At 70.9% G+C, this 57,671-nt stretch carries 49 protein-coding genes (2 of these 49 cut by a window edge); 23 read left to right on the forward strand and 26 right to left on the reverse strand.

Features of this window, described 5'->3' with window-relative positions; all coding sequences use genetic code 11:
* From CFP65_RS36290 to CFP65_RS36310, 5 genes are all read right to left on the reverse strand, one after another.
* Positions 1-1,298, reverse strand: partial view of a cellulose binding domain-containing protein gene (locus CFP65_RS36290; protein WP_104820163.1) — the 5' portion only. It extends 526 nt beyond the left edge of the window; the window shows 1,298 of its 1,824 coding nt (coding positions 1-1,298); the start codon lies at positions 1,296-1,298; the stop codon falls past the left edge of the window.
* Between the two features lie 166 nt (positions 1,299-1,464).
* Entirely contained in the window at positions 1,465-3,585 is a 2,121-nt protein-coding gene (locus CFP65_RS36295; protein ID WP_104820164.1) for an alpha-galactosidase, read from the reverse strand.
* 75 nt (positions 3,586-3,660) lie between these two features.
* Positions 3,661-5,646, reverse strand: coding sequence for a beta-galactosidase (locus tag CFP65_RS36300; RefSeq protein ID WP_104820165.1), 1,986 nt, complete (start codon positions 5,644-5,646; stop codon positions 3,661-3,663).
* 27 nt (positions 5,647-5,673) lie between these two features.
* Positions 5,674-6,702, reverse strand: a complete 1,029-nt coding sequence (locus CFP65_RS36305) for a LacI family DNA-binding transcriptional regulator (protein WP_104820166.1) — start codon at positions 6,700-6,702, stop codon at positions 5,674-5,676.
* A gap of 34 nt (positions 6,703-6,736) precedes the next feature.
* Positions 6,737-7,708 carry a carbohydrate ABC transporter permease gene (locus CFP65_RS36310; protein WP_104820167.1) on the reverse strand — a complete coding sequence of 324 codons (972 nt, stop codon included), beginning with the start codon at positions 7,706-7,708 and terminating at the stop codon, positions 6,737-6,739.
* 192 nt (positions 7,709-7,900) lie between these two features.
* Between CFP65_RS36310 and CFP65_RS36315 the strand changes: the two genes are divergently transcribed.
* Entirely contained in the window at positions 7,901-9,028 is a 1,128-nt protein-coding gene (locus CFP65_RS36315; RefSeq protein WP_217368225.1) for an RNA-guided endonuclease TnpB family protein, read from the forward strand.
* 34 nt (positions 9,029-9,062) lie between these two features.
* Here the strand turns inward: CFP65_RS36315 and CFP65_RS36320 are convergent, their stop codons facing one another.
* Complete coding sequence (locus CFP65_RS36320) at positions 9,063-10,010, reverse strand: sugar ABC transporter permease (RefSeq protein ID WP_254552749.1); 948 nt, start codon at positions 10,008-10,010, stop codon at positions 9,063-9,065.
* The gene (locus tag CFP65_RS36325) at positions 10,007-11,677 is read right to left on the reverse strand and encodes a Tat pathway signal sequence domain protein (protein ID WP_104820169.1); all 1,671 of its coding nucleotides are present in this window, start codon (positions 11,675-11,677) and stop codon (positions 10,007-10,009) included. Before CFP65_RS36325 ends, CFP65_RS36320 begins: the two co-directional genes overlap by 4 nt.
* A 262-nt stretch (positions 11,678-11,939) precedes the next feature.
* Here CFP65_RS36325 and CFP65_RS36330 point away from each other — a divergent pair, with 262 nt between their 5' ends.
* The 8 genes from CFP65_RS36330 to CFP65_RS36365 all read left to right on the forward strand — a co-directional run bounded on the left by CFP65_RS36330 (position 11,940) and on the right by CFP65_RS36365 (position 27,183).
* Positions 11,940-14,774, forward strand: a complete 2,835-nt coding sequence (locus CFP65_RS36330) for a glycoside hydrolase family 3 protein (protein ID WP_254552750.1) — start codon at positions 11,940-11,942, stop codon at positions 14,772-14,774.
* 138 nt (positions 14,775-14,912) lie between these two features.
* Positions 14,913-15,974 carry an acetylxylan esterase gene (locus CFP65_RS36335; protein ID WP_104820170.1) on the forward strand — a complete coding sequence of 354 codons (1,062 nt, stop codon included), beginning with the start codon at positions 14,913-14,915 and terminating at the stop codon, positions 15,972-15,974.
* Positions 15,971-17,377: a GH1 family beta-glucosidase gene (locus CFP65_RS36340; protein ID WP_174805601.1), complete on the forward strand. Its 1,407-nt coding sequence runs from the start codon at positions 15,971-15,973 to the stop codon at positions 17,375-17,377. Before CFP65_RS36335 ends, CFP65_RS36340 begins: the two co-directional genes overlap by 4 nt.
* Entirely contained in the window at positions 17,374-19,656 is a 2,283-nt protein-coding gene (gene yicI / locus CFP65_RS36345; protein WP_104820171.1) for an alpha-xylosidase, read from the forward strand. The genes CFP65_RS36340 and yicI overlap by 4 nt, the downstream gene beginning before the upstream one ends.
* A gap of 135 nt (positions 19,657-19,791) precedes the next feature.
* Positions 19,792-21,357: an alpha-L-arabinofuranosidase B gene (locus CFP65_RS36350; protein ID WP_168219651.1), complete on the forward strand. Its 1,566-nt coding sequence runs from the start codon at positions 19,792-19,794 to the stop codon at positions 21,355-21,357.
* A 159-nt stretch (positions 21,358-21,516) separates the two neighbouring features.
* Positions 21,517-23,499, forward strand: coding sequence for a TIM-barrel domain-containing protein (locus tag CFP65_RS36355; protein WP_104820172.1), 1,983 nt, complete (start codon positions 21,517-21,519; stop codon positions 23,497-23,499).
* Positions 23,500-23,686: 187 nt separating this feature from the next.
* The gene (locus CFP65_RS36360; protein WP_158702552.1) at positions 23,687-25,078 is read left to right on the forward strand and encodes a jacalin-like lectin; all 1,392 of its coding nucleotides are present in this window, start codon (positions 23,687-23,689) and stop codon (positions 25,076-25,078) included.
* Positions 25,079-25,161: 83 nt separating this feature from the next.
* A complete protein-coding gene (locus CFP65_RS36365; protein ID WP_104820173.1) occupies positions 25,162-27,183 on the forward strand; it encodes a phosphatase PAP2 family protein in 2,022 nt (673 codons plus the stop codon).
* Between the two features lie 53 nt (positions 27,184-27,236).
* Here CFP65_RS36365 and CFP65_RS36370 read toward each other — a convergent pair whose 3' ends face one another.
* The 4 genes from CFP65_RS36370 to CFP65_RS36385 all read right to left on the reverse strand — a co-directional run bounded on the left by CFP65_RS36370 (position 27,237) and on the right by CFP65_RS36385 (position 29,883).
* On the reverse strand, positions 27,237-28,019 hold the full coding sequence (locus CFP65_RS36370) for an AraC family transcriptional regulator (protein ID WP_104820174.1): 783 nt from the start codon (positions 28,017-28,019) through the stop codon (positions 27,237-27,239).
* A 256-nt stretch (positions 28,020-28,275) separates the two neighbouring features.
* Positions 28,276-28,695: an arsenate reductase ArsC gene (locus CFP65_RS36375; RefSeq protein WP_174805602.1), complete on the reverse strand. Its 420-nt coding sequence runs from the start codon at positions 28,693-28,695 to the stop codon at positions 28,276-28,278.
* 43 nt (positions 28,696-28,738) lie between these two features.
* The gene (locus CFP65_RS36380; protein ID WP_104820176.1) at positions 28,739-29,509 is read right to left on the reverse strand and encodes an aquaporin; all 771 of its coding nucleotides are present in this window, start codon (positions 29,507-29,509) and stop codon (positions 28,739-28,741) included.
* Positions 29,506-29,883: a helix-turn-helix transcriptional regulator gene (locus CFP65_RS36385; protein ID WP_104820177.1), complete on the reverse strand. Its 378-nt coding sequence runs from the start codon at positions 29,881-29,883 to the stop codon at positions 29,506-29,508. Before CFP65_RS36385 ends, CFP65_RS36380 begins: the two co-directional genes overlap by 4 nt.
* Before the next feature lie 494 nt (positions 29,884-30,377).
* Here CFP65_RS36385 and CFP65_RS36390 point away from each other — a divergent pair, with 494 nt between their 5' ends.
* Genes CFP65_RS36390 through CFP65_RS36400 form a run of 3 tightly spaced genes read left to right on the forward strand, consistent with a single transcriptional unit; the run spans position 30,378 to position 34,268 of the window.
* The gene (locus tag CFP65_RS36390; RefSeq protein ID WP_254552751.1) at positions 30,378-31,028 is read left to right on the forward strand and encodes a TnsA-like heteromeric transposase endonuclease subunit; all 651 of its coding nucleotides are present in this window, start codon (positions 30,378-30,380) and stop codon (positions 31,026-31,028) included.
* Positions 31,025-33,283, forward strand: a complete 2,259-nt coding sequence (locus CFP65_RS36395; protein WP_104820178.1) for a transposase — start codon at positions 31,025-31,027, stop codon at positions 33,281-33,283. Before CFP65_RS36390 ends, CFP65_RS36395 begins: the two co-directional genes overlap by 4 nt.
* Complete coding sequence (locus tag CFP65_RS36400) at positions 33,264-34,268, forward strand: hypothetical protein (RefSeq protein ID WP_104820179.1); 1,005 nt, start codon at positions 33,264-33,266, stop codon at positions 34,266-34,268. Before CFP65_RS36395 ends, CFP65_RS36400 begins: the two co-directional genes overlap by 20 nt.
* Positions 34,269-34,814: 546 nt before the next feature.
* Here the strand turns inward: CFP65_RS36400 and CFP65_RS36405 are convergent.
* Positions 34,815-35,159 (reverse strand): hypothetical protein, encoded by a 345-nt coding sequence (locus CFP65_RS36405; protein WP_104820180.1) that lies wholly within the window; start codon positions 35,157-35,159, stop codon positions 34,815-34,817.
* Positions 35,160-35,313: 154 nt separating this feature from the next.
* On the opposite strand from CFP65_RS36405, the gene CFP65_RS36410 reads away from it, so the two are divergent.
* From CFP65_RS36410 to CFP65_RS36420, 3 genes are read left to right on the forward strand one after another with little or no spacing between them, the layout of a single operon-like run.
* Positions 35,314-35,523 (forward strand): hypothetical protein, encoded by a 210-nt coding sequence (locus tag CFP65_RS36410; RefSeq protein WP_104820181.1) that lies wholly within the window; start codon positions 35,314-35,316, stop codon positions 35,521-35,523.
* 8 nt (positions 35,524-35,531) lie between these two features.
* On the forward strand, positions 35,532-36,077 hold the full coding sequence (locus CFP65_RS36415; RefSeq protein WP_104820182.1) for a GNAT family N-acetyltransferase: 546 nt from the start codon (positions 35,532-35,534) through the stop codon (positions 36,075-36,077).
* 58 nt (positions 36,078-36,135) lie between these two features.
* Positions 36,136-36,813 carry a DUF402 domain-containing protein gene (locus CFP65_RS36420; RefSeq protein WP_104820183.1) on the forward strand — a complete coding sequence of 226 codons (678 nt, stop codon included), beginning with the start codon at positions 36,136-36,138 and terminating at the stop codon, positions 36,811-36,813.
* Between the two features lie 627 nt (positions 36,814-37,440).
* On the opposite strand, the gene CFP65_RS36430 is transcribed toward CFP65_RS36420, so the two are convergent.
* Both CFP65_RS36430 and CFP65_RS36435 read right to left on the reverse strand, forming a co-directional pair.
* Positions 37,441-38,133 (reverse strand): HD family hydrolase, encoded by a 693-nt coding sequence (locus CFP65_RS36430; RefSeq protein ID WP_104820184.1) that lies wholly within the window; start codon positions 38,131-38,133, stop codon positions 37,441-37,443.
* A gap of 20 nt (positions 38,134-38,153) precedes the next feature.
* Entirely contained in the window at positions 38,154-38,450 is a 297-nt protein-coding gene (locus CFP65_RS36435; protein ID WP_174805603.1) for a hypothetical protein, read from the reverse strand.
* 233 nt (positions 38,451-38,683) lie between these two features.
* On the opposite strand from CFP65_RS36435, the gene CFP65_RS36440 reads away from it, so the two are divergent.
* Positions 38,684-39,232 (forward strand): DUF4262 domain-containing protein, encoded by a 549-nt coding sequence (locus tag CFP65_RS36440; RefSeq protein ID WP_104821378.1) that lies wholly within the window; start codon positions 38,684-38,686, stop codon positions 39,230-39,232.
* Positions 39,233-39,445: 213 nt separating this feature from the next.
* On the opposite strand, the gene CFP65_RS36445 is transcribed toward CFP65_RS36440, so the two are convergent.
* The 9 genes from CFP65_RS36445 to CFP65_RS36485 form a co-directional block, all read right to left on the reverse strand.
* The gene (locus CFP65_RS36445) at positions 39,446-39,997 is read right to left on the reverse strand and encodes an SMI1/KNR4 family protein (protein WP_104820185.1); all 552 of its coding nucleotides are present in this window, start codon (positions 39,995-39,997) and stop codon (positions 39,446-39,448) included.
* 164 nt (positions 39,998-40,161) lie between these two features.
* On the reverse strand, positions 40,162-40,563 hold the full coding sequence (locus CFP65_RS36450; protein WP_104820186.1) for a hypothetical protein: 402 nt from the start codon (positions 40,561-40,563) through the stop codon (positions 40,162-40,164).
* Positions 40,560-41,090, reverse strand: coding sequence for a hypothetical protein (locus CFP65_RS40070; RefSeq protein WP_217368226.1), 531 nt, complete (start codon positions 41,088-41,090; stop codon positions 40,560-40,562). Before CFP65_RS40070 ends, CFP65_RS36450 begins: the two co-directional genes overlap by 4 nt.
* 309 nt (positions 41,091-41,399) lie before the next feature.
* Positions 41,400-41,912 carry an SMI1/KNR4 family protein gene (locus CFP65_RS36460; RefSeq protein ID WP_104820187.1) on the reverse strand — a complete coding sequence of 171 codons (513 nt, stop codon included), beginning with the start codon at positions 41,910-41,912 and terminating at the stop codon, positions 41,400-41,402.
* A 335-nt stretch (positions 41,913-42,247) separates the two neighbouring features.
* Positions 42,248-42,859 (reverse strand): hypothetical protein, encoded by a 612-nt coding sequence (locus CFP65_RS36465; protein WP_254552752.1) that lies wholly within the window; start codon positions 42,857-42,859, stop codon positions 42,248-42,250.
* A gap of 38 nt (positions 42,860-42,897) precedes the next feature.
* Positions 42,898-44,859: a site-specific integrase gene (locus CFP65_RS36470; protein WP_254552753.1), complete on the reverse strand. Its 1,962-nt coding sequence runs from the start codon at positions 44,857-44,859 to the stop codon at positions 42,898-42,900.
* Between the two features lie 449 nt (positions 44,860-45,308).
* Positions 45,309-45,650: a helix-turn-helix transcriptional regulator gene (locus CFP65_RS36475; RefSeq protein WP_174805681.1), complete on the reverse strand. Its 342-nt coding sequence runs from the start codon at positions 45,648-45,650 to the stop codon at positions 45,309-45,311.
* A 53-nt stretch (positions 45,651-45,703) separates the two neighbouring features.
* Entirely contained in the window at positions 45,704-46,942 is a 1,239-nt protein-coding gene (locus CFP65_RS36480) for an IS256 family transposase (protein WP_104815543.1), read from the reverse strand.
* 78 nt (positions 46,943-47,020) lie between these two features.
* Positions 47,021-47,458: a hypothetical protein gene (locus CFP65_RS36485; protein WP_254552754.1), complete on the reverse strand. Its 438-nt coding sequence runs from the start codon at positions 47,456-47,458 to the stop codon at positions 47,021-47,023.
* A gap of 211 nt (positions 47,459-47,669) precedes the next feature.
* On the opposite strand from CFP65_RS36485, the gene CFP65_RS36490 reads away from it, so the two are divergent.
* Both CFP65_RS36490 and CFP65_RS36495 read left to right on the forward strand, forming a co-directional pair.
* Positions 47,670-48,218 (forward strand): GNAT family N-acetyltransferase, encoded by a 549-nt coding sequence (locus tag CFP65_RS36490; RefSeq protein WP_104820191.1) that lies wholly within the window; start codon positions 47,670-47,672, stop codon positions 48,216-48,218.
* 132 nt (positions 48,219-48,350) lie between these two features.
* On the forward strand, positions 48,351-49,298 hold the full coding sequence (locus CFP65_RS36495; RefSeq protein WP_254552755.1) for an IS5 family transposase: 948 nt from the start codon (positions 48,351-48,353) through the stop codon (positions 49,296-49,298).
* On the opposite strand, the gene CFP65_RS36500 is transcribed toward CFP65_RS36495, so the two are convergent.
* Positions 49,255-49,788 carry a hypothetical protein gene (locus CFP65_RS36500; protein ID WP_104820192.1) on the reverse strand — a complete coding sequence of 178 codons (534 nt, stop codon included), beginning with the start codon at positions 49,786-49,788 and terminating at the stop codon, positions 49,255-49,257. The two genes, CFP65_RS36495 and CFP65_RS36500, sit on opposite strands and share 44 nt — an antisense overlap.
* A 301-nt stretch (positions 49,789-50,089) precedes the next feature.
* Here CFP65_RS36500 and CFP65_RS36505 point away from each other — a divergent pair, with 301 nt between their 5' ends.
* Positions 50,090-50,569: a hypothetical protein gene (locus CFP65_RS36505; RefSeq protein WP_104820193.1), complete on the forward strand. Its 480-nt coding sequence runs from the start codon at positions 50,090-50,092 to the stop codon at positions 50,567-50,569.
* Here CFP65_RS36505 and CFP65_RS36510 read toward each other — a convergent pair.
* Positions 50,566-51,351: a S1 RNA-binding domain-containing protein gene (locus CFP65_RS36510; RefSeq protein WP_254552756.1), complete on the reverse strand. Its 786-nt coding sequence runs from the start codon at positions 51,349-51,351 to the stop codon at positions 50,566-50,568. The two genes, CFP65_RS36505 and CFP65_RS36510, sit on opposite strands and share 4 nt — an antisense overlap.
* A 294-nt stretch (positions 51,352-51,645) precedes the next feature.
* Here CFP65_RS36510 and CFP65_RS36515 point away from each other — a divergent pair, with 294 nt between their 5' ends.
* The 4 genes from CFP65_RS36515 (at position 51,646) to CFP65_RS36530 (ending at position 57,064) form a co-directional block, all read left to right on the forward strand.
* Complete coding sequence (locus tag CFP65_RS36515) at positions 51,646-52,461, forward strand: phytanoyl-CoA dioxygenase family protein (protein WP_174805605.1); 816 nt, start codon at positions 51,646-51,648, stop codon at positions 52,459-52,461.
* Entirely contained in the window at positions 52,458-52,808 is a 351-nt protein-coding gene (locus CFP65_RS36520) for a hypothetical protein (RefSeq protein WP_104820194.1), read from the forward strand. The genes CFP65_RS36515 and CFP65_RS36520 overlap by 4 nt, the downstream gene beginning before the upstream one ends.
* Before the next feature lie 240 nt (positions 52,809-53,048).
* Positions 53,049-54,572 carry an arabinofuranosidase catalytic domain-containing protein gene (locus CFP65_RS36525; protein ID WP_104820195.1) on the forward strand — a complete coding sequence of 508 codons (1,524 nt, stop codon included), beginning with the start codon at positions 53,049-53,051 and terminating at the stop codon, positions 54,570-54,572.
* Between the two features lie 89 nt (positions 54,573-54,661).
* Positions 54,662-57,064, forward strand: coding sequence for a ricin-type beta-trefoil lectin domain protein (locus tag CFP65_RS36530; protein ID WP_158702553.1), 2,403 nt, complete (start codon positions 54,662-54,664; stop codon positions 57,062-57,064).
* Positions 57,065-57,136: 72 nt separating this feature from the next.
* Here the strand turns inward: CFP65_RS36530 and CFP65_RS36535 are convergent, their stop codons facing one another.
* Positions 57,137-57,671 carry the 3' end of a ricin-type beta-trefoil lectin domain protein gene (locus tag CFP65_RS36535; RefSeq protein ID WP_104820196.1) on the reverse strand. 806 nt of this gene lie beyond the right edge of the window, so 535 of the gene's 1,341 nt are visible here — the last part of the coding sequence; its start codon lies beyond the right edge, outside the window; it ends in the stop codon at positions 57,137-57,139.

The following is a 57,671-nucleotide window of genomic DNA, read 5'->3' on the forward strand; positions in this document are numbered from 1 at the left end:
TCGCCGTCGGCGCGGCGGACGGCGTGCGCGGAGAGCAGCGAGGAGGAGCTGGCGGCCTTGACCAGGGTGTCCCCGGGAGCACCCAGTTTGGAGATCATCTGGATGCCGTAGTAGGCGGGGAAGGGGGTGTTGGCGGCGGGTTCGCAGGGCGAGCCGCTGGAGACCATGCCGCCGTCGTTGTAGTCGGTGGCGCCCTCGACGGTGGTCACCTTGCTGCAGTCGGTGCCGTTGCGCAGGTCCCACCAGTCGACGTTGAACGCGCCGTTCTCCAGCCAGGTGAGGTAGTTGTCGGGGGCGAACAGCCCGTTCGGGGAGGTGTCCAGGTACGCCTGGGCGTTCGCCTCCGTCACCGCGATGCCGACGTTCGGGGCGTTGGTGCCGGCGTACTGGTTGATCAGCGAGCGGACGGTGCTCGCGATGGCCGGGTTCTGGGCCTGCGGTTTGGTGAGCAGGTCGGCCGGGCTGGTGCTGGTGGGGTAGGCGTGCACGATCGCGAAGTCGATCTTCGTGCCGGCGATCGACAGCACGGTGTGGTTCCAGTCCATGGTGTCGCCCGGGCCGATCATGCCGTCCGGCCAGTAGCCGGGGGTGGTCAGCACGGCGCCGATCTTGACGCTCGGGTCGGCGGCCTTCATCGCCGAGACGTACTGCACCAGGTTGTTCGCGTAGGTGGTGGCGCTCTTGCTGCTGTGGGTGTCGTACTCCCAGTCGGCGCCGTACTCGCCGTTGCCGTAGACCTCGTTGCCGATCTCCCAGTACTTGACGTCATCGCTCTTGGTGACGTTGGCGTACCGGACCCAGGCGGCGGCCTCCTGGGCGGTGCCCGAGCCGTAGTTGACGGTGATGATCGGCTGCGCTCCGGCGGCGCGCACGGTGCCCATGAAGGCGTCGAAGCCGGTGTTCGGGGCGACGTACGCACCGCCCTCGGCGGTGCCGGTCTGCCAGTGGTAGACGTCGGAGTGGCTGCCGCCCGGGTAGCGGACGGCGTTGAAGCCGGCCGTGCTGAGCAGGCCGGGGGTGGCGGCGGAGTTCATGGCGGCGTCGTAGACCGGGATGTTCACGCCGACGCCGGTGGCGGGGACGGTGGCGAGCTGTAGGGCGGCGTCCACGGACACCGACACGGGGTTCGCGGCGACGGCTTTGGCGGCGGCGTTGGCTTGGGCGGGCGGTGCGAGGGCGGCGATCGCGCCGGTGGCGGCGAGCGCGAAGGCCGCCGTGACGGCGATGGCTCGTTCATGGGTGGACCGAAGTGCACGGCTGGACTGGACTGCACGGCTGGACTGGAGTTGCCTTCTCATTGCGTCCCTCCAGGGGGTGGGGGTGCGGGGGCTCGCGTGGGGGCGGGCTCCCGCGTTCTGGACGGTCGGGCCCGGTCCGGCTGGTGCGGGCGGTCCGGGCGAGAAGCGTGGTCGGGCGCGGCGGTGGTCCGGCGGGGTGGGGAACGCGCGGTGGCGGAACGCATCGTCAACTCCCCTCGGGGTAGGCCCTGGTGAGGCGGAGCAGGATGGCGGAGGGGGCCGCCGGGAGGGTCAGGGCGAGTTCGGCGGAGTCCGGGTGCCAGGCGGTGGCGGCCCGGTCGGCGGCGGGGTAGAGCTGCTCGACGCGGACCTGCGCACCGGCCAGGTGGGGCAGGCTGAGTTCGGCGACGGCCGGACCGCCGCGGCGCCAGGCCGTGACGTAGGTGGTCTCCGGAGTGTGCAGTGCGAGGGCGATCCACGGGTCCTCCCAGCCCGGCAGGCCGAGCGGCCAGGCGGGCAGGGCGTGCGGCAGGTCGGCGCGGAGGGACTTGTGCACGGCGACCGCTTCATGGACCAATTCGCGCTGTGCCGCGGAGAGTTCGGTGAGCCGGCCGGAGAGGTGGATCCGGCCGAGCAGCGCGTTGGCCATGGTGAAGGCGGTCTCGTCGAGGGAGTGCCTGGGCAGCGGGTACGCCCAGACGGCGCCCTGCTCGGGGGTGACGGCGGTGGGGGCCGCCGCCGCGATGGGCGGGTAGCGCAGCAGGTCCTGCTGGTCACTGGTGGACTGCAGCTGCAGGCGGGAGAGCAGGGCGTGGTCCATCCGCATGCCGCCGGAGGCGCAGTTCTCCAGCACCAGGCCCGGGTGGCGGTCCAGGATGTCGTCCAGCCAGTCGAGTTGGGCGCGGTTGTGGCCGAGCAGGCCGGCCGCCGGGGCTTCGCCGGGGTGGCTGCTGGTGCCGGACCCGGGGTCGGTGTTGTGGTCCAGCTTGAGGTAGCCGACGCCCCACTCGCCGACCAGGCGGTCCACCACGGCGTCCAGGTGGGCCCGGGCGGCGGGGTGGCGCAGATCCAGGTGGTAGCGGCCGCCACCCTCCTCCACGCGGCTGCCGTCGCGCCGGAAGAACGCCTCCGGCGGCAGAGAGTCGGCCACCGCGCTGGAGACCCCGACCGCCTCTGGCTCTAGCCAGAGACCGGGGGTCATGCCCCGCTCCCGGATGCGGTCCAGGACCTCGTGGATCCCGCCGGGGCCGGGGAACCGGGAGGCGGAGGGCTCCCAGGCCCCGACGGAGCTCCACCAGTTGTCGCCGTCGTCGTACCAGCCGGCGTCGATGACGAAGCACTCCGCCCCGGCCTCGGCGGCGGCGTCGACCAGGGGCAGCAGCTTGGCGGTGGTGGGGTCGCCCATCAGGCAGTTCATGTAGTCGTTGAAGACGACCGGCAGCCGGTGGTGGTCGGGGTGCGGGCGGCGGGTGGCGCGGCGGTAGCGGGTGAGGGCGGCGAAGGCGCCGGCGGGGCCGCCGTCCGCGCTGACGGCGAGGGCCACCGGCACGGTGCGGAACTCGGCGCCGGGGGCCAGCGGGTGGCGCCAGCCGTGGTCGGCGTCGGTCGGGCCGTGCAGCGCCACGTACGCGGTGTCGTCGCGCACGCCGGACTCCCAGCGCCAGCCGCCGCCGTTGTGCTCGATCTGCCAGAGCAAGGTCCGGCCCGACCGGCGGTCCGTCAGGCCGCCCATCGGCAGGTGGCCGCAGCTGGACCAGACACCCCGACCGGCCACCACGTGGGTGCTGCGGCCGGCGGTGGTGGGGAAGCGGCCGCCACGGTCGGGGGAGGACATCCGCAGCGGCCCGCGCTGCCAGCGGAGTTCGGCGCACCAGTCGTTCTCGGCCCACAGCAGCTCGGCGCGGTCCAGCTCGGCCGGGCCGTCCCCGGTGAGGCAGCCCGCGACGAGCGAGCCGACCGACTCCAGGTGCAGCGTCCGGGCGCCCTCGTTGCGGAGCAGGACCTCGCTGCGGAGCACCGGCAGGCCGTCCGGGGAGCGGTAGACCACCTCGGCGGTCAGACCGGTGCCGGGGTCGTGGAGTTCGACGGTGAGCACGTGCCAGGCGCCGTCCCGGGTCACGCGGTGGGCGCGGTGGCGCAGGCGGGTGCCGAGGGTGGTGTTGACGAGGTGCCGGCCGGACCAGTGGCGGCCGAGGTCGGCGGTGGTCACCTCCACGAGCGGCAGCGGCGCGGCGGGGCGCGGCGGGGTGGTCTTCTCGTCGGGGGCGCCGATCCGGACCAGGCGGGGCGGGCCGTGCTCGTCCAGGGCGATCTCCAGCTCGAGGGCCTGGTGGCCCCAGCGGATCATGTGAGCGCTCACAAATCTCCTCGGGCGGATGCGGGACGGCGACGGGCACGGATGTGGGAGAGCGTCGGGCAGAGGTCAGTGCGCGCGCAGGACGGCGCAGCCGCCGGGCGGGAGTTCGCTGAGGAACCGGTCCGTGAGCAGGTCCCGGCCGGGCTCCGGGAGCGGGACGGCCTCGTCGCGGTGGCTGATCAGCAGGTGCCACCTCCGGCCGTCCGGGGCGTGGCGGGTGACGGCCTCGACGCCGGGTGGCAGGCCGGGCAGTCCGGCGGTGACGCCGGCCTCGGTGAGCAGCCGGCCGACCAGACCGGCGTAGCCGGAGTCGTCCAGCCGGCTGGAGAGGTACCAGCCGTGGCCGGTGCCGAAGGGGTGCCGGGTGAGCGCGGGCCGGCCGGCGAGCATGCCGTGGGTGTAGGCCGCCACCGCCTCGGCGCCCTCGGTGCGCAGCGACTCGCTCCAGACGGTGGCCGTCGAGCCGTCCGACAGGGTGATCCGCTCGCCCTCGGCCAGCGGGCGGTACTCCTCGACCCGGATGCCCAGCGCCTCGCGCAGCGGTGCGGCCGGGTACCCGCCGAGCCGGGAGTGGAGGTGCTCGTCGACCACGCCGCTGAAGTGCTGGACGAGCAGGGTGCCACCGCCTGCCACGTAGTGGCGGAGATTCTCGGCGCTCGCGTCGGTGAGCAGGAACAGGGCCGGGGCGAGGACCAGCCGGTAGCCGGCCAGGCTCTGCCCGGGGTGGGCGAAGTCGACGGTGGCGCCCGCGTCCCAGAGCGCCCGGTGGGCGCGGCGCAGCGCGGTGAAGTAGTCGAGCTCGGCGGAGGGGAGCCCGTCCACGTTCATCGCCCACCAGGCGTCCGGGTCGTGCAGCACGGCGACCTCGGCGCGGACCGTGGAGCCGGCCAGCTCACCGAGCCGGGCCAGGGACTCGCCCAGGGCGGTGACCTCGCGGAAGGTGCGGCTGTCCGGCCCGGCGTGCGGGACCATCGCGGAGTGCCACTGCTCGGCGCCGGCCTTGGACTGGCGCCACTGGAAGAACAGCGCGCCCTCCGAACCGCGGGCGATGTGGCCCAGCGAGTGGCGCAGGACGTCGCCCGGCTCCTTGGCGAGGGTGCGGCCGCCGGCGTAGACGGTGTTCGTGCCCGACTCCATCAGCAGCCAGGGCGCGCCGCCGGCGAAGGAGCGGGCCCGGTCGGCGTCGAAGGCGGCCTGGGCGGCGGCGTCGACGCCCGGGGCGCCGGGGTAGTGGTTCACCGAGACCAGGTCGACTTCGCGCCCGAAGGCCCACAGGTCGAGGTTCTGGTAGCCGGGCAGCATCAGGTTGGTGGTCACCGGGCGGTCGCTGCGCGCGCGGATCGCGTCGCGCTGCTCGCGGTAGGCGGCGAGGGTCTGGTCGGACCAGAAGCGGCTGAAGTCCAGGGCCTGCCCGGGGTTGTGGTGCCACTGGGTGGCGCGCGGCGGCAGGATCTGCTCCCAGGCGGTGTAGTGCTGGCTCCAGAAGGCCGTGCCCCAGGCGTGGTTGAGGGCGTCGAGGTCGCCGTGCCGGTCGCGCAGCCAGACCCGGAAGGCGGCGGCCGTGTGGTCGCACCAGCACAGGGTCGCGTACTCGTTGTGGACGTGCCACAGGGCGAGCGCGGGGTGGTCGCCGTAGCGTTCGGCCAGGGCGCCGGCGATCCGGGCGGCGGCCTGCCGGTAGGCGGGGGCGGCGAGGCAGTAGGTGTCCCGGCTGCCGTGGGTCAGGCGGAGGCCGTCGGGCCGGACGGCGAGGGCGTCCGGGTGGGCCAGGGTGAACCAGGGCGGCGGGGAGGCGGTGGGGGTGGCCAGGTCGACGGCGACGCCGTTCAGGTGCAGACGGTCGAGGTGGGCGTCGAGCCACGCGAAGTCGTAGCGGCCCTCCTCGGGTTCGAGCAGGGCCCAGGAGAAGACGCCGACGGTGGCCAGGTTGACCTTGGCCAGGCGCATCAACTCGTCGTCCTGCTTCCAGACTTCGGCATCCCACTGCTCGGGGTTGTAGTCGCCCCCGAAGGCGAGGCCGCCGAGGCGGTCGGTGAGCCGGTGGATGTCCATCGGGGTGCCGTCCTTCCGGTCGGTGGGTCAACTGCTCGATGGGGAGGGCGCGGTGCTCTCTCTGATCACCAGCTCCGGTGGCATCAGCACGAGTTGGTCCGCCGGCTCCTCGCCCGCGGCGGTGGCGGCGATCCGGGCCATGACCTGGTCGAGGGCGACCTGGCCCAGTTCCTTCTGCGGGCCGGTCACGGAGGTGAGCCGCGGGGAGTGCTGCTCGGCCATCGGATCGGGGCAGAGGGCGATGACGGAGGCGTCCTCCGGGACGGTCCGCCCGTTGATGCGCAGCAGGGCGAGGAGGGGGCCGATCGCGGCCTCGTTCTGCACCACGAACCCGGTGGTGTGCGGGCGGTCCGCGAGGATGCGGGCCAGGGTGCCGGCGGTGCTCTCGTAGGTGCCCTCGCAGGGGCGGTGGAGGAAGCGGAGGCCGCGCTGCTCGGCGCGGGCGCGGAAGCCGCTGAGGGTGCGCTCCGCGTAGCCGGCGTGCCGCCGGTAGACCCCGCTGCTGTAGCCGATGAAGGCGAGGTCGCGGTGGCCCAGGTCGGCCAGGTGGTCGGCGCACAGGGCGCCGGCGGTGGCGAAGTCGTGGTCGACGCAGGAGAGTCCGGCGGGGTCGTCGGGGAGGCCGATGAGCGCGGCCGGGATGCCCTGGGCGCGCAGCACCGGGACGCGGTCGTCGTCGAGGCGGACGTCCATCAGGATCACCCCGTCGGCGAGCCCGGTGGCGGCGACCCGGCGGACTCCGTCCGGGCCCTCGTCGTTGGTGAGGAGCAGGACGTCGTACCCCCGTTCGCGGGCTGCCACGGTGACGGCGATGGCGATCTCCATCATGGTGGGCACGTGCACGTCGGGGTGGAGCGGGACGACCAGGGCGATGATGTGCGAGCGCTTGCCGGCCAGGGCCCGCGCACCGGCGTTGGGGTGGTAGCCGAGGTCCGTGACGGCCCGTTCGATACGGGTCCTGGTCTCGGTGGAGATCGGCCGCTTGCCGCTGAGGGCGTAGCTGACCGTGCTCGCCGAGACGCCGGCCTGCCGGGCCACGTCGGCCAGTGTCACCATCGCTGTCGTTTCCTTCGTCTCGGTCCGGTGGGGGTCAGCCCTTGATCGCGCCCGTGAGGACCCCGGCGCGCAGGTGCTTCTGCACGAACGGGTACACGATCACCAGTGGTACCAGCGTGAGCACCACGACCGCCATCTGCAGGGCCAGCGGCGCGGTCTGGGCGTGGGTGCTGCCGAAGCCCGAGTTGACGGAGCCGGGCAGGCCGTTGCCCCGGTTGACGTAGGTGAGCAACACGTACTGCAGCGGCCATTTCTGACTGTCCGTCGGCAGGTAGAGCATCACGTTGAAGAAGGAGTTCCAGTAGCCGACCGCGTAGAACAGCGCGGTGACGGCGGTGACGGCACGTGAGGTGGGCAGCACGACGGACCAGAGGATGCGCCACTCGCCCGCGCCGTCCATCCGGGCGGCGTCGATGAGCTCGGCGGAGGTGTCCTGGTAGAAGGCGCGCAGCACCAGGATGTTGAAGACCGAGACGGCGCTCGGCAGGATCAGCGCCCACCACTGGCCGTAGCCGCCGAGCCCGGTGACCACCAGGAAGCTGGGGATCAGGCCGCCGCTGACGAACATGGTGACGATCAGCACCAGCAGCAGGAAGCGGTGCCCGAGCGAGCGCGGCCGGGAGAGGCCGTAGGCGCACAGGACGGAGACGGCCATCGAGAGCACGGTGCCGACCACGGTGATGCCGAGGCTGACCAGCAGGGCGGTGCGCACGGTCGGGTCGCCGAGCATCTGCCGGTACGTCTCGGCGGTCAGGCCGTCCGGCCAGATCACCAGCCCGCCGGCCCGGTTGACGGCGCCGGGGGTGGAGAAGCTGGTCAGGAGGATGATCCAGAGCGGTACCAGGATGACGGCCAGCGTGGTGCCGAGCGTGATCCCCTTCGCGGCCTGCCCGACGGCGGTGGGGGGCTCCTCCCAGGGCGGCCGGGCGGAGCGGGCCCGGCGTCGGGTGGCCGCCGCCGTACGGGCCTTCTCCCGCCGGGAGGTGATGGTGAGTGCGTTGGTCATCCGAGACCTCCAGGGAGACCCCGGCCGCTAGGACGGGGAGGTGTTGGCTTGCCGCGAAGGGGCTCCTCCCCGGCGGGAGACTGGGGGAGGTCCGGGGGTCGGCAGGCCGCTGCGGAGGCGGCATGCCATTCCTGTAAGTAGTCAATTGATTACGTATAGTGGTGATAGTCTGGAATCCATGCCAGCACCCATGTGAAGCGGGCCTACCGCTATCGCTTCTATCCGACTGACGCGCAGGCAGCCGAGCTGTCGCGCACGTTCGGGTGCGTGCGGAAGGTCTACAACATGGCGTTGCAGGCGTGCACGAAGGCATGGGCGCTGAATCAGGAACGGGTCAGCTACGGCGCCACGTCGGCGATGCTGACGCAGTGGAAGAAGACCGAGGACCTGGCCTACCTGTCCGAGGTGTCCTCGGTCCCCTTGCAGCAGACGCTTAGGCACCTGCAAGGGGCGTTTACCAACTTCTGGCAGAAGAGGGCGAAGTACCCGAGATTCAAGTCCCGAAAGAAGTCCCGGAAGTCCGCGGAGTACACGAGGTCCGCGTTTCGGTTCCGGGACGGTCGGCTGTGGCTGGCGAAGATGGCCGGGCGCTGGTTCGTCTCCATGCTGTGCGACGACCGGCCGGCCATGCCGGTACCAGTCAGCGCGGCCGTGGGGATCGACGTGGGTATCATCAGCGTGGTGACGCTCTCCACGGGGGAGAAGATCACCAACCCCCGGCAGGAGAGCAAGGGGCGGGAACGCCTCGCCAAGGCCCAGCGTGACCTCGCCCGCAAGGCCGAGGGCGATGGCATGAACCGGGCGAAGGCCCGGCGCAGGGTTGCCCGAGTGCACGCGAGGGTCGCCGACCGGGGTAGGGATTTCCTGCACAAGCTCACCACTCGACTCGTTCGTGAGAACCAAACGATCGTGATCGAGGATCTGACCGTCCGGGACATACTCAAGAATCGGCGGCTCTCCCGAGTCGTCTCGGATGCCTCCTGGACCGAGATGCGTTCCATGCTGGAGTACAAGACGGATTGGTACGGGCGCGAGTTGATTGTGATCGATCGCTGGTTCCCCTCCTCCAAGCTGTGCTCCAGCTGTGGCACCTTGCAGGGCAGGATGCAGCTCGACGTCCGCGAGTGGACGTGCGGCTGCGGGGCGACCCACGACCGGGACGTGAACGCAGCGATCAACATCCTGGCCGCCGGGCTGGCGGTTGCAGCCTGTGGAGACGGTGTAAGACCTCAACGGAGCACTCCGGGCGGGCAGTCGTCTATGAAGCAGGAAGTTGTCCCACCGCCGCGCTCACGCGCAGCGGGTCAGTCGCGAGGCTGAGGGGAATCCCCGTTCTTCGGAGCGGGGAAGGAGGTCAATTCCGGTACAACCCGTCCTCGCCGAAGGCGTGGGCCAGCTTGTTGGCGCCCCAGATGAGCAGGAGGGAGACCACGCTCTTGAAGAGCCCGGCCGCCGCGCCGAAGCTGTAGCCGCCGGTGGCGATGCCGTAGTAGAAGGAGAAGGTGTCCAGGACGTCGGCGGCGTCGTGGCCGACGGCCTCGCGCTGGATCAGGAACTGCTCGAAGCCGACCGAGAGGGCGTTGCCCAGGCGCAGCACCAGCATCAGCACGATCACCCCGCGCAGGCCCGGCAGCGTGATGTGCCACAGCCGTCGCAGCCGCCCCGCGCCGTCGGCCGCCGCGGCCTCGTACAGCTCGCCGTTGATCGCGCTGAGCGCCGCGAGGAAGACGATGATCCCCCAGCCGGCCTCCTTCCAGATGGCCTGGGAGGTGACCAGGAGGGCGAAGGTGTGCGGGTTGGTCATGATGTCCCAGGTGGCCAGGGAGTGCTGGCGCAGGAACTGGTTGAGCGCGCCGGCGCCGCCGAGCATCTGCTGGAAGATGGTGACCGCCAGCACCCAGGAGAAGAAGTGCGGCAGGTAGACCACGGACTGGAAGAAGTTGCGGATCCGCTCGCTCACCACGGAGTCGAGCAGCAGGGCGAGCGCGATCGGGACGGGGAAGAAGAGCACCAGCTGGACGAAGCTGAGGTAGAGCGTGTTCTTCAGCGCGGCCCAGAACGCCGGGTCGTTGAAGAGCTGCTGGAACTGGTCGAGGCCGACCCACTCGCTGTGCCAGACCCCGACCAGCGGGTCGTAGTCCTGGAAGGCGGTGACGATGCCGAACAGCGGCGCGTAGTTGAAGACCAGCAGCAGGAGGACGGCGGGCACCGTCATCAGCAGGAGCGACCTGTCGCGCCGCAGCCTGGCCCGCCAGCCGAGCCGCGCGGGGTGGGCCGGGCGCTTCGGTGCGGCGGTGCTCACCGGCCGGCGCCGTACTTGTCGAGGACCTCGGTGGTCATCCACTGCTTGAGCCGCTCGCCGGGGCCGGAGCGCCAGGCGGCGATGGCGGCCTGCACGTCGGAGACCTTCTTCTTGCCGTGGTAGCAGTCCTTGAGGGTGTCGTTGACGCTCTGCGCGGCGTCGGCCACGGAGATCGCCTGGGGCATGCTGAAGTTCATGCCCCAGAAGGGCGGCTTGGTGAGGTACTTGACGTTGGCCGCGGACCAGGCCGCGTAGTCCTTGGTGACCTGGTCGCCGCCCGGGTTGCTGATCACCGAGGCGGGGGCCGCCAGGAACGGCAGGGCCGTCGCCTGGACGTCCTTCTTTCCCTCCTCGGTGAAGGTGGGCACGCCGTTCACCCGGGTGTGGTGGACGCCCTCGACGCCGAAGTTGACCAGGGTGTACTCGGCGGTGCCGTAGGGGGCGGCGAGGTAGTCGGCGACGCCGAGCAGCTCCTCGATCTGGGCGGGCTTCAGAGCGGCGTTCAGGTAGCTGATCATGCTGCTGGAGGCGCCCATGTAGATCACCGGGGTGCCCTTGCCGTCGGCGGTGAGGGCGTCGAGGGCGCCGCGCCGGTACTTCGGGTCGGCGGCGGTGCCGGACTGGTGGTCGGCCAGGTTCCAGGCGCCCAGTCCGCCGCCCCCGATGAGCGTCTTGCCGCTGTAGAAGCGGGTGTTCCCGTTGGCGTTGTCGCCGGCGAGCGCGTCCGGGTGCATGAAGCCGGAGGTGGCCAGGCGGTAGTGCCAGTCGAGGGCCTCCAGGAACTCCTGGGTCTCGAAGGGGTGGACCAGCTTGCCGCCCTCGATCCGCCAGTTCATGGGGACGTTCCAGGCCGTCTGGAGGTAGGTCCACACGTCGTCGAAGGCCCACACGCCCCGCTTGGCGTCGGTCAGTTCCTTGCCGAGGTGCATCAGGTCGTCGGCGGACCTGATCTGGTCGGGGGTGATGCCCCGGGCTTCGAGGACGTCCCGGCGGTAGAAGGTGGCGCCGGGGATGCCGAAGCTGGTGGAGAAGCAGGGGATGCCGTAGAGCCGGTCGCCCCAGACCCCGTCCTGCCAGGCGCCGGTGGGGAGGGCGGCCAGGTTCGGGTACTTCTTGATCCAGTCGCCGGACAGGTACGGCGTCAGGTCCGCGAGTTGGGCGCCGACCAGTGAGCCGGTGTTGAACTTGGCGTTCCACCAGGCCGGCAGGTTGATCCAGTCGGGCAGCTTCTTGGCGGCGGTCATGGTCGGCACGATGGTGTCGTAGGTGTTCCCGTCGGCCGGTTTGACGGTCAGTTCGATCCCGAGGGCCTTGTCCATCGCCTGGAAGAAGGAGTTGCCGGCCGGCGGGTTGGTGCCCCAGAGCGGGGTGACGGCGGTGTAGCTGCCGCCCTTGCCGGGGACGCCGCTCACGCTGGTGGGCGGGTGCGCCGGGTAGGACAGGTAGGCCGGGTCGGTCGCGGCGTCCGCTCCGCCCGCGACCGGGGCGATGTCGGGCTTGACCGCGCCGGCGTTCGCCAAGTAGGTCGGCAGGGCCGACTTGAGCCCTGCCGCGGTGTTCGCGGCGGCCTTCCTGCCGCCACCGTCGCCGCAGGCGGACAGCAGCGGCGCCATCGCGGCGGCCCCTGCCACGGTGGCGGCGGTGCTCAGGAAGCTCCTGCGGTTCATCCCGGATCTCATGGTGGCGTGGCCCCTCTCCGTCGAAGCGCGTCGATGCGCGCTGAGAGTGTCGAAGCGTGGCGAAGCGTCGAAACGCTTGGATGTTTCGGCGAGACTAACGACGCGTTACCAATTGGGCAAGGGCCTGAACAAATCCAAAATCCTTCTCTCCCTTGGGGGTTGACGCCCCCGTCGGAGCGTGCCAGCGTCGAAGGGCTTCGACGTGCGACCACCGAGCCGAGCCGCCCTAGGGGTATTCAAGTTGAGTTCTGTGCCCAGGTCCGACGCTGTCCTGCCCGAGTTCCGCAATCCCGCGCTGCCGCTGCGCAAGCGCATCGACGACCTGCTCGAGCGGCTGACGCCCGAGGAGCGGCTCGCGATGCTGCACCAGTACGCGCCCGCTGTCCCGCGCCTGGGAGTCGCCGCGTTCCGTACCGGCAGCGAGGCGCTGCACGGGGTGTCCTGGCTGGGTGAGGCGACGGTCTTCCCGCAGGCCGTCGGCCTCGGCGCCAGCTGGGACGAGAGCCTGGTGCGCGAGGTCGCGGCGGCGGTCTCGACCGAGCTGCGGGCCTTCCACCTCCACCGTCCGCCCGCGATCGGCGCCGCCGAGCGCGGCGCCACCTCGCTCCAGGCGTGGGCCCCCGTGCTCAACCTGCTGCGCGACCCGCGCTGGGGCCGCAACGAGGAGGGCTACTCGGAGGACCCGGTGCACACCGCCCGGATCGGCGAGGCGTACTGCCGGGGCCTGGCCGGCGACCACCCGGTCTACCTGCGCACCGCGCCGGTGCTCAAGCACTTCCTCGCCTACAACAACGAGGACGACCGCTGCACCACCTCCTCCGGGCTGCGCCCGCGGGTGCTCCAGGAGTACGACCTGGCCGCCTTCCGCCCGGTGGTCGCCGCCGGCGCGGCGACGGGCGCGATGGCCGCCTACAACCTGGTCAACGGCCGCCCCTGCCACGTCAGTCCGCTGATCGAGACGGAGCTGCGCCGCTGGGCCGCGCCCACCGGGCACGAGCTGTTCGTGGTCAGCGACGCCGAGGCCCCCTCCAACCTGGTCGACCCGGAGCACTACTTCGACGACCACGCCGAATCCCACGCGGCGGCGCTCAAGGCCGGCATCGACAGCTTCACCGACCACGGGGAGGACAGCGAGACCGTGGTCGGCCGGCTGCGCGAGGCCCTGGAGCGCGGCCTGATGGCGCAGCAGGACGTGGACCGCGCCGTCCGGCGGCAGCTCGAACTGCGCTTCCGCCTGGGCGAGTTCGACCCCGAGTTGGACCCGTACGCGGGCATCGGCCCCGAGGTGGTCGACTGCGCCGAGCACCGCGCGCTGGCCCGGAGGGCGGTGGCGGAGTCGACGGTACTGCTGAAGAACGAGGGCCTGCTGCCGCTGGATCCGGCCCGGCCGCCCCGGATCGCCGTGATCGGCCCGCTCGCCGACAGCGTGTTCGAGGACTGGTACAGCGGCACCCTGCCGTACCGGATCGGCCTCGCGGGCGCCCTGGCCGCCGCCGGCGTCGAGGTGACCCGGGTGGACGGCTCGGACCGGATCGCGCTGCGCTCGCGCACCACGGGTGAACTGCTCGGCAAGACCGCCTTCGACCTGACCGACTGGGGTGGCGGCGCCGTCACCCTGCGCGCCGCCGACACCGGCCGCTACCTCGGCCTGCAGGAGGACGGCGGGCTGGCCGCCGACCGGAGCGTGATCAAGAGCTGGTTCGTCACGGAGACCTTCCGGCTGGAGGCGGTGGGCCCGGACGAGGTGGTGCTGCGCAGCGTTTTCACCGGTCGGTACGCCGGGGTCGATCCGACGGACGGTCGTGTGAGCGTTCACATTGAAACGGCGGCCGAGGCCGAGCGGTGGCAGCGCGAGCTGGTGCGCGACGGCCTGGCCGAGGCCCGGGCCGCCGCCGAGGCGGCGGAGGTGGCGGTGGTGATGCTCGGCAACCATCCGATGATCAACGGCCGGGAGACCGAGGACCGCGCGGACATCGCCCTGCCCGAGGGGCAGGAGGCGCTGCTGCGCGCGGTGGCCGCCGCGCGGCCCGAGACGGCGCTGGTCGTGACGAGCAGCTACCCCTACGCCCTCGACTGGGCCGACGAGCACCTGCCCGCCGTGGTGTGGACCTCCCACGGCGGGCAGGAGGGCGGCCACGCGCTGGCCGATGTGCTGCTCGGTGCGGCCGAGCCGGCCGGCCGCCTGCCGCAGACCTGGTACCGGGGCGAGGACCCGCTGCCGCACCCGCTCGACTACGACGTGATCAAGGCGGGCTGGACCTACCAGTACCACCGCACCCCCGCCCGCTACGCGTTCGGCCACGGGCTCTCCTACACCGAGTTCGCCTACCGCGACCTGCGCCTGTCGCAGCCGTCGATCGATCAGGCCGGCGCGGTCGAGGCCGTCGTGACCCTGGAGAACACCGGCGAGCGGCCCGGCAGCGAGGTGGTCCAGGTCTACCTCCGGGCCCCGGAAGCCCGTTACGCGGCCCCCCGGCTCAGCCTGGCCGAGTTCCGCAAGCTACGGCTGGAGCCGGGGGAGAGCCGCGAGCTGACCTTCCGGCTGACGGCCGGGCAGCTCGCCCACTGGGACGTGGCCACCGGCGCCTTCACCGTCGATCCGGGCCGCTACGAGGTGATCGTCGCCCGCAGTGCCGACCACCACGAGCTGACCGCGCCGCTCACCGTGACCGGCGCCGCCCCCGCGCCCCGGGCGGGCGTCGGACGCTGTCTCCTGGCCGTGGACTTCGACGACTACGAGGAGGCCGTCATCGTCGACGCCACCCGCGCCGACGGCGACGCCGTCACGCCCGCCGACCCGGCCCGGCCGGCGACGCTCCTCTTCCGCGAGGTCGACCTCTCCGGGGCCGCCCGGGTGGAGGTCGAGACCGCCCGCGAGGGCGTCGGCCCGGGCGGAGCGCGGCTCGAACTCCGTTCGGGGGGAAGGCTGCTGGCCGCGATCGAGGTGCCGGTGACCGGCCACCGCTACGCCTGGACCACCACCGGCGCCAAGCTCGCCGCCCCCCTGGACGGCGTGCACGACCTGAGCCTGGCCCTGCACGGCGACTTCCGGCTGGCCGCCTTCCGCTTCGGCGCGGCCGGCTGAGACCCACCGCCCCACAGACCGGCGGCCCGCCCAAGGGGGGAGCGGGCCGCCTCCCCGCCCCCGGCCCGCGAGCCGGGCGCCCCCGCCTACCGCTGCATCCGTCCCGACCCCGTCACCCGCCGCCCGGAGGCGGCTCCCATGTCACTGCCCACGCCCCACCACCGCACCTCGTCCTCGCCACACCCGGAGGAGTCCGCCGTGCCGCCCACCGACCTCGGACTCGACGCACTCGCCGACCACAAGCCCGAGCCGGCCGCCCCGCAGGACTTCGACGCGTTCTGGCAGCGCACCCTCGCCGAGGCCCGCTCGCACGGCGGAGCGGTGAAGGTCGAACGGGTCACCGAGCGGTACGGCCTGCGTACCGTCGAGGTGGAGGACGTGCGCTTCCCCGGCTGGAACGGCGAGCCGGTGGCCGCCTGGCTGCTGCGCCCGCGCGGCGCCGAGGGGCCGCTGCGCGGCGTTGAGGGGCCGTTGCCGGTCGTCGTCACCTACCTCGGCTACAGCGGAGGCCGCGGGCTGCCCACCGAGCACCTGTTCTGGTCCGCCGCCGGCTATGCCCAACTCGTGGTGGACAGCCGGGGCCAGGGACACGACACCCCGGACCGGACCGTGGGAGACGGCACGCAGTGGGCCGAGGGCTTCATGACCCGCGGCATCGACTCGCCGGAGCACCACTACTACCGGCGGCTGATGACCGACTGCGTGCGCGCCGTGGACGCCGTCGGCCGGCTCCCCGGGCTGGACAGCGGCAAGGTGGTGGTGACCGGTGTCAGCCAGGGCGGCGGCCTGGCCCTCGCCGTCGCCGGACTCACCGGAGACGGGGTGGCCGCGGTGCTGCCGGACGTCCCGTTCCTCTGCCACTACCGCCAAGGCGCCCAGCTGTCCCTGGAAGGGCCGTACCAGGAGATCGTGAAGTACCTGCGCTGGCACAGCCGGCACCGGGTGGCGGAGACCTTCGCCACCCTGGGGTACTTCGACGGCGTCCACTTCGCCCGGCGGGCCACCGCACCCGCCCTGTTCAGCGTCGGCGGGATGGACCCGGTCTGCCCGCCCCCGACGGTGTACGCGGCGTTCAACCACTACCGGGGTGCGGACCGCACCATGACGGTCTGGCCGTTCGCCGACCACGCCGGCGGCTGCGGATCGAACCCGCCCGTCCAGCTGGCCTGGCTGCGCGAGCGCGGGCTGGGCCCGGCGTGAACGCTCCCGCTCAGCTGGTCCGGTGCCTGCCCGCCGGGTTCCGGTTCGGCGCCGCCACCGCCGCGTACCAGATCGAGGGCGCCCACCGCGAGGACGGCCGGGGCCCGTCCGTCTGGGACACCTTCAGCCACACCCCGGGCCGCACCCTCGACGGCGCCACCGGCGACACCGCCTGCGACCACTACCACCGCTACCCCGAGGACGTGGCCCTGCTGCGCGGGCTCGGGGTGGACGGCTACCGGTTCTCGATCTCCTGGCCGCGCCTGCTGCCGCAGGGCACCGGGCCGGTCAACGCCAAGGGGCTGGACTTCTACGACCGGCTGATCGACGAGCTGCTGGCCGCCGGCGTCGCGCCCGCCGTGACGCTGTACCACTGGGACCTGCCGCAGGCCCTCGAAGACCGGGGCGGCTGGCGGGTGCGCGCCACCGCCGAGGCGTTCGCGGCGTTCGCGGCGCTGGCCGCCGAGCGGTACGGGGACCGGGTCGAGCGGTGGATCACCCTCAACGAGCCGTACTGCTCCGCCTTCGTCGGCTACGCCGAGGGACGACACGCACCCGGGGCCCGGGAGGGCCGGGGCGCGCTGGCGGCGGCCCACCACCTGCTGGTCGGGCACGGCCTGGCGGTGCGCGAGCTCCGGGCGGCGGGGGCCCGGGAGATCGGCATCACCCTCAACCTCGACCGGGTGCACGCCGCCTCCACGCTCCCCGAGGACCTCGCCGCCCGGCGCCGCGCCAAGGTGCTGCACAACGAGGTCTGGACCGAGCCGCTGTTCGCCGGGCGCTACCCGCCCCAGGAGCGGCAGACCTGGGGCGGCCTGGCCGGGGGCCCCTGGCGCCGGCCGGGTGACCTGGAGCTGATCGGCGCGCCGCTGGACTTCCTCGGCGTCAACTTCTACCGCCCGATCACCGTGGCCGCTGCCCCGCACCGCGAGGCCGACCCCGAGCGGCGCACCGCCGTGGACATCGGCGTCACCGAGCTCGACCCGTACGGCACCCGGCACACCACCATGGGCTGGCCCGTGGTGCCGGCCGCCTTCACCGAGCTGCTCCGCGAGCTGCACCGGCGCCACCCGCGCCTGCCGCCGATCTGGATCACCGAGAACGGCACCGCCGAGGCCGACACCGTCGGCGCCGACGGCCTGGTGCACGACGCGCAGCGGATCGACTACCTCGCCGAGCACCTGGCCGCCGTGGCCGAGGCCGTCGCGGCGGGGGTGGACGTGCGCGGCTACTACCTCTGGTCGCTGCTCGACAACTTCGAGTGGGCCCGGGGCTACGCCCAGCGCTTCGGCCTGGTCCACGTCGACTTCGACACCCTCACCCGCACGCCCAAGGACAGCTACCACTGGTACCGGGCCCTGATCGCCGCGCACCGCGCGCGGACGGAGGAAGCAGCACGATGAAGTTCACCGACGGCTACTGGCTGATGCGCCCGGGCGTCACCGCGCGCTACGCCGCCGAGGTCGCCGATCTGCGCGCCGGTGCGGACCGGATGACCCTCTACGCGCCCGTCAAGCCGGTGCGCGGTCGCGGTGACACGCTCAACAGCCCGCTGCTGACCGTCGAATGCTGGTCGCCGGCCGAGGGCGTGATCGGGGTGCGCACCACCCACCACGCCGGATCGGTGCGGCGCGGCCCCGATTTCGCTCTGCCCGGGGCGGTGGCGGACGCCGGCAAGGTGCGCCGGGACGGCACGGTGGCGGAGCTCTCCTCGGGCGAGCTGACGCTGCGGGTGGACACCGCGCAGCCGTGGCGGCTGGAGTTCGGCGCGGGCGGGCGGGTGCTGACCTCGGCGGGCGAGCGCGGCACCGGCTTCGTCACCGACGCCGAGGGACGCCACCACGTGCTGGCCCAACTCGCGCTCGGCGTCGGCGAATCGGTGTACGGGCTGGGCGAGCGGTTCACCCCGTTCGTGCGCAACGGCCAGGTGGTGGACATCTGGCAGGCGGACGGCGGCACCAGCAGCGAGCAGGCGTACAAGAACGTCCCGTTCCACCTGACCAACCGGGGCTACGGCGTCTTCGTCAACCACCCGGGAAGGGTCTCCTACGAGGTCGGCTCCGAGGCGGTGGGCCAGGTGCAGTTCAGCGTCGAGGACCAGACGCTGGAGTACTTCGTGGTCTACGGCCCGACCCCCAAGCAGGTGCTGGAGCGCTACACCGCGCTGACCGGCCGCCCGGCGCTGCCGCCGGCCTGGGCGCTCGGCCTCTGGCTGACCACCTCGTTCACCACCGAGTACGACGAGGCGACGGTGATGCGCTTCGTCGGCGGCATGGCCGCCCGGGGCATCCCGCTGAGCGTCTTCCACTTCGACTGCTTCTGGATGCGCGAGTACCAGTGGAGCGACTTCGAGTGGGACCCGGAGACCTTCCCGGACCCGGCCGGGATACTGGCCCGGCTGCGGCAGCAGGGCCTGCGGATCTGCCTGTGGATCAACCCGTACATCGCGCAGAAGTCGGCGCTGTTCGAGGAGGGCATGCGCGCGGGGTACCTGGTGCGCCGGGCGGACGGCACGGTCTGGCAGTGGGACCTGTGGCAGCCGGGCATGGCCCTGGTGGACTTCACCAACCCGGCCGCGCGGGAGTGGTACACCGGCAGGCTGCGGCAGCTGCTCGGGCAGGGGGTGGACTGCTTCAAGACCGACTTCGGCGAGCGGATCCCCACCGACGTGGTCTGGCACGACGGCTCCGACCCCGAGCGGATGCACAACTACTACACCCAGCTCTACAACCGCGCCGTGTTCGAGCTGCTGCGCGAGGTGCGCGGGGAGGGGGAGGCGATGCTGTTCGCCCGCTCCGCCACGGCGGGCGGGCAGCAGTACCCGGTGCACTGGGGCGGGGACTGCGAATCGCACTTCAACGCGATGGCGGAGTCGCTGCGCGGCGGGCTCTCGCTCGGGCTCTCCGGCTTCGGCTTCTGGAGCCACGACATCGGCGGCTTCGAGGGCACCCCCACCCCGACCGTCTTCAAGCGCTGGACGCAGTTCGGCCTGCTCTCCTCGCACAGCCGCCTGCACGGCAGCAAGTCCTACCGGGTGCCGTGGGACTTCGGCGAGGAGGCCGTGGCGGTCACCCGCGAGTTCACCCTGCTCAAGCACCGCCTCGCGCCCTACCTCCAGCGCGCGGCCCAGCAGGCGCACACCACCGGCGTGCCGGTGATGCGCGCGATGGTCCTCGAGTACCCCGACGATCCGGCGGCGGCCACGCTCGACCGGCAGTACCTGCTCGGCGACGACCTGCTGGTGGCCCCGGTCTTCACCGAGGACGGCACGGTCGACTACTACGTGCCCGAGGGGACGTGGACCAACCTGCTGACCGGTGCTCAGGTGACCGGCCCGCGCTGGGTGCGCGAGCAGCACGGCTTCCACACCCTGCCGCTGCTCGCCCGCCCCGACTCGGTGATCCCGCTCGGGGCGGACGACCAGCACCCGGTCTCCGCCTGGGCGGACGGGGTCGAGCTGCGGGTGCACGCCTTCGCCGACGGCGCCGAGCGCACCGTGCTGATCCCGCGCTCGGACGGCCCCGGAGAGAGCGCCCGCTTCCGGCTGCGCCGCACCGGCGACCGCCTGCACGTCAGCACCGACAGCCCGCACGCCTGGCAGCTGCGCACCGGCGGCCCGGACGGCCCCGTGCACCTGGGCCCGCCCGGGACGTTCGAGGCCGAACTCCCCTTCCCGGTCTGAAGCGGCAGTCGATGCCGGGCCGTCCGCCCCTGCGCGATGTCTTGACGGTGCCCTGGTCGCTTCCCATAGTGATGCCAGCCTGTTAGCGCTAACAATCTGGCGCCTTCCTTCTTCCACCCATGAAGGGGTCCGTCCATGACCACACGATCGTGGCTGCGCCGCGTCCGGCGGGCGGTGCCGGCGGCGCTGTCGACCGCCCTGCTCGTCGCCGGCCTGCTCACCGGCGCGGCCGGCGCCGTCGAGGCCGCCCCTCCGGTGACCGCCGGTCAGGGCCCGTGCGACATCTACGCCGCGGGCGGCACGCCGTGCGTCGCGGCGCACAGCACCACCCGCGCACTCCTCGCCTCCTACAGCGGCCCGCTGTACCAGGTGCAGCGGGCCTCGGACGGTACGGTGCAGGACATCGGGGTGCTGTCCGCCGGGGGAGTCTCCGACGCCGCGGCGCAGGACTCCTTCTGCGCGGGCACCACCTGCACCATCACCCGCGTCTACGACCAGACCGGCGGCGGCAACACCCTGGTCTACCAGGGGCCCGGCGGGACCGGGGGCGCCGACACGGCCGCCACCGCGAACACGGAGCCCCTGATCGTGGCCGGCCACAAGGCCTACGCGCTCTACATCAACCCCGGCAACAGCTACTTCGCCTACAACTCCGCCGGGGGAGTGCCGACCGGCAGCGCGCCCGAGGGCGAGTACATGGTCACCAGCGGCACCCACGTCAACAAGGGCTGCTGCTTCGACTACGGCAACACGGAGACCGACCACAAGGCCGACGGCAACGGCGCCATGGACGCGATCAACTTCGGCACGGAGTGCTGGTTCGGCGGCTGCACCGGAACCGCGCCGTGGGTGCAGGCGGACCTGGAGAACGGCCTGTTCTCCGGCGGCAGCAAGGCGTGGAACCCCGGCCAGGTCTCGCTGCCGAGCCGCTTCGTCACCGCGATGCTCAAGAACGACGGCACCACCCGGATGGCGCTCAAGGGCGCCGACGCCCAGTCCGGGAGCCTGACCCAGCTCTACGGCGGCGCGCTGCCCGGCGGTTGGAGCCCGATGCACAAGCAGGGTGCCGTCATCCTCGGCAGCGGCGGCGACTGCTGCCAGACCAACCACAACGCGAGCGCGGGCACGTTCTACGAGGGCGCGATGGTCAAGGGCTACCCCTCGGACGCCACCGACGCCGCGGTCCAGGCCGACATCACCGCGGCCGGCTACCGCACCGCCACCCCCTTCACCCCCGGCGCGAAGGTCTCGCTGCAGGCCACCACCGCCTGCTGCACCGGCGACTACCTGCAGCACGACTCGGGTGACGACAAGGTGGTGACCGCGCCGGTGACCGCCGCCGGTTCCGCCGCCGCCAAGGGCGCCGCGACCTGGACCGTCCGGGCCGGCCTGGCGAACAGCTCCTGCGTCTCCTTCGAATCGGCCGACACGCCCGGCAGCTACCTCAGGCACTACGCCTTCCAGCTCCACCTCCAGCCCAACGCAGGCACCGGCCAGTTCGCCGCCGACGCGACCTTCTGCGTCCAGCCCGGGAACAGCGGCACGGGCTACTCCCTCCAGTCCTTCAACTACCCGGCCAAGTACGTCCGCCACTACGGCTTCGTCGGCTACCTGGCGAGCAACGGCGGCACCAACGTCTGGGACAACGCGTCGTCCTGGGCCCAGGACAGCAGCTGGCTGGCCGCCCAGCCCTGGGGTTGAGCCACCACCGGGGCAGGCACCACGGCGCACACCGGCCCGCCGCCGCTGCACCGGCGGTGGCGGACCCGGCTCCGAGCACGGGGCGGCCCGGAGCCGCGCGACACCCTCCGACCGCCCCCGGCCCCCAACCTCCAGCCTCCAGAGCAGAGGAGTCGAGCCTTGTCGTACAGCATCCGCGCGGGCGCCGTGGAACGGCACACCGCCGCAGAGGTCCTCCGGGTCGAACCCTGGGGGCCGGACGCCGTCCGGGTGCGGGCCTCGTCCGGGGCCATCGACCCGGCCGCCCCCGGAGCGCTGATTCCACCTCCGTCCGGCCCGCCGTCCGAAGCGTCCGTCTCCCAGGACGGCAGTGCCCGCCTGGTCAACGGCTGCATCGCCGTCGAGGCCTCGGCGGACGGCCGGCTGAGGTTCTGCCACGCCGTCTCGGGCCGCGAGCTGCTCGCCGAGCGCAGCCCGCACGCGCACCACACCGGCCCCCGCGTCCACGCGACGGCCGGCCGGACGGCCCAGTCCTTCGAGGCGTACGAGGGCGAACGGCTGCACGGCCTGGGGCAGCACCTGCACGGGCGCCTGGACCAGAAGGGCTGTGTGATCGACCTCGTCCAGGCCAACACCGTGGCGGCCGTCCCCTTCCTGCACTCCTCACGCGGTTACGGACTCCTGTGGAACAACCCCGCCACCGGCCGCGTCGAGCTGGGCGCCGACACCACCCGGTGGACCGCCGACGCCGGTGGGCGCATCGACTACTGGATCACCGCCGGTGACACCCCGGCCCGGATCCTCGACTCCTACACCCGGGCCACCGGCCGTCCGCCGCTCCTGCCCGAATGGGCGTCCGGCTTCTGGCAGTCGAAGCTGCGCTACCGCACCCAGGACGAACTCCTCACCGTGGCACGGCAGTACAAGGAGCGGGGCCTGCCGCTCTCCGTCATCGTCTGCGACTTCTTCCACTGGCCGAGGATGGGGGACTGGCGGTTCGAGCAGAGCGAGTGGCCCGACCCCACGGCCATGGTCAAGGAGCTGTCGGCCCTCGGGGTGAAGCTCGCCGTCTCGGTGTGGCCCACCGTCGAGCCCGGCAGTGACGCCTTCGACGGGCTGCGCTCGGCCGGGCACCTCGTACGGGACTCGGCCGGCGGTCTGCTCACCCACCCGTGGCCGTCGCGGTACGGCGGGGAGGCCCTGATCCGTCCGATGGCCCACTACGACGCCACCCACCCCGGAGCACGCGCGGCGCTGTGGCGGCGGCTGGACGAGAACTACCGTTCGCTGGGGGTGGCGTGCTTCTGGCTGGACGCCTGCGAGCCGGACCTGCCCCCCGGCCTCGCCGAGCGGGCCGTCTACGCGGCCGGGCCGGCCGCCGAGGTCGCGAACCTCTACCCGCTGGAGCACACCCGCGCGGTGGCCGAGGGCCTGCGCGCGGCGGGCGAGGAACGGCCGCTCTCGCTGGTCCGCTCCGCCTGGGCGGGCAGCCAGGCGCACGGGGCACTGCTCTGGTCGGGCGACATCCCCACCACCTTCGACTCGCTCGGCCGCCAGATCCGGGCCGGCCTCAACGTCGCGATGAGCGGCATCCCCTGGTGGAACACCGACATCGGGGGCTTCTCCGGCGGCGACCCGGACGACCCGGGGTACCGCGAGTTGCTGGTCCGCTGGTTCCAGTACGGCACCTTCTGCCCGGTGATGCGGCTGCACGGCGACCGCGCGCCCAACTACCCGACGTTCTCCACCGACATGACCGGCGGGCCGAACGAGGTCTGGTCGTACGGGGAGCAGGCGTACGGCATCCTCCGCGACCACCTGCTGCTGCGCGAGCGCCTGCGCCCCTACCTGCGGACGCTCTCCGAGGACGCCCACCGCACCGGGGCCCCGCCGATGCGCCCGCTGTTCTTCGCGTTCCCCGAGGACGAGCGGGCCTGGGCAGTGGACGACCAGTTCCTGCTCGGCCCCGACCTCCTGGTGGCACCCGTGTACCAGGCCGGCGTCCGGGCCCGCCGGGTGTACCTGCCGGTCGGTGCCCGCTGGGTCGACCCGGTCACGGGAAGCGCACGGGAGGGTGGCACGACGGTCGACGCCGAGGCTCCGCTGGAGCGCATCCCGGTCTTCGTGCGGCACGGGGCCGAGGTCGCAGCGGTGTTCGGCTGACGGGCGGTCCGGACAGTCGAACAGTCAGTTAACGCTAACAAAAGCTTTGGGCACGAGGTGGCATGGCTCGATAAACCTGCAGGTCAGGGCAGTTTCCCCTGCTCTCTGCCGGTGTTGACGATCCCATTGATCGCTCATACGCTCCGGGACACCGGATCACCGTGGTCGTACTCCGATCGGAGCACCGATGCCCAAGCCCCGCCTCCGCCAACTCCTCGTCCGCTCCCTCCTCGTGGGCGCACTCGGCACCACCGCCGCACTGGGCTCCACCACGGCGCAGGCCGCCACTCCGGCGGTGGCCAGCCCGGCCGCTGCCGCGCAGGCCACCGCCGGGGGCGGGTCGTTCTCCGTGCTGACGTACAACGTCGCCGGGCTGCCGCAGGTGCTCTCCAGCGCCTCGACCGACCGGCAGAGCAGCACCACCGCGATCGGCAGCCGGGTGGCGCCGTACGACGTGGTGAACGTCCAGGAGGACTTCAACTACCACGCCGCGCTCTACGCCACCGACACCCACCCGTACCGCACCGCCACCAGCGGCGGAGCCGGCATCGGCAGCGGCCTCAACACGATGTCCCGATTCGCCTACGACGGCGACGACTTCGAGCGCGTCCACTGGCACGACTGCCAGCTGGACTCCGGCGACTGCCTCACGCCCAAGGGCTTCACCTTCATGCGGACGAGGCTGGCCGAGGGCGTGTACGTGGACTTCTACAACCTGCACGCCAACGCGGGCACCGAGCCCGGCGACGAGGCCGCCCGCGCCGCCAACCTGGCGCAGCTCACCGGCTACATCCAGACCCACTCGGCGGGGAACGCCGTCGTGGTGATGGGCGACACCAACACCCGCTACACCCGGGCCGACGACACCATCGCCGCCTTCGCCGCCGACAACCGACTGACCGACGCCTGGGTGCAGTTGGAGCGCGGCGGGGTGCCGCCCGTCAAGGGCTCCGACCCGCTGCTGTGCGACCAGAACGCGCCCACCGACACCTGCGAGATCGTCGACAAGGTGCTGTACCGCAGCAGCGCACTGGTCACGCTCGGCGCGACCTCGTACGCCGACAAGCACGTCGACTTCCTGGACGGCGCGGGCAAGATGCTCTCCGACCACGACCCGGTCGCCGTCGGCTTCACCTGGAGCCAGAACCCGGCGTACCAGGCGAGCGAGCAATTCGGCGGCCCGCACGGCGACTTCTACAACGACATCGACCGCGTCCCGGCAGGCGCCCAGGCCGCCGTGGTCAGCCTGCGGTCCGGCTCCCGGGTCGACCAGGTCGGGCTCACCCTCGCCGACGGCACCTCGCTCACCCACGGCGGCACCGGCGGCACCGCCGCGTCGCTCACCCTGGGCGGCGGTGAGTACGTCAACTCCGCCACGCTGTGCGAGGGTTCGTACAGCGGGCACACCCGGATCTTCTACGCCTCGTTCGGCACCAACCTGGGCCGGTCGCTGGCCGGCGGCACCACCACCGCCGACTGTGTGACTCGCACCGCGCCGGCCGGCTGGCAGTTCGCCGGCTTCCAGGGCCGCTCGGGCGACGAGGTCGACAAGCTCGGCTTCCTCCTCACCCGCCGCTGACCACCCCGCACCTCCCCGGCCCGGGCCGCCACCCGGGCCGGGGAACCCGCACGTCCGCAGACCACCACCGCAGGAAGACGCTCATGAACGATCAGCCCACCCTGGACCGCCGCCGATTCCTGCGCAGCTCCGCAGCCACCTCGGTCGCGCTGCTCACCGCGCCCACCGCGCTGAGTCTGCTGACCGCCCCGCAGCGGGCCGTCGCCGCTGCGCCCGTCGGTTCGGTGGCCGGCGGCTCCGCGGCGGGCCACTCCGGGCCCGTCGGCCCGGTGTCCGGCCCCGCCTTCGTGGACTCGTACACGACCAACACGATGGCCGACCTCACCCCCACGGGGAACGCGGCCGTGCGGATCCTCACCGGGATGAGCCGGATCTGGCGGACCGGCGGGGCTTGGAACGACGGCTCGCCGCTGCTGGCCGAGGTGCTGCGGGCCAATGTGCGCTCCTGCGTGCAGGCCACCACGCAGCGGACGGCGGAGCAGGCCAAGGAGGCGTTCATCTACGACCGCCAGCACCAGAGTTACGCCGTCATCGCCGGGCTCGGGCCACTCGCCGAGCTGTACCGGACGGGCGCCCGGGCCGTCACCTCGATCACCACGGCGCCCGACTCCACCCCGCCCGGGAAGATCGACGACGCCGTCCCCGCCGATGCGCCGGCCGGTTCGGCACTCGGGCCCGGGGCGGTCGACTCCGAGCTGGGGCGGGTGGTCACCCTGGTCAACACGCTCCGGGGGCCGTACGCCTCCGGCAACCCGGCCAAGTACGCCTACCGGTACCCGAGGCCCTGGCGGCTGAACGGGCAGAGCGCGGTGGTCGACACCGGCGCCACCGATGCCTTCGGCTTCCCGGTGTACGCCTCGGAGGTGGTGGTCGCCCCGCAGCTGCTGCGTCAGCGCAATGCCTCCCCGGCCGACGACGGCGGTTTTGTGAGCGGTCACACGAACGCCTTCCACCTGGCCGCGCTGGCCCTCGCGTACGCGGTGCCCGAACGCTTCCAGGAGCTGGTCACCCGGGCGTTCGAGCTCAGCCACACCCGGATCACCGCCGGCATGCACTCCCCGCTCGACGTCATCGGCGGCCGCACCCTGGCCACCGCGCTGGCCGCCGCCACCCTCGCGGACCCGCGCAACGCCGCTCTCAAGGCCGCCGCCCGCAGCCAGGCCGCCGCCTACTTCCAGGCGAGGACCGGCAGCTTCCAGGCGAAGACCGAAAGCTTCCAGGGGAAGACCGGCGGCACCACCGACACCCTGTACGCCTTCGCCCACCGGGCCGGTACGGCCGAGGACCCGTACGCCGACCGCCTGGCCAACGCCGCGCTGGTCAGGCCGAAGCTGACCTACGTGCTGCGGCGCGGCGGCCGGGAGGTCCCGATGACCGTGCCCAAGGGCGCCGAAGTCCTCCTGGAGACCCGGTTGCCCTACCTCGACGCCGACCAGCGGCGGGAGGTGCTGCGCACCACCGCGCTGCCCTCGGGCTACGTGCTGCTCGACGGCCCGGAGATGTGGGGCCGGCTCGACCTGTTCGCCGCCGCCGACGGCTACGGCTCCTTCGAGCGGGACGTGACGGTGGAGCTGGACGCCGCCGAGGGCGGGTTCTGCGCGGCCGACGCCTGGCGCAACGACATCGGCGGGCCCGGCGGTCTCACCAAGCGAGGCACCGGGACGCTGACCCTGACCGGCACCAACCGGTACACGGGCACCACCGTGGTGGCGGCCGGCGCCCTGGTGGCCGGCTCCCACGACGCGCTGGGGCGCGGGGACGTCCAACTGCGCGGTGGCACCCTGCGGGTGGACGCCGAGCGCGGTCCGGTGCGGGTGCACGGCGACTACTCGCAGGCGGGGACCGGGACTTGCCTGGAACTGACAGCTCATCAGCTCCACCGTGCGGTACTGACGGTGGCGGGCCGGCTGGTGCTCGGCCACGGTGCCCGGCTGGCCCTGGAGCTGCGGGAGATCGGGCCGCTCGGCGAGGAGGCGGTGCTGCCGGTGATCAGCGGGTGCGCGGTGCAGGGCGGGTTCGGCAGCGTCACGGTGGACGTGTCGGGATACCGGGCGACGCCGCTGCGCACCCGCGAGGGCATCTCGGTGCGGCTGACCCGCTGCTAGGACCGCCGGGGGCGGTCGGGCGCAGGGTGGCTGGTCCGTGCTGTGCCCCGGGGCTACCCGGTGTTCAGTCCGGCGCGGACGGCGCGCGGGGAGGCACCGAGGTCGCGGCGGCAGGCCTTGTTGAAGGCCTGGAGGTCGGGGATGCCGACCGAGGCCGCGATGGCGGGGATGGACAGGGTGGTGGCCTGGAGGAAGTGGCGGGCCCGCGCCATCCGGCGGGCGCGGAGGTAGCCGACGACGGTGGCCCCGGTGGCCGCGCGGAAGAGCCTGGTCAGGTGGTTGTGCGAGACGCCCGCCGCCCTTGCCAGCTCCGCCACGCTCAGCGGCTCGGCCAGGCGGGCCTCGATCATCGCCAGGGCGGCGGCGACCGCCGGATGCGGTGCGGCGGTGTCGGCCGTGCGCAGCGGAGCCAGCTGGGCCACCCGCCAGAGCGCGGCCCAGACCTCGGCCGTCGCCCGTACGGGGGAGTGCGGCCAGGCCGCCAGTGCACTGGTCAACTGCGCTCTGAGCGGTGCGAGTTCGGTGCCGGTGTCCTGGATCACCGGAATGCCGATCTGCGGGCCGGCCGTGCCGAGGCGCAGGTGCACGTAGAGGTGCTCGGAGCGGCCGCGGTAGCGGTAGCGCACGGTGGTGCCGGGCGGCACGAGGCTGACTCGGCCCGGGCGGATCGCGTGCGCGGTGCCGTCCACCGTCAGCTCGGCCTCGTAGCCGTAGAGGTGCAACTGCCAGAGGTCCGGCAGCAGGAACACGTCCGTCCGTCCGGCGCAGCCGTGCACGCCGATGCCGACGGCGGCCACGACGGGCGGGTCGTCCAGGTGGGCGAGTGCGGTGTCCATGGCCGAGTTCTATCACCGTGCCCGGAGACGGAGACGGAGACGGAGACGGAGACGGAGACGGAGCGGGTCCTGCTGCCAGGACCCGTGCTCAGCCGAACGCCCGGAACGGTCCTGGGTGTTCTGGTCCACCGAGTTCGGCCCGTGTCCGGCTCCGACTGACGCTGGTCGGGCAGCTTCCGGCCACCCCGCACGACGGAGACCAGCTGGGCATGGCCGGGCAGCATGCTGGTGATCCGTACCGGACCGGGGTTTGGGGTCATGCGGCGGGTTCGATGCCGAGGTCGGCGAGCAGGCCGCGGATCCGGGCCTCGATCTCGTCGCGGATCGGCCGGACGGCGGCGACGCCCTGGCCGGCCGGGTCCGCCAGCCTCCAGTCGAGATAGGTCTTGCCGGGGAAGAACGGGCAGGCGTCGCCGCAGCCCATCGTGATCACCACGTCGGACGCCTGCACGGCCTCGACGGTCAGGACTTTCGGGGTCTCGGCGGAGATGTCGATGCCGACCTCGGCCAGGGCCTCGACCACGGCCGGGTTGACGGTCTCGGCCGGGGCGGAGCCGGCCGAGCGGACCTCGACCCGCTCGCCCCCGAGGCGGGTGAGGAAGGCGGCCGCCATCTGGGACCGGCCCGCGTTGTGGACGCAGACGAACAGGACGGACGGGACGGCGGGAGTGCTCACGGCAGGGGTCCTTCGGTCTTCGGGACGAGCAGGAGGGAGCGGGTCAGCGGCCGGCCGGGGCGGGCTCGTGGTCGCCATGCGGGACGACCACGTGCTCGGCGACGTGCTCGGTGTCGTGCTCGGCGACGGCCGGGGAGGGTCGGCCGAACAGGACCGCGACCAGGCCGAGCCCGGCGGCCAGACCGGCGAGCTGGGCGGCGATGAACGGCAGCACGGAGGCGGGGGCGACACCGGCGAAGGTGTCGGTGAACGCCCGGCCGATCGTCACCGCCGGGTTGGCGAAGCTGGTGGAGGACGTGAACCAGTACGCGGCTCCGATGAACGAGGCGACCGCGACGGGGGCGAATCGCTCCCGGCCGACGCGGGCCAGGCCGAAGATCAGCAGGATCAGGCCGGTGGTCGCGACGACCTCGCCCAGCCACAGATGCGGCGCCCACCGGTCGTGGGTCGACCAGGCCACGGGCGTCTTGGCGAACATCGCGTCCGCGAGGACCGCACCGCCGATCGCCCCGGCGACCTGAGCGCCGACATAGGCCGCGACCTCGCGCAGGCCCGGGCCGTCGCCGTCACGGCCGGTCCACCAGGCGGCCAGGGTCACGGCCGGGTTGAAGTGGGCGCCGGAGACCGGGCCGAGCAGCAGGATCAGCACGCCGAGGCCGAACACGGTCGTCAGCGAGTTGGCCAGCAGTTGCACGCCTACGTCGCCGGAGAGCTGGGCGGCCTGGATGCCGGAGCCGACCACGACGGCGACCAGCGCGCCCGTCCCGACGAACTCGGCGGCCGCGCGGCGCCCCAGCGGGGCTATCGCGGTCATCTCGCGCCTCCCGCGCCGGCGGGAGTCTGGAGCAGGGTGGAGAGCTTGGCCAGGGCGGCGGGCAGCACCCAGTAGTAGACCCAGGTCCCCCGGCGCTCGGAGCCGACCAGCCCGGCCTCGCGCAGCACCTTGAGGTGGTGGGAGATCGTCGGCTGGGAGACATCGAAGGGGCCGGTCAGGTCGCAGACGCAGGCCTCGCCGCCCTCGTGGGAGGCGATCAGCGACAGCAGCCGCAGCCGCACCGGGTCGGAGAGGGCCTTGAACATCTTCGCGAGGTCGGCGGCGGCTTCCTCACCGAGCGGCTCGCGGGCCATGGGCGAGCAGCACGCGGCCGGCTCGTCCTGGCCGAGCACCGGCAGTTCCAGATTCGACATGCATCTATGTTGACAGTCATCTATGCGAGTGGCAACGTCGCCAATATCGACAATTGTCGAATCAAGACCTCGGATCGGGGAGACCGCCATGCGTGCGGCTGTGACTCAGCACGCTACTTGTCGCTAACCGCACTACTCGACGTGCGGCTCTCCGGGCGGGTCAGCATGACAACTGTCGCCGATTCGGCGAGGTATCTGTCGGCTGGTGATCGTTTGGCAAGCAAGTTGTCGCCAACTCCGAAGAAGTCGCCCCGCCGACGCGAGCTGACTACTTCGATGGCGGGGTGGATACGTCACGCAGGACTTTCCCGGCACCGCCGACGACTCGCGGCTCTACGTACACGGGGCCGCTGTGGTCGCATCTGTGCAGGTGGGAGGACCTGCTGGTTCCTGTCAGTAGGACGGCAGGTCGCCAGGGTCTGGCCCTCGGCGAGGGGTGGACGCGTCGATGGACAGTGACGTGGCGTCACCGAAGCGGCGAGGTGACTGGCGCGGTGGCCTCTCTGGGGCAGGCGCCCTGGGTGGGCTGCGTCCCGATGCGCGGCTTCGCTTGGCGGCGTGACCAGCGGCATCGGCCGGGGCTGGAGTACCTGGTCAGCACGGGGCGGCTGCACGGCTTCGAGAGTCTGGAGGAGGACTGGCTGCTGCGGGCGCTCGATTTCTGCGGCGGCGTGCAGATTCTGCTCTCGCAGCCGTTCCGGATGCGCTTCGAGGCGAACAGGCGCTTGCGGCGGCACACTCCGGACTACCTCGTGGTCTCCGATGACGGGGTCTTCGTCGTCGACGTCCGTCCGGCAGGGCTGATCAAATCCGAGGATGAGGAGTCCTTCGCTGCGGCTCACGAGCTCTCGCTGGCCTCCGGCTGGCGCTACGTGGTCGCGGCCGGCTGGTCGCCGCACGTCCAGGCATCCCTGGACGCGATGTACGCGCGGCGACGCCCGATGAGCGACCCCTTGAATCTGCGCCCGGAGCTACTCGCGGCAGCCGAGCAGGGTGTGACCTTCCGCGAGGCCGCGATGGCCTGCCAGTTCTGGCCGGTCGCGCGGGCCCAGCTGCTGCACCTGTTGTGGCAACGGCGACTTGGCGTTGATCTGTCCGAGCCCTTGACCGATGCGTCAAGGCTGATGCCGGCGGAGGTGTCATGAGCGCGGGCGCCTTGGATCTGGCTCCGGGGGCAGCACTGGTCCTCGACGCGAGCGAGTGGCTGGTCGAGCGGCAGGAACCCCATCTCGGCCGAGTTCACCTGATGAACCGGGCCGGTGTCCGGCAGTGCGTCAGCTTCAGATTCCTACTGAACCATCCGCAGTGCCGCAGCTCGTCGCTCACCTCCTCGTCCGGCGCGAACCGGGGACGGCAGGAGATGACGTTGAAGGACCTGAAGCCGGAGAAGGTCCCGCTGGTGGAGTTGCGGTTCGAGCACCTGATGGAGGTCTTCTGCGACTTCCGCAGCGGAGACCCATTGCACCCGCGGCCAGGAGATCCTCGCCCGGAGTACCACCCCGACCGCACGACCGTGTCCGAGCGACGCCAGGCTAAAGTGGCCGAGCTGGACGCCATGGACCCGGCCGCCGCGAATCTGCTGGCGCTGGACCGGGTCGGCGTCAGGACCCTGGAGCGCTGGGAGCGCAAACGGCGCCGCTTCGGGGTGATCGGCTGCGCGGACGACCGATGGCTGCGCGAGAGCGGCGGGCACCCCAGCATCTCAGAGGAGATCCGGGAAGCGATCCTGGCCGTTCGGGAGGAGACCCGGCTTCACCGTTCCAGGGTGGACGCCCGCACCCGGGAGACGATGATCCACCGCTACGTCCGCGAGACGTTCCCCGGCCAGGAAATCAAGGTCCCCAGCTACGACACGCTCAGGCGGGTCTGGCACGAGTGGTTCGGTCCCGGCCGTGGTGGGCAGCGCTACGAACGCTCCGCGTCGCTGCCCGAGAAGGACGGGCACGGGCTGGTCACCAGGCCGGGCCAGGCGGTCGCGCTGGACACGACGATCATGCCGGTGATGGTCCGCGAGGGGGTCTTCGGCGACCCGGTCCGCGTCCACCTGACGCTGGCGCTGGACGTCTACACCCACTCCATCTGCGCTTTCCGGCTCACGCTGGTGTCGGACACATCGGTCGACGTCGCGATGGTGCTGCGGGACGTAATGCTCCCGCTGCCCATGCGGGCCGACTGGGACGGCGAGATGGAGTGGCCCTACCCGGGGCTGCCGGCTGCAGTCGTGGCGGAGTTCGTCGGCCACCGGGTCGCGGCCCTGCCGTTCTTCGCGCCGGAGACGGTGACCACCGACCACGGCAGCGTCTACCGCAACCACCACCTGGTCGAGGTCCAGGAGGTGATCGGCTGCCGGGTGCTTCCGGCACGGGTGCTGCGGCCCCAGGACAAGCAGGCGGTCGAACGGGTCTTCGGCAGCATCCGGTCGCTGCTGTTCGAGCACCTTCCTGGCTACACCGGCATCGACACCGCCGACCGCGGTGCGGAACCGGAGCGGGACGGCACCTTGACCATCGACGCGATGGAACACGTGATCGCGACCTGGGTCGTCAAGGTCTGGCAGAACCGCCGGCTGGGCGACTACGCGCCGGCGTGGGATCCCGGCGGGGACCACAGCCCCAACTCGCTGTTCGCGGCGTCGTTCGCGCAGACCGGCTTCGCGATGGAGATCCCCCAACCCGAGCTCTACTACCGGTTCCTGCCGGAGCACCAGGTCAAGCGCATCCACGGCCGCCGGGGCGTGAAGATCAAGGGCCTCTACTACTACGGCGATGCACTGGAGCCCCACTTACACGAGGCATCCTCGCGCGGCGGGCGGCGCAAGCAGATGTGGATCATCCGCCGAGAGCCCCGAGACCGGCGCGTCGTCTACTTCCAAGGTCCCGTTACCCACGAGTGGCACCCCCTGCGCTGGACCGGGCTGCCGCCGGAATCGCAGGTCCCCGCCTTCGGTGACCTGCGCGCCGAGGAACTCCTCACCCGAGTTCGCGAGGCCGGCCTGCGACCGCGGACCGATGCCGAACTCCTTCCGATCCTCCTGGACCTGCTCGGCGCCCGTGATCCGGTCAGCAACTGGCCCAGCCAGATGACCAAGTCCCAGCGCGTCGAACACGCCCGCGAGGCCACGCAGGCCCAGGCGGCCTCGACCGACCGGCCGGCGGCCTCCGCCGAACCCACCCCACCAACCCGTCAGCCCCAGCAGACCGCGGGGAACGTGCTGCAGTGGCCGCAGCGGGCTGGGCAGACCCGAGGCAGTCTCGACGCCGAGCGGCGCCGCCGGAGAGAAGCCACCGTCCCGGTCACCCCGAAGCCACCGCCCCGGCTGGGGTCGAGCTTCCGCGAGCGCAACGTGTTCCTCCTGCCCGAGGACGACGAAGAGGAGCACGGTGGACAACCGGCCGGCTGAGAGCGACAGCCCGATCGTCCCGTTCCTGCGCGTCGGACCGCCGCCCGACCGCACCAGGTGGGAGGGCTGGCAGCAGTGGCGCGAAATCCGCGACACGTTCATCCCGGCACCGCGGCTCTCGCTGAAGACCTGGGCCAGGCTGATGGCCCCGCCGACGAATCGGTCGTCTTCTTGCCAGCCGGGTTCGGTGGCGGTGTGGCTGGTCAGCGCCTGCACGAGCTCGTCGTCCATCATGGCCTGGACGGCCTCCAGGGTGATCGGCGACTGGAGCTGGAACTGCGTGATGGCGGCGAAACCGGAGCGGGGCGGGGCGGCGTTCACGGTGTCGTTGCCGCCGAGGTCCGCGTCGAGCTGGCTCCGGCGGTGCCGGGCCTGCTCGGTGAGTCGCGCGTCCGGGATGGCGGCCAGGAGGTGGCGTGCGGTGGTGCCTTGGGGGATCGTTCCGTTGTCCTCTAGGGGGCTTGTCGCGGAGGCGGCCCGCTGCTGGGCGGTGCTCGTCTGCTGGGGGGGCACGCTGCTGGCAGACGTGGGCGAGCGTCTCGGCCGAGAACGCGGTCTGGTTGAGCAGCCAGTCTTGGACGAGTGCGAAGCGGCTCTCGTTCAGCCAGGCGAGTGCGTCGTCGACCATGTCGGGGTGGCCGGAGGCGAATCCGGCGGCTGCGAGGGTCTGTTCGGTGGCGAGGGCGGAGTGGGCCATCTCCCGGACGGCGGTGTGGGCATCCGCGTCCCCTGCAGCCGCGGCGATGCGCAGGGCCTGGGTCAGGTGTCCGAGGACGGCACCGTTGTCGCTTCCGACCGTGGGCGGTTGGTGGGGGCGGTGCGGGAACGTGGCGTCCGTCTCCCCGTTGGCTGCGAGCGTGCCGGTGCGGGTGGCGGTGCTGGCGGCACGGGCGACCGGCAGGACGTGATGGACGAACGCGGCTGGGTCCTGCTCGGCGATCTTGCCGATGACGTTCCAGGCCGTGTGGCTGCCGGTCCCGAGTAGCTGCACGGGACGTGGTCCCGGCGCCGGCGGCGAACCCGCTCCGGTGTCCGGCTTGTCCTCGGTGGTCGTGGCGGCAGGGCCCTGTCCGGCCGTGTGCAGGTCGAGGCGCCGCCGCATGTAGGCGCCGACGATCCGGGCTCCCGCAGCGGCCGCCCCGTCCGTGGTGCCGTACAGGAGGGTGAAGACGTCGTGTGATGCGCGGAGCCCACGCAGGGTCGCCGGCATGGGGGCGCAGCAGTGCGGCCACCTGGTCCGGGTGGTGGCTGACCAGGATCCTGCAGCCAGCGGGAGCTCGACGAGCAGTACCGCCGGGCACTGGAGGTGAACCCTGGTCAGACGAACGCGATGCGCTCGGCCGGATCCGCCCGCGGCGGCCGTGGGGCCTCCCGCAAGGGCACCGGGCTCTACGGCTAGAAGGACAACCCTCTGAGTTCGCCGTGCTCGTCGGCGAGTACGCGGGGGTGACGATGTGGTGCCGACGCTGGCCTGCGTCGCCCGGCCTGGCAGCGTCGTCATCCCCGGCTCGGTGTCGTTCAGTACAGGGGTTCAGGAGGTAACCCTGAGCGTCAGCTTCTGGAGTCGACGGCCCGAGGTCGCGATGTCGGACGTCGGACCGACGGGCGTTCTGCAGGGCTGTCTCGGCCAGGGCCGTCCGCCGAACAGCCGCATCTCCTCGCTGGCGAGCCGCTCGCTGGCGCCGTCCGGGTCACCCCGGAGAAGTTGGTCCTTCTCGACCCCCGAGGTGAGCAGTACGCGCAGGCCGCTCTCGCCGTGCCGCGCTGTCCAGGAATTCACCAGCTCCGTCTGGTGCTTCGTGACGGTTGCCTGGGTCTCGGCCTGGAGGCGGGACCGCAGCAGCGCGAGGGCGGCCAGGACCGTGTCCGTGTCCAATTGCTCGGACCGCGCTTGGCCAGCAATTGGCAGATCCGCCGACCGGCAGCCGAACAGGAATCTGGCAGCGCTTCAATTGAAGCGCTTCAAGCGCTTGAAGCGCGGGGCAGTCACGCCATCATCCTGGCCCGCTGCTGGGGCTGGTGTCGGCCGGATGCCGGGGGCGGGGGACGCTTGCCACCCCTCGGCCCCCGTAGCGGACATCAGCAGTCTGGCCAGCGACAGCCTGCCCGACGTCCGCTCCCAGCGGCTCGTCCGCTCCCTCAACGACATCGCCGACGCCCTGCGAGCCCACCGGACCGTGCCCTGCGTCGCCGAGTACCTGGACACCCACCACGCCGCCCACCTCCCACCCACAGCCTGAAGGACCACATGAGCCCCGCACTCGCCCTGCAGCGCTACGGCGCTGGCGACACCACCGACCTGCTCGACACCCTCGCCGACGTCTGGGCCGAAGCCCACACCGGCCACCACGACGTCGCCGCCGCCGGGTTCACCCCCGACACCCTGCGTCGCCAGATCACCGGCCACGCCCACCACGACGGCTTCGTCCTCGTCGCCGCCTACGCCGAAGGCCAGCTCGTCGGCTTCGGCTACGGCTTCCGCTGCTCCCCCTCTTACTGGTACGGCGAGCAGCTCCGGCCGGCCATCACCCCCGACGCCCGCGACACCGACAGCCTCGCCGGGATCTGCGAACTCGCCGTCCGCACCGGCTGGCAGGGCCGCGGCGTCGGCACCGGCATTCACACCGCGCTGCTGGAGGCACTGCGCACCGAATGGGTGTCGCTCCTCGCAATGCCCGACAACGGGCCCGCCCGGCAGCTCTACGATCGCCTGGGATACCGGTACGCCGGCCCCTACAGCGCCGGCCCCGACGGACCGGTGCTCGACCTCCTCCTGCTCCGCACGCCCCTCTGACCGGCGCAGCGCACCGGGCTCCGGCCAAGGCAGCGCCGGACCGACACCCCGGAGAGCCATGACCACCGCCACCGCCCGGTTCACGCCCGGCAGCACCGCCGTCCGCCGCGACGTCCACCACGGGCGCGTCTGGTCCGCCCAGCCCTACCGCACCCTCACCGACGACGGCGATGTCCTCGAACTCCTCTACTGGCCCGGCCTCACCAGCCTCGGACCGACCACGTGGTCGGACGCGATGCGCACCGGCGACCACGCCCTGCGCCAGTCCGGCCTTCAGGACCTCGCGGCTGGCAACTGGCAACTCGGCCCCTGGACATGGGAGAAGACCGCCCTTCGCTCCCGCCTCGAATCCGGCGCCTACTTCAGCATCCACACCTTCCAGGACGCCGCCACCGGCGAGCCGCTGCGTTGGTACGTCAACTTCGAGCTCCCCTACACCCGTACCCCGATCGGGCTGGACACCTTCGACCTCTTCGTCGACCTGGTCGTCGAACCCGACCTCAGCGCCCACCACTGGAAGGACGTCGACGAGTACGAGCAGGCACGGCACCTCGGCCTGATCGACGACGACCTGCACGTCCAGGTCGAGGCCGCCCGCGAGCAGGCCCTCGGGCTACTCCAGGACCGCCGTGGACCCTTCGCTGAAGCCTGGCCGACCTGGGCACCGGACCCCGGCTGGCCGCACCCGCAACTGCCCTGCGACGCGGGCGACTACGAAACCGGCCGAGCGCGGTGAGCACCGCCGTCGAGCCGCTCGACCCCCAGCACCTGGAGCTGGTCGAAACGGCAGCCCTGCCCTCTCGGCCGAGCCGCGGGCACATGGACCGGATCTGGGCTACCCGGCCCTGCTCAACGGGCCGGTGATCGCCCGTCTCTCGCTGCCGGTCTGCGCCTCCGGGCAGCCGGTCCTGACCTGAGCGCCAGTCACCTACTGGTACCGAATGCTGCGCCTGATCCCTAGCGCGGAGGCCGTCGGCGGTCTTCGTGACCGTCCTGAAGGTGCCGACCACCACCGGGTCAGGTCACTGGCGCTTGCGCCGCACACACCGCGCGGCGAGTTCTACCCCAGCGTGCACCGCGAGCGCCAGGCTGGCGGTGGCTACGTTCGGATTCTCGGGTCGCTCTCCTCGAACAAGCTCGACCTGGTCGAGCACAACTGGCGGCTCTACCGGAACCACGAGAACCTGTCGCTGGCCCGGTCGCCCGTTCCCTGGCCGGCGCCGCGTGGCACTCGGTCCGCAAGTCCCGCATCTAGGCCTCACCCCCCCGCCGAACAGGTACACCCGCCCTCCCCTGCCCCCGACCCGGTAGCGGGAAGCCCGTACGAGCGGGAGGCTATCGTCGAACCGGGCGGCGTCACCGGTCAGTTGCACCACCACTGCGACTCTGCCTGGGGTGAGGGCAGCCGTCGTGGCTGCTGCGGGCACACGCACGGATGGTGCTGCAACCCGGCCACGCCGCCCGTTGGTAATGCCCCTCTGTACTGCCAGTCGGTCGGTGCGAGCTTCACGGCGGCGTCCGCGATGCGGCAGGCCGCGACCGTCACCAGGGCCGCGCGGCACCGGTCGATCTTGCCCTGCACGGCAGAAACGCCTCCGGCCCGGTACTCCAGGGCGCGCAGCAGGCAGTCGAGCTTGTCGGCGTCCCGGGCGCAGCGTGCTTCGGGTGTGGTGCCGTCCTCGAATTCGGCGACGGCTTCGGTGAAGACGTCGCGGACGGCGGGGTGGGTTCCGGTGACCTGGTCGGCCAGGACTTTGCGGGGGTCGGCGGTGGTGGCGTAGCGCTTGGTGAGGGGGGTGAGGTCGCCGGTGCGGGTTTCGGGGAGGTCGTGGAGGGTGCACAGCAGGGTGGTGCGGGCCGGGTCGGCGCCTTCGAGGGTGGCGAGGGTGGCGCCGATGACCGAGGTGCGGTGGCTGTGCTCGGCCACCGTCTCGGTGATGGCCAGGGGGATGCCGTCCTGGCGCCATCCGGTGCGGGGCAGTCCTCGTAGGGAGCCTGCTTCGAACAGGAGGTGGGCGATGCCGGCAGCGTCCGCGTCGTCGAGCTGGTGCTCCACCTGGTCCTCCTGGTCGGTGGTCAGTTCCCGGTGCGACCGTAGCGCAGGCGCTCCAGGTCGCGGCGTGAGGTTGCGGAGATCAGCGACCCGTCGTGGAGTTCGGCGGCAAGCTCGTAGAACGTCAGCGCGGTGTCCGGTGCTGCGTGCGGAAGCCATGGGTGCAGGAGCAGCAGGGTGCTGACGGAGTGGATGTAGAGGTCCAGGGTGCCGGGGGCGAGGTGTATGGAGCCGACGAGGGACCGGAAGAGCCGGATCGGATCCCAGGAGCCGGGGTTGGGGTGGTTCATGAAGCTGTCGTCGGTCTGGTCGGCGGGCATCGCGCCGAGCCACAGCGCCCAGTAGGCGAGGTTGTAGCCGCACTTTAGAGCTGACCGTTGACCGAACCTCTCTGCCAGCCCCCACCACGGGTGCCCTTTCAGCACATCTCGGGAGTGGCTTTGTTCATGAGTTGCGGGTTCTGGCACAGATCTTGGGGAGTGGTCGCGGAGAGTGACGTGCGAGCGTGGAGCCCGCTGCCCTGGCCCGAACACTCGCCTCGTACTCTGCAGGCATGACCGATGATCCATTCCAGTGCCGCTGCGTCCTGTGCCACGACTACGGTGACCGAGATGAAGCCGACCAGGTTGAGCGGACGATCATCGGCAATGTGCAGGAGCACGGCTGGCACGTCGCCATGGTGCCAGAGGATGAGATCGGCCCAGGATTCGCCTACACGATCGGCCTGGCCCACACGCACGGCACGCCTGAGCTCGCGATGTTCGGGCTCGATGTGCACCTCATGCACCGTATGCTCAACACGCTCGGCGAGAAGGCCGCGTCGAGCACGGCCCTGGCTGACGGCCAGGAGCATCACGGCATCGCCCGTGGTCTGCCCGTGAGGCTCAGGCGGGCGGATCTTCGCTGGTACAGGACCTTCTTCGGACGGGCCATCGGGTTCTACCGGCGTCCGCCCTTCCCGGTCCTACAGGTGGCCTGGCCCGACGCGAACGGGCGCTTCCACTGGGAGGAAGGCGTCGAGCCGGGGCATCGGGACTCGCAACCCCAGCTGTGGCTGTCGCCGGGCGAGCATCCAGCCGGAGTCTGGACGGCCGAGCTCTGACCTCGGCCGCGGGAATCTACTGGAGCAGGATCATCTTGCGAAGCAGCTTGAAGCCGGCTCGCTCGTAGAGCTGCCTCTTGATCTTTTTTAAGATGCTCAAGCGCCAGATGTTCGGCCGCTCCGGCTTTCAACTTCTTCGCGCGTGCTGCTGGCGTGGCCGGTCCGCACATGTCCCGGCCGCTGGCCGCCAGTGGCTCCGCCGAGGGCTGTACGTCAGCCGAGCCTGTTTGCCGCCTCGGGCCAGAGTCGCATGTCCGAGGTCTCGTCCATCTGGTCGTCCTCGTACCAACCACGTCGGTCCAGCCAGGTTCGCAGCCACTCGGCGAGGCTGGGTGAGTCAACGAACCACACCGTGGAGGCGTCCTCGCCGTCGAGCGCGTTCGGCTCGAAGAGCAGGACGGTGCCGTCGGCGCTGCGACAGTCCACGCAGGCCAGCATGCCGCAGCCCCAGTCAAGGATCGGCAGAACGCCTGCGGGCCACGACAGCACGGGGTCCGAGTGGTCTGCAGATGCGAGGGTGTAGTTGCCCAGCGCGGTCTCCATGCTGTCAGACAGTGCGGCGTCACAGAGCTCGAACAACGCATCCCGGGGGCCGAAGCCACCGTTGCCCACGGTGGTGTAGAGCGCGGCGAGGAGCGGGTGCAGGCGGAAACCCAACTGTTGCTCTGCCGCGTCGAGGCGCTGCAGGGCGACCGGGTCCCGCAAGTTCTCACTCTCCGCGGCGGCAGAGCGGACGCGTTGCAACAGCAGATCGAAATCGTTCACTCCGAAATTCTCCCGAACCCCACTGACATACCTGCCGGACGGCCCCTACCTGATGACCAACCAGACAGGATCATGGGACATCTGGCATCACCCACCGTCACCACGCCACGGAAGTTGAGCCAGAACCGCAACTCGTGAACAGAGCCACGGGAGCTGACCTCAGCTCAGTTGAGCCTCTGCTTGGTCTGGATGTTCGTGACACACGAAGCAGCTTCCAGGGCCGTGCGGAGCTGTTCGTTGGTCAACGCCAGTTGCTGGAGCTGGGCGATGGCGAGCGCGAGGTCTGTCGCCAGCTCACGGTTTCGCCGACGGAGCTTCGCGTTGCGCGCCACCAACTTGTCGTGGGCAGTCGGCCCTTCCGCGGGATCGGCGGGAGCGGACCGAACACGGCCGAGCTCGCTGGCGATGTCGGGGAAGCGGCGGCGGAACGTGGTGTTGCTCAGGCCAAGCTGGCGGGCGAGCTTCAGGACACTGGGCCTGGTGTTCGCCTGCTGGCATGACTCGATCATCTCCATCATCCGTTTGCGGACCAGGGCCTCGGGCAGGTCACAGGTGTTCGCGGTCATTCAGGGCTCTCCGTGCGCGTGTTGGCGGCCAGGAACTCGGTGATTTCGGCGTGGCGCTGTTGGAGCCGGTGCAATCGGAGCGGAGGCATGGCCGGCCGCATCGCCATCCTCTGCTCCAGGCGGACCAGCACGCGGGTCCAAGCCGCGACGTTCACCGGAGTGAGAGCAACATTTCTGCAGGCCAGGGGCTTGCAGCCGCCATGGTCGGGCAGTCCGTCACTTCCGCCGCGTTTCGCCTTGTCGCAGAGCGCCTTCGCCGGGTCGTGGACGCAGGTGACGTAGTCGCCGAAGTAGACCGCGGGATCATGCCGCATGATCCGCTTCAGGCGGTGTTTGTCCAGCGCGAGTTGGCCCTGGAACTGGGCTCGTTCGCCGAAGTCCGCGAGCCGCCTGGCGGCTTCTTCGGCCGACGGCCCGGTCAGGTCCAGGTGCTCGTGGGCGTCGATCATCGCAATGTAGGCCTCGCCCCGGGCTAGGGCCTGTTCGCTCTCTACTTCGGCCCGGAATCCAGAGGCGCTGGTGCCCAATGGTGGAGTCGGGTATTGGAACTGTCCGAATGCCTCAGCCATTGCGGACCCATGAGGTGAACTCGTCGGCGAGCCCCGATGGGTTGGCGACCTCGGTCCGCCGGGCGATCCCCTCGTAGTACTCCAACTCGTGGACGATCACTGGCACGGGTCAGCCGAGCGATCTCTCGATGACGCCGGTCCCGTGACGACCTCGGGCAAGCTGGCAGCAGGCTTGGTTGAAGTGAGCTTCGATCCCCGCGGCGAGCTAACCCCGGCTGCTGCCGCCCAGGGCCCGGCCAACAGCGCGGTTGCGAGCTGGTCGGACACCTACGGAGCGCAGTAGTCGCCCCAGTCCCGAGTGCCCGCGGCACACTCGAAGAGCTCCCGGAAGGTCGGGAAGAACATCTGGTCGCCCTCGCCGGTCCACAGGAACCTGCCCTTGCCTGTTTCGGCCGGGATCATGAAGATCGCGCGCGAGGCGTCCTCGTTGACCGAGACCGGAGCCAGAGCCACATCCGGCGCAAGGCCAGCGTCGACGCAGAACTCACCCTGCATCATGTCCCGAAACTCACGAGCGCCCTGCGGGGGCTCTCCGCCAGCCCAGTCCTGCCAGCCCAGCACCGGCATATTCAGGTAGAAGTGCTCCATGCCGTCGCTCTGCAGAAGGAACTCCGCATAGTCGGCGTCCAGGGGCTGGCCCATCCACCCCTCAAGCTCGATCAACTGTTCAGGCGTCGCGGGCGAGCGAAGGCCCGGAGGCGGTGACATCCACGGGTCCGAGTCGGCCATGTGCTCCCGCGACCGCCGGTCAACCACGTTGAACACCCAGTCGCTCATCATGCTTCGCCCTACCTCGCTTCGACACCCAGCCACCGAGCATTCTCTCCCCGGCGATATCCAGACGTATCAGCAGGGCCGGAACGGCGACTCGCATAGAAGCAGGCTCCTCCGGCCCGGGCCTCTCGGGGGCCAGCCCAGAAGAGCTCGGGACCTTCAGCCGCTATTGCCAATGGTGAGGGCGGGCTGACGTGGGCCGTCGTCCTCATTTTCGGTGAGGACGGAGACACGTAGATGTCGTCGGCCCCGCACGCCGGGATGGACGCGAGGGCGTTCCCAGCGAGAGGTGCTGAAGGTGATCGCGGAAGGTCATGGGCGGGCGGCTCCTGTCGGTCTGATCACGAGTCCCACTCGTCGCAGTACTCGATGTGGATCTCGCGTGCGTCGCCGAGAATGCCGTCGTTGGAGTGGAGCTCCGTGCAGAAGTGCGGGTAGCTCGGATGGACGGGGACGTAGCTGGGACCGTTTCGGGCGACGTTGAGGAAGTGCCGGGCGGTTTCCCTGAACACCTTCGCGCTGCCGGTCATGAACAGGGTCTCGGCGTGGAGATGCTGGTGGAACAGGTCCCGGTTCTCCCGGTAGTGCCGTGCCTCGTGGTCAATCACGGCTTCGCCTGTACGTCCTGAGGCGGGCAGCGTGACGGTCCGCGGGCGCCCGGGGCCGAGTCGCCCGCGTACTTCTTTCCATCGAGAAGGCGCGAACTGGAGCGAGTGATGCAGCAGCACGAGATCCAGCCGACGCGTGCCGTCTTCTGGAAACTCCCGGGAGGGGGGCCGGTTGCCTCGCATTGGCAGGTGGATCAGTGAGCGCGGTGAAGTGGCAGCGAGTCTCCATAGGCCGCCGATTCGTCGCGCGGCGTCTTGATCGAGATAGGCATCCAGGTGTCGATCGTGATCGGCGAGCACGGCGTGGACCAATGGCCGGGCTGGTCGGATGACTTTGAACTCCACGGCTCCGAGCCGTACTTGGTGGATAGTGATGGGTAGCTTCATCGCTTCTCCGGGACACGGCGGCTGACGTCGGCGGCGTAGGCGGCCCAGTCGCCGGCGGATGCCTTCTGCCACTGAACGGCGACTTGGATGTGGACGCCGAGCATCCGGGCGAGGATCGCGGCGGGGACTCCGGTGGCGAGGGTGAACAGCGCGGCGGAGCGGTCCTCCCTCGGCTGGAGGCCGATCTTCTGCAGGCGGATGCCGAGTTGGGAGTCACCGATCGGCTGTCCGGGGTGGCCGCCGGGGAACAGCCAGGGCACGTCGGCCGGGGTTCCGATCTTGGCCTTGCCCCGGCGGGTCGCTATGAGCTCACGGACGAGACCGGCCAGCGGCTCGGGTAGGACGACCGGGGAGGTGCCGAGCGTGATCTCGACCCGGTCCTCGCCCAGGCGGACATGGTCGACGGTGAGGCGGCTGATGGTGGCGATGCGCTGGGCATAGAGGACCAGCAGGAGGCCGGCGACGCGGTCTCGGGTCTGCAGGGTGTCGTCGTGCAGGAGCCGGCGGGCGTCGTCCCAGCGCTTCTCGGTGTCCAGCGCTCCCGTGGGGCCGGTCCAACGGACGGCACCGAAGGTCAGGTCTCGGGCGTGCCGGTGCCGGACCGCCCAGCGAACGAAGGCGGCGGTCTCGCCGCGGTAGCTGAAGTTCGGGTCGGCGATCCAGCGTTCCAGGTCGGGTTGGGTGCAGGTGTTCAGCGTCAGTTCGCTGTCGGCAAGCCAGGTAAGGAAGTTGGCCGCCGCGGTGACGTGGCAGCGGACGTTCAGGGCCTGAAGGTGGGAGGTGTGTTCTTGGCCGAGGCGCTGGCGGAGTCTTCGCAGGTGGTGCCAGACCGCGTAGCCGTGCAGGGTCCGGCGTTCGTCCGGGTTGGTGCGAGCCCCGACCGCTGAGGCGATCCAGCGTTCCAGGGTGACGAGGCGTTCGTCGCGGGGCGGCAGGGCGCCGGTGGCGACCAGGACGCTGCGGAGGTGGGCGAGGGTCTTGTCGCCGGGTAGTTCGTCGAGGGTCTCGTGGGTGACGGGGCGGTTGTCGCGGCCTATCTGTTCCAACAGGTCGCGGGCCTTGGAACGGGCTATCCAGGCCAGGGCGATGTCGGGGCGCATGGCGTCGACCAACGCTGCGTGGAAGGGGGTGAGGTCGCTTCTGACGGTTCCGTTGCCGTTGCCGAGGAGAGCGCGTACTTGCTGGTCAAGGATGCAGCGCTGGCAGGGGCGGGGGCTGAGCTGCCACGTCGTTTCGCAGGCCGGGCAGCGGCCCCATGCCTCGGGGTCGGGGTTGGTGCACCTCGCGCAGAGCGGTGCGTCCCAGGTTCCGCTACGGGCCTGGGCGACGGTCTCGCAGCCGCTGCAGGTCACCCAGCGGTGCTGGCAGCGCTCGCACCAGGGCTCGCCGGTGGCGCGCGAGACCTCGCAGGGCACCGTCCGTCCGCAGATCGCGCATTCGGTGGGTGTCCTGGGTCGGCACTTCTCGCAGTACGGCCCCTCGGGCAGTCGCGTTGCCACCCGCTTGCGCTGCCCGCAACCCGTGCAGCCTTCCGGGTTGATCGGCTCGCTGACCAGGCAGTTGGGACACAGCGGGCCCCCGTGCTCGTCTCTTGCGGCGGGCTCGCGCACCGATCCGCAGCGAGAGCAGGGCACGGCCGCGTGGCGGGCGAAACAGGCCCGGCAGACGCGCTCGCCGTCCAGAAGCTTGGAGAGCGCCTTCACTCCGTGGCAGCGAGGGCAGGCCGGCTTGACGACCTTCGACGCCCCGGCCGCGATGAGCTCGTCGATGAAACGCAGCACGGCCGGGACCGGGGCCTGGTGGCCGGCGCTGGTCAGCAGGTCCGGTTGGGCGACCACGGCCCAGGCCAGACGCCGCTGCCCGGCGGGGCGGACGGTGGCCCGGCCCAGTGCCGTCAGGACCGCGTCCGCGTCGAGCGCGGGGTCAATACTGGTGACGACCCCGGTGAGCTCATTCATCGGATCGCCCGCGTCGTCTGGGCAGTTGGCGCATCGGGGGTCTCCCTGGCGGTCCCGGCTGACGACCCGCCGGGTCTCACCGCAGCCCGCGCAGAGAGCTGGCTTGTCGAAGCAGGGCGAGCATCCCCACTGGCCACCGCTTCGACTGCCGACGTAGGGCCGTGCACGCCCGCATTCGCCGCAGCAAGGCAGAGCGATGTTCTGGGCGCCGGCTTCGTTCAGGGCCATCAGCAGCTTGGCGAGGCAGAACGGAGCCGGCGGGCGGCCGGTCCGCAGCAGCGACGGGTCGTCCCGCAGGGCCAGTGCCAGGCTGCGGCGGCCGGCCCGTCCGCGTACGACTGCGCAGACGATTTGGCGGACCCGTTCGGCATCCAGGTGCCGCTCGACGTTCCCAACCAGCCGCACGACCAGGCCGACCGGATCCACCAGAGCCTCGTCGAGGGCGTCGGTCACTGGTCCACCGGGGCGATCCTGGCCCGCTTGGGCCGCAGTTCGCCGATGCTCTCGGCAGCTGTGCCGCCAGCGGCGGCCTTCTTCGGCCTCTGCGCGGCGCCGGCCGCGGCGACGGGTTCGATCAGGTCGTCCATCGTGCAGTCCAGGATGTCCAAAAGGGCCATCAGGATCTTCAGGCTGAGGCGCTCGGGGCGCTCGACGACGAGCCGGTAGACCTGGCTGGAGGACAGGTTGATGCCGCGCTGGGCCAGCGACGGCAGGAGGTCAGTGGTGGAGAACATGCCGTGGTCCGCCATCAGGTGACGCAGGTGCCAGCGGTAGTCGAGCTTGGCGGCCAGGTCACGTCCGCTGGGGTGGTGTATCGCTGGCCACTCGGTGATCCGGCTTTAGGCTATGCGGTGAGTGCGGTCGGGGCGGCCTCGTCGGGGGTTTCTCCCTCGATCGGGTGGAGGCGGCAGCGGCCGAGGATCTCTGAGCCGATGTAGCGGCGCTGTTCGGCCCATTCGTCGCTCTGCTCGGCCAGGACCGCGCCGATCAGACGGACGATCGAGGCGCGGTCGGGGAAGATCCCGACGACGTCGGTGCGGCGCCGGATCTCCTTGTTCAGCCGTTCCTGCGGGTTGTTCGACCAGATCGACTTCCAGACCGTGCGCGGGAACACGGCGAAGGCCAGCAGGTCCTCGCGGGCATGCTCCAAGTGCTCCGCAGCCTTGGGGAATCGCTCGTCGAGAGCGGCGATAACGGAGGCCATCTGCTGACGCACGGCCTTCGCGTCAGGCTGTTCGAAGACGGTCCGCAGCAGGGTCGCGACCCAGGGCTGGGCCGACTTCGGGACCTGCGAGAGCAGATTTCGCGCGTAATGCGTCCGGCACCTCTGCCACGCGGCCCCGGGCAGGGTCGCACCGACCGCGTCCACCAGGCCGCCGTGGGCGTCGGAGACGACGAGCTGGACACCTCCCAGGCCGCGGGCGACCAGCGACCGCAGGAAGGCAAGCCAGCCGGCGCCGTCCTCGCTGGTGGCGACGTCCAGGCCGAGGACCTCACGCTGTCCCTCGTTGTTGACGCCGACCGCGACCAGGCAGTGCACGTTGACCACACGGCCGCCCTCGCGGACCTTCTGCGTGAGCGCGTCGACCCACACGAACGTGTAGGGGCCCTGGTCGAGGGGGCGGTTGCGGAACTCGGCCACCCGCTCGTCCAGATGCTTGGCCATCTCGCTGACCTGGGACTTCGACAGCTGGGTGACGCCCATGGTCTCGGCAAGCTTCTCCACCCGGCGGGTCGACACCCCGAGCAGGTAGCAGGTCGCGACCACCGAGATCAGGGCCTGCTCGGCCCGGCGCCGGCGCTCCAGCAGCCAGGACGGGAAGTACGAGCCCGAGCGGACGCGCGGGATCGCCAGGTCGACCGTGCCGACACGGGTGTCCCAGTCCCGGTTGCGGTATCCGTTGCGGGAGTTGACCCGGTCCTCGCCCGGGCGGCCGTACTCGCCGCCGCAGACGCGGTCCACGTCCGCGGACATCATCGCCTCCGCGAACGTCTTCACCATCGCCCGCAACAAGTCGGGACTCGCCGAAGCGAGGTTCTCCTCCAGCAGGGCAGCAAAGGGCACACTGTCACGTGCGGTCATCGTGCAGATCTCCTTCAAGAGCTTGGTCGTTCTCGAAGGATCAGCCGGTGGCCGTTTCACGTTCCCGGGCGACACCCACTACCGGGACGAAACCCCCGAAACGGATGGAACCCGTACACCACTTCTCTGGACGCAACCGGCGGCCATCATCGGTCCTTCCCGGTCGGCGCCTCGTCGAACGCCGGAATGTGTGACATATGAATGTCTGAGGGAATGGGGAACCAGAGCCTTGGGGAGCTTAAGGGCGTCGCGGTAGGCGACGAACCGGGCGTTGATCTCGGAGGGCTTGACGCGGCCGCCGCGTTCGGTCACCCACAGTGCAGGGTGGTCCTCGCAGCCGAAGCGTGGGCGGACGTTCTCCACGTAGTCCTGGGCGGCGTCCACTGCCCAGTCCATGACCGACAGCACGTTCCGGCGTCGCGGCGGCTGCCCCCGTTTCGCCTTGCCGTAGCGCACGTTGAGCGTTCCGTACCGGCCGAACTGACGTGCCTTCGGATTGCGTCCGAAGTCGACCACGTCCAGCGTTGAGTGCGTTAGTGGCTGTTGTCGTTCGGATCTTGAGGGGCGCTGGTCGAACGGAGTCTCGGCCGAGGTGCCACAGCAAGACGGCTCTGGCAGCCGGATTGTCACGCTCTCGGAGCACGCGGGGAGTTTTGGGGAGCGACGAGTGCGGAGCGTGGTCGAATACCTGAGTGCGGTCGGGCGTGGATCCCGGCAGGATGGGCGGATGGAGCAACCTCTTGATGTGCCCGAACTCGCTGCGGGTGAAGGTTTCACACTGCGACCGTGGCGGTTGTCGGACCTTGACCTCGTCCGTGAAGCGGCAGAGGACGATCACATTCCGTTGATCACGACGGTGCCTTCGCTGTTCTCCGACGCGGAGGGCGTCGCGTTCGTCGAGCGGCAGTGGGAGCGGGCCACCACCAGGGCTGGGTACTCGTTCGTCATCGTCAATCCTGCCGGTGAGCCGGTCGGCAACATGGGGCTGTGGCTCAAGGACCTGGGGCAGGGCCGCGCGTCACTTGGCTACTGGGTCGTCAAGTCAGCCCGAGGTCGGGGTGCTGCCGGGATCGCGCTCGAGGCAGTTGCCGGCTGGGCTCGGCGGGAACTGCGCATTCCCCGGCTGGAGCTCTATGTGGAGCCGTGGAACAGCGCTTCCATGCGGACCGCAGAGCGCGTCGGTTTCCAACGCGAGGGCCTGATGAGGAGCTGGCAGCAGGTCGGGGCCGAGCGTCGGGACATGTTCATGTACTCGCTGCTGAGCGACGGGCAGTGACGCCCCTGGTCCAGCCGTCGCATCGGCGGGACCAGGGTGATCGGTGAGGGCAAGCGTGCCGGGCGTGAGTCTCGATCGGGTGGTTGTGACGGGCGCTGTGCATGAGAGCAGACGCCTCAGGTAGCTCGGAGGGTGTCGAAGTCAATCTTCCGGGAGGCCCTGTTGCCGCATTCCTACGGCGGCGCCGCGGCGGGGTCCAGTTCGGCCACCCTGGCGTGTGACTGTCTGGCTCACCGATTCGGGAACGCCGGCGACCACGGGATGCGCGAACGCCGCTACCCGACCGACATGTCCAACGTCGAGTGGGCGCTGGCACGGCCGTTGCTGCCCGTGCCGGGTTGGCTACGCGGCCGGGGCGGCCAGCCTGAAGCCTACTGCCACCGAGCGATATTGGACGCGATCCGCTACCTGGTCGACAACGGCACGAAGTGGAGGGCCATCCCGGGCGACTTCCCGCCGTGGGATCGGGTCTACGCGTTCTTCCGGCGCTGGCGCGACCACGGCCTGGTCCGAGAGTTCCACGATCGGCTCCGCCGCCGAGTGCGCGAGCAGGCCGGGCGGGATCCGGAGCCGAGCGCGGGCGTGATCGACTCCCAGTCGGTCAAGGCCGACGCCGTCGTCGGCGCAGACAGCCGCGGCTTCGACGGCGGCAAGTTGATCAATGGCCGCAAGCGGCACGTCGTGGTCGACACCCTCGGCCTGCTGCTCGCGGTGATGGTCACCGCCGCGGACGTCGGCGACCGAGCCGCCGCCCAGAAGCTGCTCGCCCAGGTCGCGGCCGCGCACCACTGGCTGGCCCTGGTCTGGGCCGACGGCGGCTATACCGGCAGCCTCGTCGAGTACAGCCTCGCGGTCCTCTCCGTAGTCCTCGCAATCGTCAGGCGCAGCGACGACATGCGCGGTTTCGTGGTGCTGCCGAAGAGGTGGATCGTGGAGAGGTGCTTCGCTCACTTGATGCGAAGCCGCCGCCTCGTGCGCGACTTCGAGCGCTCCACCGGCAGCGCGGAGGCGATGGTCTACTGGTCGATGACGACGCTCATGACCCGGCGCCTTGCCCAGCCACGTCCTTCGCGAGCGTGAACTTGCCCGGCGCCGACTCGACCAGCCAGCCCCGGGCCACCAGCCGCTTCGCCTTCGACCGCAAGGCTTCCACCTTCCCCGGCACCGGGTCCAGGCCGAAGCAGGCCGCCATCTCCTGGCATGTCAGCGGGCCTTGACCGAGCCGGTTGCGGTCCGCGAGGGCTTGCAGGATGCGTTGGTAGTCCACCGACAGCGCCGACCAGGACAGTCCTGCGCGCCGCATCGGCACCGCGGACTTCGGCTTCGCCGCACCCGCCGACTCGGAGCGAACCGGCTGCCCGTCGGAATGGCGCTGGTTCTCGGACGCGGAGGCGTCGTCATCCGGGCTCAGCACCTCGCCGACGCGCGAGCGGGCGATGACCCACTCCTTCCACTCCCGCTCGGCCACATCCAGCTCGGCGTGGATGCGGTCGACCTCCTCCCGCAGCGCGTCCACCCGACGGCGAGCAGTGAGCTCACGCTGTTCCAGCAGTCCGACGACCGACGGCATCCCCGACCTCCACGCGAGTGACAACACGACACGTCACCACTCCCACGGGGCCGCTGGCCCTATACCTGACCAGCGGAAACACAGCTATCACGGCCGGAAAGACAACAACTACTCAAGCTGTCCAGGTCAGCGGGGGAACCTCAAACGCTGGTATCAGGAGCATCTCGCACCGCTCCAGATCGACGCGGAAGCTAAGTCCGTACGCCGTCTCGCGGCCGTCCTCCTTGTCCAACAGGCTTCTGGCAGGGCGCAGGGTGATGCCGCAGACTTCCTCGGCATCAACCCTGCCGGAGGCCAGTTCGTGGCCACGGGCACGCTCCTGCGGTGGCTCAGAGATGGGCAGAATGCCTTCAACGCCGCTCTGCACGACCTGGCCGAGGAACTCGACCGCGCGACAGACCCCACCAACTACCAGCGCCGGCGCGAGGTGCTGCGAAGCTGGTCCCTGTCATCCGAGATCTGGAACGAGATCATCACCAGGCTTCCGCCCGTCCCAGGGCCCGTTCGCCCCAACCTGGACGACCGAGTACGCCAGGAAGCGTCCGCGTTCGTCTGGGCCTATGTCACCGGCGGCGAGCCGCTCTTCGCGCCACGGCACGTCGAAGCCGAACAGCCCCCGGAGGTTCGCCAAGTCTGGCGGGAGCGCCGGGCGAACACCTGGTTCCAGCTCTCCCGTCCCGACGCTCTGAACCACTACACGGCCCTACGCAGGCTCCTCTGTCAGCATGGCGATGCCCTTATCGAGAAGATCGAATCGGGCACCAGCACGCCCATCCGCTAGGTTCTGTCCGCTCCGCCGACGGCGCCCAGCCGCACCCGGTGACGCTGGAGGTCGACCTCGGCGACCTTCACCGTGATCAGCTGGCCCTCATCGACAAGCTGATCCGGAGTCTCGGTCGGCTCGTCAGTCAGCTCAGAGAGATGCAGGAACTCGACAACGTCAGGGGCAAGCTGCACGAACACGCCAAAGGGAACGATCTTGGTGATCGGCCCGGTGAGGATTCGGCTGGCCTGATCCGCGAACCGAATGAGTGGATCTTCCTGCAGAGCCTTCAAGGAGAGCGTGACCTGACCAGAGCGCGTCTCGGCGGTGATCACCTCAGCGGTGATCCGCTGGCCGGCTTCGACTGCCTCGGAGGGGTGGTTGATCCAGCCCCACGTCAGGTCCGGCACCCGAATGAAGCCGGTGCACAGGCCCTCGGGTTCGCCGTCGACGTGAACGAAGACCCCGAAGTTGTGAACCTCGGAGACCGTCCCGGTGACGACCTGCCCGCGTTCGAGCGCGAGGAGGAAGGACCGCAGGGCCGGGATCTCGCACGCCCTGGCGGAGAGGTGAAGCTGCCCTTCGCGCCAACGCCCGATTTCTTCGGCATCGATCTCCTGGCCGACCTCAAACAGCGCGGATGGATGCTCGATCCGACGCATCGACGCTTCATGCAGAGGAATCCGACCGATCTCGGTCGCTTCTCCTTCGGCATCCACGAGCTGCACCAGGATGTCCGCTCCGTCGAATCCGATGACCTTCACCGTTCTCACAACCCCCGGCCGGAGCTGGTTGATCAAGGACTGCAGGCGAGGGTCAGGGGTTGGCTCGGACATGGAGGTGAGCCTAGTCGGGGCCAACCGCAGACGACAGATTCCGTGCTGACACGACAGCTAGCCTGCTGAGTCACAGCGGCAACTGACCGGCCTTCGGGACAGATGGCTTCAGTGACGCCGGCAGGTGACAACTATCGTGCTTCGGCACACGGTGCCCCGGGTGCCGGCTGCGGCGGGACGGCGGATGGTGAGAATCGACCAGTGGATGGCGAACCGGACCCACTCGCGCGGCGGCGCCCCAGGTCTAGCGTCGGGGCCATGGACGATGAACGGATTCTGCTCGACTCAGTCCGGATGGCCCGGTTCGTGGCCCGTGGATCGCTCCGGCTGGACGCGGTGGTGCCGGCCGAGCTGAACGCCGAGGCGTTGGCGGTGCTGCCGCGGGGGGTGCCGTCGGCCCCGTACGGGACGCCTCTGTCGCAGGCGTACGCCCCGGACTCGTTCACCGCCAGGCTGCTGGCGGTGCCGCAGGTCGAAGGCGCACTGCGCAGCCTGGTCGGCCCCGAGCCGCTGGTGGACCACCACGCCGTGCACGTGCGCGAGCCCCGGGGCGGGGAGGCGCAGCCGCTGCACGCGGACGCCATCATCGACGTCCGGCCGGACGCCTTCGACGTACAGCTGATGTACTACCCGCACGAGGTGACGCTGGAGATGGGCGGCACCCTCAGCGTGCCCGGCAGCCACCTGCGCCGGATCAACGAGACGGACACCGGCCGCTACCAGAACCTGCGCGGGCAGGACCGGCTGGTCTGCCCGGCCGGGACGGTGGTGTTCCTGCACCACGGCCTCTGGCACGGCGGTCGCCGCAACGACAGCGGCACGACCCGCTACATGTACAAGATCCGCTTCAATCCGACGGTCCGTCAGCGACTGCTGTGGGACACCTCGGACCTGGACGACCCGCGGGTGGTTGCCGAACTGGACGTCGGGTTCCCCTGGTACGAACAGGCCACCGGGCGGCTGGAGCGCTACAACCGCACCTTGTTGTGGCGGGAGCTGACCGGCGATCCCGACTTCGACCTCGACAACTGGGTGACCAGGGTCTCCAACCGGCCCCAGGGGGTGACGGCATGACGGCCGACCCGGCAACCGTCCCCGCGTCTGCCCCCGCTCGCGATTCCGTGCTCCGGCAGCGGGTGCTGGTGCTGTACCTGCTCACCTCCGCGCTGGACTCGGAGGTGCTCGGCTGGTCGCAGTACGACGGCACCGGCCGCACCTCGCCGACCACCGGCGACGGTGCGGAGCCGCCCTACTCGACCGGGCTCGACGCCCTCAAGGACGGCTGGCGGCTGATCCAGGCCGCCCAGCTGCTTCCGCCCCACCCGGGGCACGAGTACGAAGTCTCCTTCCTCAAGCACGAGTTCTTCTTCGAGCGGATCGAGCGGATCGACCAGGTCGAGAGGCCCCCGGCCGGGGAGTGAGGGAGTGCGGGGTGGCCGACCGCCGGGGCGGGGCCTCGGCGGCCGGCGGCTTGGGTTGCACAACTCTTGAAGTACGGGCGACATATGTGTCAGTCTCATTTCGCTCTGTTAACGCTAACAGTCAACTCCCGGCTGCGGACATCGGAGTTGACCAGCGATTCCGTGGCCGCCGCGCCGCGAATGAGACCGATTCATCCGGTCATGAGTTGTCAGACCAAGCCCGGATTCAAGGAGGCTCCGATGCACCACCGCACGCCCTCCGCCGCTCCCGGCTCACGCCTGAGCAGGCCGGCCGCCGTGTTGCTCCTGGTCCTCGCGCTGGCGACGGCACTGCTCGGCGGCCCGGCCGTCGCGAGCGGGGCCGTCGCGGGGGCGGGCCCCGCCGCTACCCGCCCAGCCGCCGTGGCCCCGCTGCCCTGCGACCTCTACGCGAGCGGCGGTGCGCCCTGCATCGCCGCCCATGCCACCACCCGGGCGCTGTTCGCGGGGTACAACGGCCCGCTGTACCAGGTCCAGCGCGGCTCCGACCACGCCTACAAGGACGTGGGCCTGCTCACGGTCGGCGGCTACGCCGACGCCTCGGTCCAGACCTCGTTCTGCGCCGGTACGTCCTGCACGATCACCAAGATCTACGACCAGACCAGTCACCACAACGACCTGTCCATCTCGTGGGGCGGCTACTGGAAGGGCCCGGGCCCGAACGGCGCCGACGTCGGTGCCGACGCCTCGGCGCTGCCCGTCACGGCCGGCGGGCACCAGGTGTTCGGTGTGAAGGTCACGCAAGGCGTGGGCTACCGCATCGACCACGCCGACGGCGCCCCCACCGGCTCCCAGCCCGAGGGCATCTACCTGGTGACCTCCTCGGACTTCACCAACCAGTGGTGCTGCTTCGACTACGGGAGCGGCGAGAACAGCCACACCGACACCGGCAACGCCACCATGAACGCCATCTACTGGGGCAACGCCTGCTGGTTCGGCGGCTGCACCGGTACCGGCCCGTGGGTCGAGGCCGACCTGGAGAACGGCATGTTCCACACCGGCAGCGGCTCCAACAAGGACCCCGGCAACCAGGGCGTCCACTTCCCGTTCGTCAGCGCGATGGAGAAGAACAACGGGACCAGCAACTTCACGCTGAAGTACGGGAACGCCGCGAGCGGCGGGCTCACCACCCCCTACTCCGGTGCCCTGCCGGGTGGTTACTCGCCGATGAAGACCGACAGCTCCCTGCTGCTCGGCACCGGCGGCGACAACAGCGTCTCCGGCCAGGGCGAGTTCTTCGAGGGCGCGATCACGGCGGGCTTCCCCACGGACGCCACCGAGAACTCGGTGCAGGCGAGCATCACCTCGGCCGGGTACGGCAGTTCGGGATCCGGAGGCACCGCCGCCCCGCTGCGCAGCAGCAGCGCCAACCGCTGCCTGGACGTCCCGAACCTCAGCCAGACCAACGGCACCCAGACCCAGCTGTGGGACTGCAGCGGTGGCACCAACCAGCAGTGGACGCCCACCGCCGCCAAGGAGTTGCGGGTCTACGGCGGCAAGTGCCTGGACGCCGAGGCCAAGGGCACGGCGAACGGCACCAAGGCGATCATCTGGGACTGCAACGGCCAGACCAACCAGCAGTGGAACCTCAACGCCGACGGCACCGTCACCAGCGTGCAGTCGGGCCTCTGCCTGGACGTCAGCGCCTACGGCACCGCGAACGGCACCCTGATCCAGCTCTGGCAGTGCACCGGTGCCGGCAACCAGAAGTGGTCCCGTAGTTGAGCTGAGCAGCCGAGAGCAGCCGAGAGCAGCCGAGCACTCGAGCAGCGTCTCCACCCTGGCCCACCCCCGTGCGAGGAGAGAGCGACCCCGTGAAACCACCCACCCACCGCAGCACCCCGGCCTCCGGCCGCCTCACCCGAGGGGCCCTCGTCGCGGCCCTGGCCGTCGCCGGCTTCGCGGCCGCGCCCGTCGCGGCCTCGCAGGCGGCCACCACGACCACCCTGTTCGTCTCGCCGACCGGCAGTGGCACCGCCTGCTCCGCCTCGGCCCCCTGTTCGCTGGCCCAGGCGAAGAGCTCCGTGGAGGCCGTCAACGGCAGCATGACCGGCGACATCTCCGTCCAACTGGCTGGCGGCACCTATCGGTTGACCGCTCCACTCAGGCTCGGCAGCGCGGACTCCGGCAGCAACGGCCACCAGGTGGTCTGGCAGGCTGCCCCCGGGGCCAACCCGGTGCTGTCCGGCGGCCAGCAGGTGATCGGCTGGACCTTGAAGGACGCCACGAACAACATCTACGCGGCGACCGTCCCCACCGGCACCGACTCACGGCAGCTGTACGTCGACGGAATGCTGGCGCCACGGGCCGCGATCACCGTCTCGCGGAACGACGTGAACATCACCGCCGCCGGGTTGACCATCGTCAACCCGGCGCTGAACTACCTCGCTTCGCTGCCGCAGCAGAACCGGATCGAGCTGGAGAGCCAGAACTCCTTCACCGACCGCTTCGCCCCGGTGCAGTCGATCAGCGGCACCACCGTCACCATGCAGCAGCCGGCCTGGAACAACAACAACTGGGGCTACGACACCCTGTTCAAGCCGTTCGCCGGCGGTTCGCTGCAACTGGAGAACTCCTACGCCTTCCTGAACACCGCGGGGCAGTGGTACCTGGACCCGTCGGCGGGCCAGCTGTACTACAAGGCCCCGGCGGGCTGGCAGGCCGGGGCGCACGACATCGAACTGCCCCGGCTGACCTCGCTGGTGCAGATCGGCGGCAGCAGTTACAGCAGCCCCGCGCACGACATCACCTTCCAGGGCATCGGCTTCAGCCACACCACCTGGCTGCAGCCGGGGACGAACACCGGCTACGCCGACCAGCAGAGCGGGGCGTTCCTGGGGAGCGCCTTCACCCAGCCCGCCGACTTCATGACCTCCTGCCAGTCGGGGTGCCAGCTCTTCGAGGCGACCCGCAACGGCTGGAGCCAGGTGCCGGCCGCGGTGCAGGTCTCGGCGGCCTCGGCCATCACCTTCGCCGGGAACACCTTCGCGCACCTGGGCCAGGTGGGTCTCGGCATCGGCAACGACGCCGACGCGCACGCCACGGGCGTCGGGCTCGGCGCGTCCGGCATCACGGTCTCGGGCAACACCTTCACCGACGACTCCGGCGCGGGCATCGTGGTCGGTGGCGTGCGGCCCGACGCCCACCACCCCTCCGACGCGGCGATGACGAACCAGAACATCACCATCCAGTCGAACCGGATCAGCGATGTCGCCAAGGACTACAAGGACATGGCCGGGATCCTCTCGACCTACGTCACGCACGCCGTGATCACCCACAACGAGGTGTCCGACCTCGCCTACGACGGCATCGACGTCGGCTGGGGCTGGGGCGCCAACGACGCGGGCGGCAGCCAGGACTACCGCAACCGGGGCCTCTACAACTACCAGCCCGTCTACACCACGGCGACGACCCTGAAGAACACCGTCATCAGCTACAACAAGGTGCACGGCACCAAGAAGGTGTTCCACGACGGCGGCAGCATCTACACGCTGTCCGCCGACCCGGGGACGAGCATCGACCACAACTACGTCTACGACAACAGGAACACCGTCGGCCTCTACCTCGACGAGGGATCCCGGTCCGAGGCCCTGAGCAGCAACGTGGTCCAGGACTCCGGCGTGTGGGCGTTCACCAACGCGAGCGGGAGCAACAACACCAACGACAACACTTTCTCCGGTAACTGGTACAACGGGGGCGCCACCCAGGTCGCCACCGGAGCACCGCACAACAACGTGCTCACCGGTAACGTCCAGGTCAGCGGCACCAGTTGGCCGTCCGGGGCGCAGCAGGTGATCGCCCAGGCGGGTGTCACGGGCGGCAGCACCGGGGCGGTGCACGCGGTCGGCGCCGGCAGGTGCCTGGACGTGCCGAACGGGTCGACCACGCTCGGGACCCAGACCGAGGTCTGGGACTGCAACGGCCAGGGCAACCAGACCTTCACCCGCACCGCGAACGGCGAGCTGACGGTCTACAGCGGCTCCGGCCTGCTCTGCCTGGACGCCTACGGCAAGGGCACCACCAACGGCACCAAGGTCGCGATCTGGAGCTGCAACGGGCAGACCAACCAGCAGTGGACCTTCAACGCCGACGGCACCGTCACCGGCGTCCAGTCCGGGCTCTGCCTGGACGTGGCCGGCGCCGCCACCGGCAACGGCACCCTGGTCCAACTCTGGTCCTGCACCGGCCAGTCCAACCAGCAGTGGACGCTCTCCTGAGGATTCCCGCCGGAGACTGACAAGCCTCGGGGCCGGTCCCAGCACCCGCTGGGACCGGCCCCGAGGCCTTGTTCAACTGCGCAGGGTCCACTTCTGGTTGCCGGCGCCCGAGCAGGCCCAGAGCTGGAGCTGCGTGCCGTTCGCCGTGCCCGTGCCGGTGGCGTCCAGGCAGAGGCCCGACTGCACGCCCCTGATCGAGCCGTCGGCGTTGAGGTTCCACTGCTGGTTGGTGCCGCCGTTGCAGTCCCAGATCACCACGGGGGTGCCGTCGACGGTGCCCTTGCCCGAGGCGTCCAGGCACTTGGTGCCGTAGACCGTGAGCTGCTTGCTCGCGGTGGCGGTCCACCGCTGGTTGGTCTGGCCGTTGCAGTCCCACAGCTGGGCCTGGGTGCCGTTGGTCTGGCTGCTGTTCGGGACGTCGGCGCAGCGGCCGGAGGCCTGGCCCACGATCTGCCGGCCGGCGGGCGGCGGGGGAGTGGTGCCGGAGCCGAACTGGCCGAAGAACTTCCAGACCTCACCGGAGGTCCAGGTGTGCCAGCCGTCGCAGGTGCACCCGTCGATCGGGCCGGGATCGTGGCCCGCCCCGTCGAAGGCGGCCCACACGACC

Origin of the sequence: Kitasatospora sp. MMS16-BH015, from assembly GCF_002943525.1 — a bacterium.
Classification (GTDB): Bacteria; Actinomycetota; Actinomycetes; order Streptomycetales; family Streptomycetaceae; genus Kitasatospora.

Excerpts from the sequence above, each read along its gene's own strand:
- CFP65_RS36395 (WP_104820178.1), top strand. The coding sequence starts at position 31,025 with ATGAGCGCGGGCGCCTTGGATCTGGCTCCGGGGGCAGCACTGGTCCTC.
- CFP65_RS36470 (WP_254552753.1), bottom strand. The coding sequence starts at position 44,859 with ATGAATGAGCTCACCGGGGTCGTCACCAGTATTGACCCCGCGCTCGAC.
- CFP65_RS36415 (WP_104820182.1), top strand. The coding sequence starts at position 35,532 with ATGAGCCCCGCACTCGCCCTGCAGCGCTACGGCGCTGGCGACACCACC.
- CFP65_RS36410 (WP_104820181.1), top strand. The coding sequence starts at position 35,314 with ATGCCGGGGGCGGGGGACGCTTGCCACCCCTCGGCCCCCGTAGCGGAC.
- CFP65_RS36300 (WP_104820165.1), bottom strand. The coding sequence starts at position 5,646 with ATGGACATCCACCGGCTCACCGACCGCCTCGGCGGCCTCGCCTTCGGG.
- CFP65_RS36520 (WP_104820194.1), top strand. The coding sequence starts at position 52,458 with ATGACGGCCGACCCGGCAACCGTCCCCGCGTCTGCCCCCGCTCGCGAT.
- CFP65_RS36515 (WP_174805605.1), top strand. The coding sequence starts at position 51,646 with ATGGACGATGAACGGATTCTGCTCGACTCAGTCCGGATGGCCCGGTTC.
- CFP65_RS36490 (WP_104820191.1), top strand. The coding sequence starts at position 47,670 with ATGGAGCAACCTCTTGATGTGCCCGAACTCGCTGCGGGTGAAGGTTTC.
- CFP65_RS36335 (WP_104820170.1), top strand. The coding sequence starts at position 14,913 with ATGTCACTGCCCACGCCCCACCACCGCACCTCGTCCTCGCCACACCCG.
- CFP65_RS36380 (WP_104820176.1), bottom strand. The coding sequence starts at position 29,509 with ATGACCGCGATAGCCCCGCTGGGGCGCCGCGCGGCCGCCGAGTTCGTC.
- CFP65_RS36525 (WP_104820195.1), top strand. The coding sequence starts at position 53,049 with ATGCACCACCGCACGCCCTCCGCCGCTCCCGGCTCACGCCTGAGCAGG.
- CFP65_RS36420 (WP_104820183.1), top strand. The coding sequence starts at position 36,136 with ATGACCACCGCCACCGCCCGGTTCACGCCCGGCAGCACCGCCGTCCGC.
- CFP65_RS36310 (WP_104820167.1), bottom strand. The coding sequence starts at position 7,708 with ATGACCAACGCACTCACCATCACCTCCCGGCGGGAGAAGGCCCGTACG.
- CFP65_RS36350 (WP_168219651.1), top strand. The coding sequence starts at position 19,792 with ATGACCACACGATCGTGGCTGCGCCGCGTCCGGCGGGCGGTGCCGGCG.
- CFP65_RS36305 (WP_104820166.1), bottom strand. The coding sequence starts at position 6,702 with ATGGTGACACTGGCCGACGTGGCCCGGCAGGCCGGCGTCTCGGCGAGC.
- CFP65_RS36360 (WP_158702552.1), top strand. The coding sequence starts at position 23,687 with ATGCCCAAGCCCCGCCTCCGCCAACTCCTCGTCCGCTCCCTCCTCGTG.
- CFP65_RS36370 (WP_104820174.1), bottom strand. The coding sequence starts at position 28,019 with ATGGACACCGCACTCGCCCACCTGGACGACCCGCCCGTCGTGGCCGCC.
- CFP65_RS36435 (WP_174805603.1), bottom strand. The coding sequence starts at position 38,450 with ATGCCCGCCGACCAGACCGACGACAGCTTCATGAACCACCCCAACCCC.
- CFP65_RS36325 (WP_104820169.1), bottom strand. The coding sequence starts at position 11,677 with ATGAACCGCAGGAGCTTCCTGAGCACCGCCGCCACCGTGGCAGGGGCC.
- CFP65_RS36500 (WP_104820192.1), bottom strand. The coding sequence starts at position 49,788 with ATGCCGTCGGTCGTCGGACTGCTGGAACAGCGTGAGCTCACTGCTCGC.
- CFP65_RS36480 (WP_104815543.1), bottom strand. The coding sequence starts at position 46,942 with ATGACCGCACGTGACAGTGTGCCCTTTGCTGCCCTGCTGGAGGAGAAC.
- CFP65_RS36365 (WP_104820173.1), top strand. The coding sequence starts at position 25,162 with ATGAACGATCAGCCCACCCTGGACCGCCGCCGATTCCTGCGCAGCTCC.
- CFP65_RS36385 (WP_104820177.1), bottom strand. The coding sequence starts at position 29,883 with ATGTCGAATCTGGAACTGCCGGTGCTCGGCCAGGACGAGCCGGCCGCG.
- CFP65_RS36460 (WP_104820187.1), bottom strand. The coding sequence starts at position 41,912 with ATGATGAGCGACTGGGTGTTCAACGTGGTTGACCGGCGGTCGCGGGAG.
- CFP65_RS36450 (WP_104820186.1), bottom strand. The coding sequence starts at position 40,563 with ATGACCGCGAACACCTGTGACCTGCCCGAGGCCCTGGTCCGCAAACGG.
- yicI (WP_104820171.1), top strand. The coding sequence starts at position 17,374 with ATGAAGTTCACCGACGGCTACTGGCTGATGCGCCCGGGCGTCACCGCG.
- CFP65_RS36295 (WP_104820164.1), bottom strand. The coding sequence starts at position 3,585 with ATGATCCGCTGGGGCCACCAGGCCCTCGAGCTGGAGATCGCCCTGGAC.
- CFP65_RS36440 (WP_104821378.1), top strand. The coding sequence starts at position 38,684 with ATGACCGATGATCCATTCCAGTGCCGCTGCGTCCTGTGCCACGACTAC.